51 protein-coding genes and 1 pseudogene are annotated in these 56384 nt (G+C 74.1%); 25 read left to right on the forward strand and 27 right to left on the reverse strand.

Features of this window, described 5'->3' with window-relative positions; all coding sequences use genetic code 11:
- The 3 genes from ABT160_RS27420 to ABT160_RS27430 all read right to left on the reverse strand — a co-directional run.
- Window positions 1–1038: glycosyltransferase family 2 protein (locus ABT160_RS27420; RefSeq protein WP_351650492.1), on the reverse strand; the 1038-nt coding region annotated here is incomplete at its 3' end.
- Window positions 1035–1859, reverse strand: a complete 825-nt coding sequence (locus tag ABT160_RS27425; protein ID WP_351650493.1) for a glycosyltransferase family 2 protein — start codon at window positions 1857–1859, stop codon at window positions 1035–1037. The genes ABT160_RS27425 and ABT160_RS27420, both read right to left, overlap by 4 nt.
- A 589-nt stretch (window positions 1860–2448) precedes the next feature.
- Window positions 2449–2886: a hypothetical protein gene (locus ABT160_RS27430; RefSeq protein ID WP_351650494.1), complete on the reverse strand. Its 438-nt coding sequence runs from the start codon at window positions 2884–2886 to the stop codon at window positions 2449–2451.
- A gap of 139 nt (window positions 2887–3025) precedes the next feature.
- Here ABT160_RS27430 and ABT160_RS27435 point away from each other — a divergent pair, with 139 nt between their 5' ends.
- On the forward strand, window positions 3026–3823 hold the full coding sequence (locus ABT160_RS27435) for an SGNH/GDSL hydrolase family protein (RefSeq protein WP_351650495.1): 798 nt from the start codon (window positions 3026–3028) through the stop codon (window positions 3821–3823).
- On the opposite strand, the gene ABT160_RS27440 is transcribed toward ABT160_RS27435, so the two are convergent.
- The gene (locus ABT160_RS27440) at window positions 3807–5387 is read right to left on the reverse strand and encodes a serine/threonine-protein kinase (RefSeq protein WP_502984310.1); all 1581 of its coding nucleotides are present in this window, start codon (window positions 5385–5387) and stop codon (window positions 3807–3809) included. The genes ABT160_RS27435 and ABT160_RS27440 overlap by 17 nt on opposite strands.
- 406 nt (window positions 5388–5793) lie before the next feature.
- Here ABT160_RS27440 and ABT160_RS27445 point away from each other — a divergent pair, with 406 nt between their 5' ends.
- A complete protein-coding gene (locus tag ABT160_RS27445; protein WP_351650497.1) occupies window positions 5794–6060 on the forward strand; it encodes a hypothetical protein in 267 nt (88 codons plus the stop codon).
- 108 nt (window positions 6061–6168) lie between these two features.
- Here ABT160_RS27445 and ABT160_RS27450 read toward each other — a convergent pair whose 3' ends face one another.
- From ABT160_RS27450 to hmgA, 4 genes are all read right to left on the reverse strand, one after another.
- Window positions 6169–7365, reverse strand: a complete 1197-nt coding sequence (locus tag ABT160_RS27450; RefSeq protein WP_351650498.1) for a CaiB/BaiF CoA transferase family protein — start codon at window positions 7363–7365, stop codon at window positions 6169–6171.
- A 62-nt stretch (window positions 7366–7427) separates the two neighbouring features.
- Window positions 7428–8564: a type ISP restriction/modification enzyme gene (locus ABT160_RS27455; RefSeq protein ID WP_351650499.1), complete on the reverse strand. Its 1137-nt coding sequence runs from the start codon at window positions 8562–8564 to the stop codon at window positions 7428–7430.
- Between the two features lie 44 nt (window positions 8565–8608).
- Window positions 8609–9373, reverse strand: coding sequence for a GntR family transcriptional regulator (locus tag ABT160_RS27460; protein ID WP_502984311.1), 765 nt, complete (start codon window positions 9371–9373; stop codon window positions 8609–8611).
- 11 nt (window positions 9374–9384) lie between these two features.
- Window positions 9385–10695: a homogentisate 1,2-dioxygenase gene (gene hmgA, locus ABT160_RS27465; RefSeq protein ID WP_502984312.1), complete on the reverse strand. Its 1311-nt coding sequence runs from the start codon at window positions 10693–10695 to the stop codon at window positions 9385–9387.
- A 105-nt stretch (window positions 10696–10800) separates the two neighbouring features.
- Here hmgA and ABT160_RS27470 point away from each other — a divergent pair, with 105 nt between their 5' ends.
- The 6 genes from ABT160_RS27470 (at window position 10801) to ABT160_RS27495 (ending at window position 19293) form a co-directional block, all read left to right on the forward strand.
- Window positions 10801–11406, forward strand: a complete 606-nt coding sequence (locus ABT160_RS27470) for a TetR/AcrR family transcriptional regulator (RefSeq protein WP_351650546.1) — start codon at window positions 10801–10803, stop codon at window positions 11404–11406.
- A gap of 258 nt (window positions 11407–11664) precedes the next feature.
- Window positions 11665–13869: a molybdopterin oxidoreductase family protein gene (locus ABT160_RS27475; protein ID WP_351650501.1), complete on the forward strand. Its 2205-nt coding sequence runs from the start codon at window positions 11665–11667 to the stop codon at window positions 13867–13869.
- A gap of 120 nt (window positions 13870–13989) precedes the next feature.
- Entirely contained in the window at window positions 13990–15423 is a 1434-nt protein-coding gene (locus ABT160_RS27480; RefSeq protein WP_351650502.1) for a CitMHS family transporter, read from the forward strand.
- 1 nt (window position 15424) lies between these two features.
- The gene (locus tag ABT160_RS27485; RefSeq protein ID WP_351650503.1) at window positions 15425–16657 is read left to right on the forward strand and encodes an MFS transporter; all 1233 of its coding nucleotides are present in this window, start codon (window positions 15425–15427) and stop codon (window positions 16655–16657) included.
- Between the two features lie 100 nt (window positions 16658–16757).
- Complete coding sequence (locus tag ABT160_RS27490) at window positions 16758–18152, forward strand: aldehyde dehydrogenase family protein (RefSeq protein WP_351650504.1); 1395 nt, start codon at window positions 16758–16760, stop codon at window positions 18150–18152.
- A 61-nt stretch (window positions 18153–18213) separates the two neighbouring features.
- The gene (locus ABT160_RS27495) at window positions 18214–19293 is read left to right on the forward strand and encodes a Zn-dependent alcohol dehydrogenase (RefSeq protein ID WP_351650505.1); all 1080 of its coding nucleotides are present in this window, start codon (window positions 18214–18216) and stop codon (window positions 19291–19293) included.
- A gap of 66 nt (window positions 19294–19359) precedes the next feature.
- Here the strand turns inward: ABT160_RS27495 and ABT160_RS27500 are convergent, their stop codons facing one another.
- Window positions 19360–20019, reverse strand: a complete 660-nt coding sequence (locus ABT160_RS27500) for a TetR/AcrR family transcriptional regulator (protein WP_351650506.1) — start codon at window positions 20017–20019, stop codon at window positions 19360–19362.
- A 95-nt stretch (window positions 20020–20114) separates the two neighbouring features.
- Here ABT160_RS27500 and ABT160_RS27505 point away from each other — a divergent pair.
- The 3 genes and pseudogenes from ABT160_RS27505 (at window position 20115) to ABT160_RS27515 (ending at window position 22617) form a co-directional block, all read left to right on the forward strand.
- Window positions 20115–21266: pseudogene (locus ABT160_RS27505) on the forward strand (acyl-CoA dehydrogenase family protein).
- 130 nt (window positions 21267–21396) lie between these two features.
- On the forward strand, window positions 21397–21684 hold the full coding sequence (locus tag ABT160_RS27510; protein ID WP_351650507.1) for a YiaA/YiaB family inner membrane protein: 288 nt from the start codon (window positions 21397–21399) through the stop codon (window positions 21682–21684).
- A 279-nt stretch (window positions 21685–21963) separates the two neighbouring features.
- Entirely contained in the window at window positions 21964–22617 is a 654-nt protein-coding gene (locus ABT160_RS27515; protein ID WP_351650508.1) for a TetR/AcrR family transcriptional regulator, read from the forward strand.
- Between the two features lie 11 nt (window positions 22618–22628).
- Here ABT160_RS27515 and ABT160_RS27520 read toward each other — a convergent pair whose 3' ends face one another.
- A complete protein-coding gene (locus ABT160_RS27520; protein WP_351650509.1) occupies window positions 22629–23090 on the reverse strand; it encodes a MaoC family dehydratase in 462 nt (153 codons plus the stop codon).
- A 128-nt stretch (window positions 23091–23218) separates the two neighbouring features.
- Between ABT160_RS27520 and soxR the strand changes: the two genes are divergently transcribed.
- Window positions 23219–23695, forward strand: coding sequence for a redox-sensitive transcriptional activator SoxR (gene soxR, locus ABT160_RS27525; RefSeq protein WP_351650510.1), 477 nt, complete (start codon window positions 23219–23221; stop codon window positions 23693–23695).
- A 17-nt stretch (window positions 23696–23712) separates the two neighbouring features.
- Here the strand turns inward: soxR and ABT160_RS27530 are convergent, their stop codons facing one another.
- Entirely contained in the window at window positions 23713–24465 is a 753-nt protein-coding gene (locus ABT160_RS27530) for a 3-keto-5-aminohexanoate cleavage protein (RefSeq protein ID WP_351650511.1), read from the reverse strand.
- 155 nt (window positions 24466–24620) lie between these two features.
- Window positions 24621–25235, reverse strand: a complete 615-nt coding sequence (locus ABT160_RS27535) for a hypothetical protein (RefSeq protein ID WP_351650512.1) — start codon at window positions 25233–25235, stop codon at window positions 24621–24623.
- Between the two features lie 307 nt (window positions 25236–25542).
- Here ABT160_RS27535 and ABT160_RS27540 point away from each other — a divergent pair, with 307 nt between their 5' ends.
- Window positions 25543–28398, forward strand: coding sequence for a penicillin acylase family protein (locus tag ABT160_RS27540; protein ID WP_351650513.1), 2856 nt, complete (start codon window positions 25543–25545; stop codon window positions 28396–28398).
- A 75-nt stretch (window positions 28399–28473) separates the two neighbouring features.
- On the opposite strand, the gene ABT160_RS27545 is transcribed toward ABT160_RS27540, so the two are convergent.
- Both ABT160_RS27545 and ABT160_RS27550 read right to left on the reverse strand, forming a co-directional pair.
- Window positions 28474–29790 (reverse strand): alpha/beta hydrolase family protein, encoded by a 1317-nt coding sequence (locus ABT160_RS27545; protein WP_351650514.1) that lies wholly within the window; start codon window positions 29788–29790, stop codon window positions 28474–28476.
- Between the two features lie 130 nt (window positions 29791–29920).
- Window positions 29921–31174, reverse strand: a complete 1254-nt coding sequence (locus ABT160_RS27550; RefSeq protein ID WP_351650515.1) for an exo-beta-N-acetylmuramidase NamZ family protein — start codon at window positions 31172–31174, stop codon at window positions 29921–29923.
- Window positions 31175–31370: 196 nt separating this feature from the next.
- Here ABT160_RS27550 and ABT160_RS27555 point away from each other — a divergent pair, with 196 nt between their 5' ends.
- The 3 genes from ABT160_RS27555 to ABT160_RS27565 are packed head-to-tail and all read left to right on the forward strand — an operon-like array spanning window position 31371 to window position 34419.
- Complete coding sequence (locus ABT160_RS27555) at window positions 31371–32135, forward strand: SDR family oxidoreductase (protein WP_351650516.1); 765 nt, start codon at window positions 31371–31373, stop codon at window positions 32133–32135.
- Entirely contained in the window at window positions 32132–33790 is a 1659-nt protein-coding gene (locus ABT160_RS27560) for a class I adenylate-forming enzyme family protein (protein WP_351650517.1), read from the forward strand. Before ABT160_RS27555 ends, ABT160_RS27560 begins: the two co-directional genes overlap by 4 nt.
- A 32-nt stretch (window positions 33791–33822) precedes the next feature.
- Window positions 33823–34419, forward strand: a complete 597-nt coding sequence (locus ABT160_RS27565) for a TetR/AcrR family transcriptional regulator (protein ID WP_351650518.1) — start codon at window positions 33823–33825, stop codon at window positions 34417–34419.
- A gap of 27 nt (window positions 34420–34446) precedes the next feature.
- Here ABT160_RS27565 and ABT160_RS27570 read toward each other — a convergent pair whose 3' ends face one another.
- The 3 genes from ABT160_RS27570 to ABT160_RS27580 all read right to left on the reverse strand — a co-directional run bounded on the left by ABT160_RS27570 (window position 34447) and on the right by ABT160_RS27580 (window position 37327).
- Entirely contained in the window at window positions 34447–34821 is a 375-nt protein-coding gene (locus tag ABT160_RS27570) for a peptidase inhibitor family I36 protein (protein ID WP_351650519.1), read from the reverse strand.
- A 265-nt stretch (window positions 34822–35086) separates the two neighbouring features.
- Entirely contained in the window at window positions 35087–36301 is a 1215-nt protein-coding gene (locus ABT160_RS27575; RefSeq protein WP_351650520.1) for an acyl-CoA dehydrogenase family protein, read from the reverse strand.
- A gap of 3 nt (window positions 36302–36304) precedes the next feature.
- Window positions 36305–37327, reverse strand: a complete 1023-nt coding sequence (locus ABT160_RS27580) for a phosphotransferase family protein (RefSeq protein ID WP_351650521.1) — start codon at window positions 37325–37327, stop codon at window positions 36305–36307.
- Between the two features lie 162 nt (window positions 37328–37489).
- On the opposite strand from ABT160_RS27580, the gene ABT160_RS27585 reads away from it, so the two are divergent.
- On the forward strand, window positions 37490–38800 hold the full coding sequence (locus ABT160_RS27585) for an enolase C-terminal domain-like protein (RefSeq protein ID WP_351650522.1): 1311 nt from the start codon (window positions 37490–37492) through the stop codon (window positions 38798–38800).
- Window positions 38801–38846: 46 nt separating this feature from the next.
- Here the strand turns inward: ABT160_RS27585 and ABT160_RS27590 are convergent, their stop codons facing one another.
- The 6 genes from ABT160_RS27590 to ABT160_RS27615 form a co-directional block, all read right to left on the reverse strand.
- A complete protein-coding gene (locus ABT160_RS27590; protein ID WP_351650523.1) occupies window positions 38847–39758 on the reverse strand; it encodes an MBL fold metallo-hydrolase in 912 nt (303 codons plus the stop codon).
- Window positions 39759–39890: 132 nt separating this feature from the next.
- Window positions 39891–40208 (reverse strand): DUF202 domain-containing protein, encoded by a 318-nt coding sequence (locus ABT160_RS27595; protein WP_351650547.1) that lies wholly within the window; start codon window positions 40206–40208, stop codon window positions 39891–39893.
- Window positions 40205–40597 (reverse strand): YidH family protein, encoded by a 393-nt coding sequence (locus ABT160_RS27600; RefSeq protein WP_351650524.1) that lies wholly within the window; start codon window positions 40595–40597, stop codon window positions 40205–40207. The genes ABT160_RS27595 and ABT160_RS27600 overlap by 4 nt, the downstream gene beginning before the upstream one ends.
- A 35-nt stretch (window positions 40598–40632) precedes the next feature.
- Complete coding sequence (locus ABT160_RS27605; protein ID WP_351650525.1) at window positions 40633–41103, reverse strand: GNAT family N-acetyltransferase; 471 nt, start codon at window positions 41101–41103, stop codon at window positions 40633–40635.
- 74 nt (window positions 41104–41177) lie between these two features.
- A complete protein-coding gene (locus ABT160_RS27610) occupies window positions 41178–41705 on the reverse strand; it encodes an NUDIX domain-containing protein (RefSeq protein WP_351650526.1) in 528 nt (175 codons plus the stop codon).
- A 58-nt stretch (window positions 41706–41763) separates the two neighbouring features.
- The gene (locus ABT160_RS27615) at window positions 41764–42663 is read right to left on the reverse strand and encodes a DMT family transporter (RefSeq protein WP_351650527.1); all 900 of its coding nucleotides are present in this window, start codon (window positions 42661–42663) and stop codon (window positions 41764–41766) included.
- Window positions 42664–42924: 261 nt separating this feature from the next.
- Between ABT160_RS27615 and ABT160_RS27620 the strand changes: the two genes are divergently transcribed.
- From ABT160_RS27620 to ABT160_RS27635, 4 genes are all read left to right on the forward strand, one after another.
- Complete coding sequence (locus tag ABT160_RS27620) at window positions 42925–44577, forward strand: FAD-binding dehydrogenase (protein ID WP_351650528.1); 1653 nt, start codon at window positions 42925–42927, stop codon at window positions 44575–44577.
- 153 nt (window positions 44578–44730) lie between these two features.
- Window positions 44731–45615: a TIGR03619 family F420-dependent LLM class oxidoreductase gene (locus ABT160_RS27625; protein ID WP_351650530.1), complete on the forward strand. Its 885-nt coding sequence runs from the start codon at window positions 44731–44733 to the stop codon at window positions 45613–45615.
- A 246-nt stretch (window positions 45616–45861) separates the two neighbouring features.
- Window positions 45862–46527 carry a molybdopterin-dependent oxidoreductase gene (locus ABT160_RS27630; protein WP_502984313.1) on the forward strand — a complete coding sequence of 222 codons (666 nt, stop codon included), beginning with the start codon at window positions 45862–45864 and terminating at the stop codon, window positions 46525–46527.
- Window positions 46469–47083: a cytochrome b/b6 domain-containing protein gene (locus ABT160_RS27635; RefSeq protein ID WP_351650532.1), complete on the forward strand. Its 615-nt coding sequence runs from the start codon at window positions 46469–46471 to the stop codon at window positions 47081–47083. Before ABT160_RS27630 ends, ABT160_RS27635 begins: the two co-directional genes overlap by 59 nt.
- Window positions 47084–47088: 5 nt before the next feature.
- Here ABT160_RS27635 and ABT160_RS27640 read toward each other — a convergent pair whose 3' ends face one another.
- Window positions 47089–48486, reverse strand: coding sequence for a GntP family permease (locus ABT160_RS27640; protein ID WP_351650534.1), 1398 nt, complete (start codon window positions 48484–48486; stop codon window positions 47089–47091).
- 58 nt (window positions 48487–48544) lie between these two features.
- Complete coding sequence (locus ABT160_RS27645) at window positions 48545–49081, reverse strand: gluconokinase (RefSeq protein ID WP_351650535.1); 537 nt, start codon at window positions 49079–49081, stop codon at window positions 48545–48547.
- A gap of 138 nt (window positions 49082–49219) precedes the next feature.
- Here ABT160_RS27645 and ABT160_RS27650 point away from each other — a divergent pair, with 138 nt between their 5' ends.
- Together ABT160_RS27650 and ABT160_RS27655 are read left to right on the forward strand one after the other, a co-directional pair.
- A complete protein-coding gene (locus tag ABT160_RS27650; protein ID WP_351650536.1) occupies window positions 49220–49921 on the forward strand; it encodes a FadR/GntR family transcriptional regulator in 702 nt (233 codons plus the stop codon).
- Window positions 49922–50205: 284 nt separating this feature from the next.
- Window positions 50206–51666, forward strand: a complete 1461-nt coding sequence (locus ABT160_RS27655; RefSeq protein ID WP_351650537.1) for an amino acid permease — start codon at window positions 50206–50208, stop codon at window positions 51664–51666.
- 66 nt (window positions 51667–51732) lie between these two features.
- Here ABT160_RS27655 and phsA read toward each other — a convergent pair whose 3' ends face one another.
- Window positions 51733–53589 (reverse strand): O-aminophenol oxidase PhsA, encoded by a 1857-nt coding sequence (gene phsA, locus ABT160_RS27660; RefSeq protein WP_502984309.1) that lies wholly within the window; start codon window positions 53587–53589, stop codon window positions 51733–51735.
- Window positions 53590–53756: 167 nt separating this feature from the next.
- Here phsA and ABT160_RS27665 point away from each other — a divergent pair, with 167 nt between their 5' ends.
- Window positions 53757–54842 (forward strand): S-(hydroxymethyl)mycothiol dehydrogenase, encoded by a 1086-nt coding sequence (locus tag ABT160_RS27665; RefSeq protein ID WP_351650538.1) that lies wholly within the window; start codon window positions 53757–53759, stop codon window positions 54840–54842.
- A complete protein-coding gene (locus ABT160_RS27670; protein WP_351650539.1) occupies window positions 54842–55471 on the forward strand; it encodes an MBL fold metallo-hydrolase in 630 nt (209 codons plus the stop codon). Before ABT160_RS27665 ends, ABT160_RS27670 begins: the two co-directional genes overlap by 1 nt.
- Here the strand turns inward: ABT160_RS27670 and ABT160_RS27675 are convergent.
- A complete protein-coding gene (locus ABT160_RS27675; protein ID WP_351650540.1) occupies window positions 55455–56372 on the reverse strand; it encodes an RluA family pseudouridine synthase in 918 nt (305 codons plus the stop codon). The two genes, ABT160_RS27670 and ABT160_RS27675, sit on opposite strands and share 17 nt — an antisense overlap.
- Between the last annotated feature and the right edge of the window lie 12 nt (window positions 56373–56384).

Genomic DNA, 56384 nt, shown 5'->3' on the forward strand with positions numbered 1-56384 from the left:
CCCCGGCCCCGGGCGCGAACCGCCCCCCCCCCCCCCCCGCCGGCCCGCCCCCCCCCGGGGGCCCGCCCGGACCCTCACCGGCGGGGCCCCCCCCCGGGCCCGCAGGGCGCCCCGGGCGTAGCCCCCGGCCGCCGCCGCGACCCCGGTCACGATGGCGCAGGCCCGGCCCGCGCCGCCCGGCCGGGCCAGCACGAAGTCGCGCAGGCCCCGGGCCACCCCGGCGGGCAGCACCCGGGTGGTGTAGCGCCGCTCGGTCTCCAGGCCCCGGCCCGCGCCGACGCTGCGGGCGACCAGCGCCTTGGACAGGCCCTCGGCGTAGGCGCGGGTGCGGAAGTAGGCGAACCGCTCGCGCCCGGGCGGGACCTTGTGGTGGATGACGGCCCGGTCGTCGACCAGCAGCACCGCACCGGGCACCGCCCGCGCCAGCCGGATGCACAGCTCGGTCTCCTCGCCGCCCAGCGGCCGCCGGCCGCCGTCGCGCCCGATGCCGGTGGCGAAACCGCCCGCGGCGTCGAACGCGGACCGCCGGAAGGAGGCGTTGCCGCCGAGCACGTTGCGCACCCGGACCCGGCCGGCGGGCAGCCCCCGGTAGGTGCAGCCGACCACCCAGTCGAACTCCTCGGGGAACCAGGCCGGGCGGCGCCCCGACGCCCAGGCGGGCAGGGTGCGCCCGCCGACGGCCTGCACCGCCGGGTCGTCGTACCCCTGGGCGAGGAAGCGCAGCCAGTCCGGCTCGGCGACCGCGTCGTCGTCGAGGAAGGCCACGAACTCGCCCCGGGCGGCGGCGATCCCGGTGTTGCGCCCGGCGGACAGGCCGCGGGGGCCCGCGTTGGCGAGCACCCGCACCCGCGCGCCGGGCGCCCCGTCCCCGTACTCCTCTTCGAGGCGCCGCCCCAGCGCCGCGTTGTGGTCGACCACGAGCAGCGTCTCCAGGGCGGGCAGCGTCTGGCGCCGCACCGAGGCGACGGCCGCGAGGATGTCGTCCCAGCGGTCCGCGGTGTAGGCGCAGACCACCACGGAGAACCGGCGCTCGCTCAAGGCGCGTCCCCCCGGGGGACGTCGACGGAGAAGGCGGCGCTGCCGCGGCGCGCGGCGCGGCGCACCCGCTCCTCCCGCAGGATCACCTTGAGCACCCGGACGCCGTCCCGTACGGCGTTGAGGTTGCTCACGCCGTGGATGCGCAGGTACTCGTGGCTGGGCACCTCCTGGACCCGCAGCCCGGCCTTGACGACCCGGATGTTGATCAGGGTCTCGATCTCGAAGCCGGTGCAGTCCAGCGTGATCTTGTCCAGGCAGTGCCGCCAGAACGCGTTGTAGCCGTAGCACAGGTCGGTGTAGCGGGCGCCGAACTTGGCGTTGACGATGGCGCACAGGGCCCGGTTGCCGAGCCGGCGGATCAGGGTCATGTCATCGGTACCGCCGCCGTTGGCGAAGCGGGAGCCCTTGGCGAAGTCGGCGCCGCCGACCAGCGCGGAGACGTAGCTGACGATCTCCTGGCCGTCGGCCGAGCCGTCCGCGTCGACCATCACGATGATGTCGCCGGTGCAGGCGGCGAAGCCGCTGATGAGGGCGTCCCCCTTGCCCTTGCCGACCTGTTTGACGACCTTGACGTCGGGCCGGAGCTCCCGGGCGACGCGCACGGTGCTGTCGGTCGAGTTGCCGTCGACGAGCACCACTTCGTGGATCCAGCCGGGCAGGCTGCGGAAGACGTACGGGAGGTTCTCCGCCTCGTTCATGGCGGGGATGACCACGCTCACCGGTGGCGCGATCGCGAGGTGCGAGGTGATGGCCCGGTACTGCGCCGCCAAACGGCCGTCCTCGGAATCCGAAGGGGCGACCGGCGGCAGGAAGGAGCTCATGAGTCTGTTTCCCTCTCGTCCGGTGGACCGCCCGCCCCCGGGCGGTCCGGATGAGTGTCCGGTTCGAAAGGGGGGTTCTCACCCCGGGCCATGACGGAATGGATCTCCGTGCCATGGACTCCGTGCCGTGAAAATGCAAAGGGTGAGCTGGTATTGCCGACTGCGCGGCCCGTGACCGGCAAAGCGCACGCCGAGCACGGCACCCCCCTACCGCGCCCCGCCACGGCCGTCACTGCGACGCTTGAGCCCTCCCCAGAGCCGCTGTGCGCGATCGTCCGTTGCGGGTGGATGTAAGACGGTATTGACGATGGGGACCGTATGGCAAGGCCTGTAACGGGCCTCACGTCCTTTCCTCATGGGTCGTTCTTCCACGGTCGGATACGGAGACGGTCCGCGAGGGCGGCGGAGTTCCGGCCGCTGTGTCACAGAAGGGTTTAGCTCGGTAACCCGGATATGACGACACCCCAGCAGCCTCATTCACACCAAGGAGTGAGAGCGCTTGTCATGGCTCGCCGAATTCCCGATCTTGCGGTAAAGCGCGGTAAAAGGACGTGAATTGACGATCAAGCCGCGGGAACGCGCCGGACGGTCACTTCCGGACGCCCCGCGTCCGTCTGGAGGCCGCCGCGACGAGCGGCGCCAGCAGGGAGAGGGCGGCCACCGCCGCCACCGCGCCGCGCACCGACCAGCCGTCGAAGGCGAGCAGCGCGCGGGCCACCGCCGTGTCGAGGAGCACGGCCCCGCCCGCCGCGACGGCCGCACGGGCCCCCGGGGCGAGCCGGGGCAGCGCGGCGGCGATGCCCGCGGCCGGGGCGGCCAGCAGGAAGAACACGGCGCACGGCGCCCGCAGTGGTGAGTCGAGGCCGGCCAGCGGGAGCGCCGCTCCGGCCGCCGCGACGGCGACCGCGACGCCCGCGAGCAGCGCGAGGGCGTCCGACCGGGTCGGGACGGGCGACTTGTTCGGCATGGTCTGCATGGCGGTGTTCGCCCCCTGGGGCGCCGGATGCCGGATTCCGAGGCTGTTCATCCTGAGCCTGGCTCGACTGACCGTCAAGAACGCCTGGGGTCACCGGTTCCTCGCCAAATCTTCTTGGCATGGACACTTCCAGCATCGCCTACTCCCCGGTACAAAAAGTCCGGCAGAGATCCTGCTAAGAGGAGGTTCCATGAAACTGTCCCGCGTCGCGGCTCTCTCGTCCTCGCTCCTGCTCGGTGCCGTGCTCGCCCTCACCGGGGCGGGGCAGGCGCAGGCCGCCGCAGTCGACTACGTGGCCCTGGGTGACTCGTACTCCTCGGGCGTCGGCTCCGGTTCGTACGACGGCTCCAGCGGCGACTGCAAGCGCACGCCGAAGGCGTACCCGGCCCTGTGGGCCGCCGCCAACTCACCCTCCTCGTTCGCGTTCACGGCGTGCTCGGGCGCTCGTACGGGTGATGTGACGTCCGGTCAGCTCGGCCCGCTGAACGCCTCCACCGACCTCGTCTCGATCACCATCGGCGGCAACGACGCCGGCTTCGCGGACGTCATGACCACCTGCGTCCTGCAGTCCGAGTCCACCTGCGTCAACCGGGTCAACCAGGCCAGGGCGTACGTCGACTCGACCCTGCCGGGCAAGCTCGACGCCGTGTACTCGGCGATCAGAGCCAAGGCCCCCGGCGCCCGGGTCGTCGTGCTCGGCTACCCCCGCTTCTACAAGCTCTCCGGCAGCTGCGTGACCGGTCTGAGCGAGGCCGAGCGCACCGCGATCAACAGCGCGTCGGACTACCTCAACGCCGCCACCGCCAAGCGGGCCGGCGCCCACGGGTTCACCTTCGCCTCGGTCGTCCCGCAGTTCACCGGCCACGAGATCTGCTCGGGCTCGGCCTGGCTGCACAGCGTGAACTGGCTCAACATCGGCGAGTCCTACCACCCCACCGCCGCCGGCCAGTCCGGTGGCTACCTGCCCGCGTTCAGGGCTGTGGCGTAGCGGAGTACCCGGGGGAGGACGCGTCGCCCGACGGGCTCGCGTCCTCCTCGCACGTGACCGAGAAGGACACCCAGTTCGAGTTCACCGGCACCGGCGAGCGGACCTCGATCCGCACCCGGTCGCGGCGCGTCCCGCCCTGCGGGTACGCGGTCACCGTGTGGTTCACCTCGCGTGCCGCCTCGCCGCCCGCCGGGAAGCGCAGCGTCTTCCAGTCGCCCGAGCCCTCGCCGCTCTCGGTGGCCCAGCGGTACTCGACCGTCGCGGGCACGCGCCCCACCGTGACGGCCCCGCTGAACGCGGGAGCCTGCCGGTCCGGCGGCGGGCACGTCCCGCTGTAACTCCCGCGCACCTCCTGCGCGTACACCTGGACGGTCTGCCGGGGCGGCGCCGAGGACGACGGCTCCTTCGACGGCTCGTCGGAGGAGGCCGAGGGCGAAGGGTCCTCGGACGACGGGCTCTTCCCGCCGGTCGTGGCGCCACCGCCGGGGACCGTGGCGCTGCTCGACGAACCCGCCGAAGCACCGCCCCCGGCCTGCCCGTCACCGCCGGCCCTGCCGTTGAGCAGGACGTACGCCAGCGCCGCCAGCGCCAGCAGGAGCAGCGCGATCCCCGCCGCCAGCGCCGCCCCCGCCTTCCGGTCCCGCCGGGGCTCCGGCGCGCCGGCCGAGGTGTCGGAGGCGGGCCCGTACCCGGCGGCCGTGGTCGCCGCCCCCGCGGAGGGCACCGGCACCGGCATCGGCAGCGGGGGAGTGGGCGCGGTCATCGTCGGGGCGTAGGGCCCGGCCGCCGCCGCGCCCGGGTCGCGCGGGGTGCCGCCCGCGCCCACGATCCGCAGCTGGTGCTCGGCCTCGGCGGCCGTCATCCGCTCCTGCGGCTCCTTGCGCAGCAGGCCCTCGATCACCGGGGCCAGCGCGCCCGCCCGGCGCGGCGGCGGCAGCTCCTCGTCCACGACGGCCCGCAGCGTGTTCAAGGGCGTGTCCAGGCGGAACGGGGAGTTGCCCTCGACGGCCGCGTACAGCAGTACGCCCAGCGACCACAGGTCCGACTCCGGTCCGGCCGGACGCCCCAACGCCCGTTCGGGAGCCAGGAATTCGGGCGAGCCGATCAGCTCCCCGGTCATGGTGAGGTTGGAGGTGCCCTCCACCACGGCGATGCCGAAGTCGGTCAGCACCACCCGGCCGTCGTTGGACAGCAGCACGTTGCCCGGCTTCACGTCCCGGTGCAGCACGCCCGCCTCGTGCGCGGCGCGCAGCGCGGCCAGCACCTCCGCGCCGATGTGCGCGGCCCGGCGCGGGGACATCGGGCCCTCCGCGTCCAGCTCCTCGGAGAGGGTGAGGCCGCGCACCAGCTCCATCACGATCCACGGGCGGCCCTGGTCGTTCTGCACGTCGTACACGGTGACGACGTTGCGGTGGGTGATCCGGGCCGCCGCCCAGGCCTCCCGCTCCAGGCGCGCGTACAGCCGGCGCACCTCGGCGTCCGGCAGTCCGGAGGGGGCCCGCACCTCCTTGACCGCCACCTCGCGGCCGAGCACCTCGTCACGGGCCCGCCAGACCACCCCCATGCCGCCCTCGCCCAGCGGGCCGAGCAGCCGGTAACGCCCCGCGATCAGCTGATTCTCCGGCACGCGAGCCCCCTCCGCAGTGGCGCGGCATCTCGGTGGAAACCTCTCAAAGTTAGCTCAACTCCAGGTCCCCGGCGCCCCTTCGGCCGCAGATCCGCGCGGGCGGCCCCGGCGGATCCGCAGGCGTGGACGGCGGCCCGGGCGGGTAGCCGGAGGGGGACAGCAGAGGCACACCGGACCGGATGTCCAACTCGCCCTGGAATCAGATGTATTCGGAGAGTAACCGAAAGGCCGTCAACCCTCGTACCGGAGTGGTGAATCCTGCGACCGGGATACACGGGTGTCATCGCGGGGGGATAGGGTTAACCTGCCCGGGCCGGGTGCCCTCGTACGGGTGGGGAGTGACATGGAACAGATAACAGTGCGCAGCAGGCCGCGCGTGCCTGCCATCACGTGCGGGAGCAGCGCGACCAGTTCGCGGCTCGACCGCCATCTCTCGGTGCTCGGCGGACCCGCCGTGCCCCAGCGCGAGGCGGCCGAGGCCACCTCCCTCATGCGCGAACTGACCTCACGCGACCGTGAGGTTTCGCACACCCGCCGCAAGAGCGCGCGCGTGTCGCTGTTCGCCCCGCTGCGCCGCCTGCGGCGCACCCTCTTCGGCAACGGAGGCTGACGGCATTCCACCGGCGGCACGGCCGCCCCGCAACACCCGCACACGCGCAGCCCGTTGCGGCCCCGCCCACCCCGGGGCCGTACCGGTCCGCGCACCGCACCAGACGCCTCAGCGGACCACCCCCGCCGCGCGCAGCGCGTCCAGCTCCTCGGCACCGAGCCCCAGCTCACCCAGGACCGCGTCCGTGTGCTCCCCCAGCGCGGGAACGGGCCCCATCCCGGCCTCCGGCCCGCCGGGGAACGTGATCGGCGGCAGCATCGCCCGCAGCGGCCCCACCGGCGTGTCCACCTCCCGCCAGCGGTCCCGCGCGGCGAGCTGCGGATGGGCGGCCACGTCCGCCACCGTGTTCAGCCGGGCGCAGGCGATCCCCGCCTCCTCCAGGCGCGCCACCGCCTCCGCCGCCGGCAGCGCGCCCAGCGCCTCCGCCACCGCCGCGTCCGTCTTCGCCCGGCGTTCCACCCGGGCCGTGTTCGTCGCGAACGCCGGGTCGCGCGCCAGCTCCGGGCGGCCGAGCACCCGCTCGCACAGCCGCACCCACTCCCGGTCGTTCTGCACCGAGAGCAGCACCCGGCCGCCGTCCGCCGTCGGGTACGCGTCGTAGGGGGCGATCACGGCGTGCGCCAGGCCCGTGCGCGCCGGGGCCGTGCCCCCGTGCATCCCGTGGTGCAGCGGGTGGCCCATCCACTCCGCGAGCGACTCCAGCATCGAGATCTCCACCGGGCCGCCCCGCCCGGTCGTGCCGCGCCGCAGCAGCGCGGCCAGCACCCCGGAGAAGGCGTACATGGCCGCCGCGACGTCCGCCGCCGGGATCCCCGCCTTCACCGGCTCCCCGGGCGTGCCGGTCACCGACACCAGGCCCGCCTCGCACTGCACGAGCATGTCGTAGGCCCGCTTGTGCGCGTACGGGCCGCCCGCGCCGTACCCCGAGACGTCCACCGCGACCAGCCGCGGGTGCGCCGCGCACAGAGTCGCCGCGTCCAGGCCGAGCCGGGCCGCCGCGCCCTGCGCCAGGTTCTGCACGAACACGTCCGCGTCCGCCACCAGACGGCGCACCAGGGCCAGGCCGCGCGGGTCCTTCAGGTCCACGGCCAGCGACTCCTTGCCCCGGTTGCACCACACGAAGTGCGAGGCGAGGCCCGCGGCGGCGGTGTCGTACGCGCGGGCGAAGTCCCCGCCGTCGGGCCGCTCCACCTTGATCACCCGGGCGCCGAGGTCGGCGAGCTGGCGGGTGGCGAAGGGCGCGGAGACGGCCTGTTCGACGGAGACGACGGTGATCCCGTCCAGGGGCAGCGGCTGAGTGGTCATGGCAGCCGTACCTATCGCGTACCGGCCGCGCCTGTCACCCCCGCCACCGGTCCGACGGGGCGTCAGAGCAGCGCGAACTGCCCGCCCGGGCCCTCCTCCAGGTGGTCCAGGACCGACGCGGGGCGGCGCGCCGACGGCGGTACGGAGGGCAGCGGGCCCAGGTCGTCCGCCGCCTCCACCGGCTCCTCGGCGGCGACCAGCGCCAGGACCGTGATCAGCTCCAGGAGCTGCGAGGTCCACTCCTGGGTCCACCCGCCGCCGACCGCGTCCAGGGTGCCGGGCTCCGCCGTGCGCACCCGCCGCTCGAACCACAGCTCCAGCACCCGCACGCCCGCCACCCGGAAGTCCCAGGCGGCCCGCGGCACCGGCGCCACCCGGCCCTCGTCCAGGCTGAGCACCTCCTCCGCCGGGTCGTACGCCATGGCGCGCGGCCGGGCCGGGAGCGCCTGGCGCACGTAGGGCCGCCGGCCGCCCGGCAGCCGGGGCCGCCCGCCGCCGCGCGCGCCGCGCAGCTGCGCGGTCAGCAGGCGCTGTCCGCGGGCCACCCCCCGGGCCCAGACGGCCGGGTCGGCGGGCAGCGGGACCTCGGAGCCCCGGGCGCCCGCGCGGGCCGTCGCGGCGACCCAGGCGAGCACGTCCTCGGGCGCCACGTCGAGCCGGTAGCGGGCGGTGAGCAGGTCGAGGAGGCCCGGGGCGAGGTTGGGCTCGGTGCCGCCCGGCCTGCGGTACAGCGGGCGGATCCGGCCCGGGCGCCCGGCGGGGGAGCGGCCGTCGGGCAGCACCGCGGACACCAGCACGGCGGGGCCGCCGCCCCCGGGCACGTACCCCTGCTCCACCGCGAACAGCTGGTGCTCGTCCGCCACCCGCCACAGCTCGGGCCGGGCCGCGTCGATCAGCCGGTGGTCCGGCAGCAGCCACTGCTCGTCGAACGGGCCGTGCGCGATCCGCACCGGCTCCGGGCACGGCCCGGCCTCCCCGGCGAGCTGCCCGGTGCCCGTGGAGTGCCCCGGCAGGGCGGCCACCGAGGTGCGCAGGGTGCGGGCCCTGGACTCCTGGAACAGTGCGGCGCGCTCCTCGCCCCCGGCCCGCAGCAGCGCGTCCCAACGGGAGCGCAGGGTGCGGGAGTCGGGAGCGACGACCCATGAACGCCCGTACCGCAGCGGCGGCGTGGACCACGGCATCAGGTCATCAAGCAGCATGGCCCAAGCCTACGAGCCGGAGGGGGAGGGCACACGCGGGCGCCTCACTCCGCGTCCACCGTCACCGAGAAGGAGAACCGGTCGCCCCGGTAGCGGATGCGGGCCACGTCCACCACCCGGCCGGCCGCGTCGTAGGTGACGCCCGTGTAGTGCAGGATCGGCGAGAGCAGCGGGACCCTGAGCAGCTCGGCCGTCTCCGGGTCCGCGAGCCGGGCCTCCACGGTGTCGGTGATCCGGCTGATCCGGACCCCGACGACGTCCCGCAGCACCTTCGTCATCGGCCAGCGCTCCAGGGCCGCCACGTCCAGCTTCTCGGCGACGTCCGGGCGCACCGCGTTCTCCGCCCAGTTCGTCGGCTCGCCGCTCTCGCCGTCGCGGCGCAGCCTGCGGTACGTGACGACCTCGGCCAGGCCGGGGAAGTGCTCCACCAGGTCCCCGGGCACCGGGCCCGACGCGTACCCGAGGACGGTCGTCGCCTCGCCGGACTGCTGGGCCACGATCGCGTCGATGGAGCCGAGCAGCCGGCGCGGGGCGCCCCGGCGGGCGCCCGGCTCGATGAACGTGCCGCGTCTGCGGTGCCGGCTGATCAGCCCCTCCTCCTCCAGCTCCTTCAGCGCCTGGCGCATGGTGAGCACGCTCACCCCGTAGTGCGCGGCCAGCTGCTCCTCGGTGGGCAGCCGCAGCGGGGCGTCCGGGCCCCGCCCGAGTATCGAGGCGCGCAGCGACTGCGACACCTGGTACCAGAGCGGCAGCTTGCGGTTCAGGACGAGCGAGTCCGGGGCGAAGGAGGACGTCACGGCATCTCCGATCGGATCCGGCCCTACGGCCGGAAGTGGCGCTGAAGACCCTGCCACACGTCGTCGTACCCCCGTTGCAGGTGATCAGCTCCCGCCGCCTGGGCGGTGGCGGTGACCGGCCAGCGGGTCTCGAACATGAACGCGAGTCCGTCGTCGATCCGCTGCGGCGCCAGCTCGGCGGCGCTGGCCTTGTCGAACGTCTCCCGGTCGGGTCCGTGCGCGGACATCATGTTGTGCAGCGAGCCGCCGCCCGGGACGAACCCCTCGGCCTTGGCGTCGTACGCGCCCTCGATCAGGCCCATGTACTCGCTCATCACGTTGCGGTGGAAGTACGGCGGGCGGAAGGTGTCCTCGCCGACCAGCCAGCGCGGCGCGAAGACCACGAAGTCGACGCCCGCCAGGCCCGGGGTGTCGGAGGGGGAGGTGAGGACCGTGAAGATCGACGGGTCCGGGTGGTCGTAGGAGATCGTCCCGATGACGTTGAAGGCGCGCAGGTCGTAGACGTACGGGACGTGGTTGCCGTGCCAGGCGACGACGTCCAGCGGCGAGTGGTCGTAGGTGGCCGACCAGAGGTTGCCGCAGAACTTGTTGACCACCTCGACCGGGCCCTCGACGTCCTCGTACGCGGCGGTCGGCGCCCGGAAGTCCCGGGCGTTGGCCAGGCCGTTGGCGCCGATCGGGCCCAGGTCGGGCAGGGCGAACGGCTGCCCGTAGTTCTCGCACGCGTACCCCCGGGCGCTCCCGTCGAGCAGCTCGACCCGGAAGCGCACCCCGCGCGGGACCAGCGCGACCTCGCCGGGGCGGACCGCGAGCAGGCCCAGCTCGGTGCGGAGCAGCAGGCCGCCGCGCTCGGGGACGATCAGCAGCTCGCCGTCGGCGTCGCTGAAGACCCGGTCCATGGAGGCGTTGGCGTGGTAGAGGTGCACGGCCATGCCGGTGCGCTGGGCGGCGTCGCCGTTGCCGCCGAGCGTCCACAGGCCGGCCAGCCAGTCGGTGCCGGGCGCGGGCTCGGGCAGCGGGTTCCAGCGCAGCCGGTTGGGGTCGGGCACGGTCTCGGTGAACGGCGCCGTGCGCACCGCGCCGTTGTCGACGCGGGCGAACGGCGGGTGCGCGGCCGAGGGGCGGATCCGGTACAGCCACGAGCGCCGGTTGTGGGCGCGCGGCTCGGTGAAGGCGCTGCCGCTGAGCTGCTCCGCGTACAGGCCGAGGGGCGCGCGCTGGGGGGAGTTGCGGCCGTGCGGCAGCGCCCCGGGCACCGCCTCGGAGCTGTGCTCGTTGCCGAAGCCGGAGAGGTACTCCAGCGCCTCGGCGGTCTTGCGCGCCTGGTCGTCCACGGTCATCGCCCGCTCCTGCCCTCGGTCGAACACGGAATCCTATGTATGACCGTAGGATTCCGTGCGGCGTCCGTCAACGGCGCGCCCCCGCGCTTCAGCGGCATGATGGGGGGCGTGCCCCAGTCGAACGCCCTCCGCCGCACCCCGGTCCAGCGGCGCAGCGCCGAGCGCCTCGCCCGGATCCTCGACGCGTGCGCCGAGCTGCTCGACGAGACCGGTTACGAACAGCTGAGCACCCGCGCCGTCGCCGTGCGCGCCGGCGTCCCCATCGGCTCCGTCTACCGCTTCTTCGGCAACAAGCGCGCCCTGGTCGCCGCCCTCGCCCACCGCAACCTCGACCACTACGCCGAGCGCGTGGCGGCCCGCCTCGCGGCCCCGCCCGCCACCGGGGCCGGCGCGGCCATCGACGTCGTCCTCGACGAGTACCTCGCCATGAAGCGCACCGTCCCCGGCTTCGCGCTGGTCGACTTCGGCGTCCCCGCCCCCGACGACGACCCCAACCACCTGGTCGCCGACCGGCTCTGCGAGCTGCTCGCCGCCCACCTCGGCCGGGACGCCGACGAGCGGCTGCGGCGCAAGGTCCTGGTCGGCGTGGAGGCCACCGACGCCCTGCTCCAGCTCGCCTTCCGCACCGACCCGTCCGGCGACGCCGGGCTGATCGCCGAGTGCCGCGAGCTGCTGCACGCCTACCTGGTGCCGTTCCTGGAGTGAGGGCGCCCGGGGGATCTCCTGGGGTACGGAGCTCCTGGTGCGGGCGCCTCCCGGGGGATCCCCAGTGGTACGGAACTCCTGGAGCGCGCGCCTCCGGTCCCGGTGGCGCGCGGCCCGGGCGATTCGGGCGGGACGAGAGCCCCGGCCCCTCCCGGACGTGCCTACCGGTCGGTATGCTCGGCCGCGGCCCCGTCCGCAGCCGTACCGACCCGCCGTCACCCCGGCCGACCGGCCGGGCCGGCCCACCAGGAGTCCACGATGCCGCGCACCGCCCTGCGTATCTGTCCCCTCTGCGAGGCCACCTGCGGGCTCGCCCTCACCGTCGAAGGGACCCGCGTCACCGGGGCGCGCGGCGACCGCGACGACGTGTTCAGCCGGGGGTTCGTCTGCCCCAAGGGCGCCGCCTTCGGCGAACTCGACGCGGACCCCGACCGGCTGCGCACCCCGCTGCTGCGCGACGGCGGCGAGCTGCGCGAGGCCACCTGGCAGGAGGCGTTCGACGCGATCGCCGCCCGCGTCCCCGCGCTCGTCGCCGAACACGGGGCCGACGCCGTCGCCGTGGTCCTCGGCAACCCCAACGTGCACACCATGGCCGGCGCCCTCTACCCGCCGCTGCTGCTCGGCCGGCTGGGCACCCGCAACATCTACACCGCCTCCACCCTCGACCAGATGCCCAAGCACGTCTCCAGCGGGCTGCTCTTCGGCGACGCCTTCGCCGTCCCCGTGCCCGACCTGGACCGCACCGACCACCTGCTCCTCCTCGGCGCCAACCCGCTCGACTCCAACGGCAGCCTGTGCACCGCCCCCGACTTCCCCGGCCGGCTCAAGGCGCTGCGCCGCCGCGGCGGCACCCTCACCGTCGTCGACCCCCGGCGCACCCGCACCGCCCGCCTCGCCGACCGGCACGTCGCCATCCGCCCCGGCGCCGACGCGCTGCTGCTCGCCGCGCTCGCCCAGGTCCTGTTCGCCGAGGGCCTGGCCGACCCGGGCCCCCACCTCGCCCCGCACCTGGAGGGCCTGGCCGAACTGGAGGAGGCGGTACGGGACTTCACGCCCGAGGCGGTCGCCGGTGCCTGCGACGTACCGGCCGGGGAGATCCGTACGATCGCCCGGGAGCTCGCCGCCGCGCCCACCGCCGCCGTCTACGGCCGGGTCGGCAGCTCCACCGTCGAGTTCGGCACCCTCGCCAACTGGCTGGTCGACGTCCTCAACGTGCTCACCGGCAACCTCGACCGGCCCGGCGGCGCCCTCTTCCCGCTCTCCGCCACCGTCCCCGCGCCCCGGCCCCCGGGACCCGGCCGCGGCTTCGCGCTCGGCCGCTGGGCCAGCCGCGTCTCCGGGCACCCCGAGGCCAAGGGCGAACTCCCCGTCGCCGCGCTCGCCGAGGAGATCGAGACCCCCGGCGAGGGCCGGGTGCGCGCCGTGATCGCCATCGCCGCCAACCCGGTGCTCTCCGCCCCCGACGGCGACCGGCTCGACCGGGCGCTGGCCGGGCTGGACTTCATGGTCAGCGTCGACCCGTACCTCAACGAGACCTCGCGCCACGCGGACGTCGTGCTGCCCCCGCCGCCGCCGTCCCGCAGCGCCCACTTCGACTTCGCCTTCAACGGCTTCGCGGTGCGCAACCAGGTCCGCTACACCCCGGCCGCCGTGCCCCTGGAGGACGGGCGGATGGACGAGTGCGAGATCCACGCCCGGCTCGTCCTCGCGGTCGGCGGAGCGCACGGCGCCCCGCCCGCCGCCGTCGACGAACAGGCCATCGCCCGTGCCCTGGCCAAGGCCGTCGCCGAACCCCACTCGCCGCTGTACGGGCAGGACCCCGAGAAGGCCGCCGCCGCGCTGGGCGGCTCCACCGGACCGGAGCGGCGCCTGGACCTGATGCTGCGCGCGGGCCCGTACGACCTCACCCTCGACGCGCTGCTCGCCCACCCGCACGGCATCGACCTCGGCCCGCTGGAGCCCCGGCTGCCCGGCCCGCTCAGGACCCGCAGCGGGCGGATCGAACTGCTGCCCGGCGCCCTGGCCGCCGACCTGCCCCGGCTGCGCGCCGCGCTCGACGGTCCCGCCACCGGCTCGCTCGTCCTGGTCGGCCGCCGCCACCTGCGCTCGAACAACAGCTGGATGCACAACGTGCCCGCCCTGAACGGCGGTTCCAACACCTGCACGCTCCAGATCCACCCCGCCGACGCCACCCGGCTCGGCATCGGCGACGGCGACACCGTGCGGGTGCGCTCCGACGGCGGCGAGGTGCGGGCCCCCGCCGAGGTCACCGACGCGGTGCGCACCGGCGTGGTGAGCCTGCCGCACGGCTGGGGCCACGACCGGCCCGGCACCAGGATGGCGGTCGCCGCCGCCCGCCCCGGCGTCAACGTCAACCAGCTCCTGGACGGCAGCAGGCTCGACCCGCTGTCGGGCACCGCCGTGCTCAACGGCTTCCCGGTGGAGGTGACACCCCTGCGTTGAGCTGGGGTTTTGCTCGTATTGCTCACGCGTCAACACCTTGTTAACGCGATCTCACGCGCCCTACGGTCGTCCGGACCGCCGCCCCGGCGGGAGTTCAAGGGTGAACGTGAGGTGACCTCCATGCTGACCATCCTCGGCTTCGGCATGATCGCGACCTTCCTGGTCCTGATCATGCTGAAGAAGATGTCGCCGATCGCGGCGCTGGTCCTGATCCCCGCGCTGTTCTGCGTCCTGGTCGGCCAGGGGGCACAGCTCGGGGACTACGTCATCGACGGCGTCGGGAAGCTCGCGCCCACCGCGGCCATGCTGATGTTCGCCATCGTCTACTTCGGCGTGATGATCGACGCGGGCCTGTTCGACCCGGTGGTGCGGGGCATCCTGCGCTTCTGCAAGGCCGACCCGATGCGGGTGGTCGTCGGTACGGCGGTGCTCGCCGCGATCGTCTCGCTGGACGGCGACGGCTCCACCACCTTCATGATCACCGTCTCGGCCATGTACCCGCTGTACAAGCGGCTGGGGATGAGCCTGGTCGTGATGACCGGCGTCGCCGCCACCGCCAACGGCGTGATGAACACGCTGCCCTGGGGCGGCCCCACCGCCCGCGCCGCCACCGCCCTGAAGGTGGACGCGGGCGACGTGTTCGTCCCGATGATCCCCGCGCTCGCCGCCGGACTGGTCTTCGTGCTCCTCCTCGCGTACGTCCTCGGCCGCCGCGAGCGCAAGCGCGTCGGCCACCTCTCCCTGGACCGGGTGCTCGTGGCCGAGCCGGAGCCCGAGGCCGTCCTGGCGGGCGCCGGGGCCGGTCCGGCGGGCGAGGGCCCGAAGCGGACGGCGGGCGGCGGCGCGGGCACCTCCGACGCGCCGGGCGCGGCCGGCACGGCCGACGGCGGGGACGACGCCGACGACGAGGGCCTGCGCGGGCTCGACCCGCACCGCGCGACCCTGCGCCCCCGGCTGTACTGGTTCAACGCGGCCCTCACCGTGGCGCTGCTCGCCTCCATGATCATGGAGGTGCTGCCGATCCCGGTGCTCTTCCTGCTCGGCGCCGCCCTCGCGCTCACCGTCAACTACCCGCGCATCCCCGACCAGAAGGCCCGCATCGCCGCCCACGCGGACAACGTCCTCAACGTCTCCGGCATGGTCTTCGCCGCCGCCGTCTTCACCGGCGTCCTCACCGGCACCGGCATGGTCAAGCACATGGCCGACTGGCTCGTCGGCGCCATCCCGGACGGGATGGGCCCGCACATGGCCCTGGTCACCGGCCTGCTCAGCCTGCCGCTCACGTACTTCATGTCCAACGACGGCTTCTACTTCGGCGTGCTGCCCGTCCTCGCCGAGGCCGGTGCCGCGCACGGCGTCTCGCCGCTGGAGATCGCCCGCGCCTCGCTCGTCGGCCAGGCCCTGCACATGTCCAGCCCGCTGGTCCCCGCCGTGTACGTCCTGGTGGGCATGGCCAAGGTCGAGTTCGGCGACCACACCCGCTTCACGGTCAAGTGGGCCGCGCTCACCTCACTGGTGGTCCTCGCCGCCGGGATCCTCTTCGGGATCATCTGAGGTGACGTCCACCGCCGACCGGGTGCCCGGGAACCCCCGGGGCTGGCTGCTGCGCCTCGTCATCGCCTTCTGCTTCGCGCAGGGGGCGGTGTCGATGGCGCGCCCGGCCGTCTCCTACCGGGCCCTCTCGCTGGGCGCCGACGAACGGGCCGTCGGCGTGATCGCCGGGGCGTACGCGCTGCTGCCGCTGTTCGCCGCCGTCCCGCTGGGACGCCGCACCGACCAGGGGCGCTGCGCCCCGCTGTTGCCGCTGGGCGTCGCGCTGATCGCGGTCGGCTGCGCGGCCGGCGGGCTCGCGGACGACCTGGTGGCGATGGCCGCGTGGAGCGGGGTGACCGGCCTGGGGCACCTGTGCTTCGTGATCGGCGCGCAGTCGATCGTGGCCCGCCAGTCCGCCCCGGCCGAACAGGACCGCAACTTCGGCCACTTCACCATCGGCGCCTCGCTCGGCCAGCTCATCGGCCCGATGGCCGCCGGGTGGCTCATCACCGGTGACATGGCACGCACCACCTCGCTCGCCCTGGTGGTCTCGGCGGGCGTCGCCGTGGTCTCCACCGCCTCGCTGTGGCGGATCGAGCGGCGCGCCGGACGGGCCGCCGGGCGCGCCGCCGCGCCCGCGAAGGTGCCCGTCCACCGGATCCTGCGCACCCGGGGCGTCCCGGCCGGGATCTGCGTCAGCCTCGCCGTGCTCTCCGCCACCGACGTCCTCACCGCCTACCTGCCCGTGGTCGGCGAGCACCGCGGCATCGCGCCCGCGACCGTCGGACTGCTGCTCAGCCTGCGGGCCGCGGCCACCATCGCCTGCCGCCTGGTGATGACCCCGATGATCCGGCTGCTCGGCCGCACCGCGCTGCTGGTGGCGACCTGCCTGCTGGGCGGGGCGCTGTGCGCGGCGATCGCGCTGCCCGTGCCGGTGTGGGCGCTGGCCGTGGTGCTCGCGCTGCTCGGGTTCTGCCTGGGGGTGGGGCAGCCGCTGTCGATGACCACGGTGGTGCGGGCGGCCCCGGCCGACGCCCGCTCCACGGCCCTGGCGCTGCGGCTGACCGGCAACCGGCTGGGCCAGGTCGCGACGCCCGCGGCGGCCGGGCTGGTCGCGGGGGTGGCCGGGGTGGCGGCGCCGTTCGTCCTGCTCGGGGTCCTGCTGGTGACGGCGGGGGCGTGGGGCGCGGTCCCGGTGCCGGAGGCCGGCCGGGGCGTACGGGAGGCGGCGGAGGAGACCGCGGCCCGGACCTGACCGCCGGCACCGGGGCGCCGCCTGGCCGGGCATCCCCTGGTGCCGGAAAACTAACGGCGCTAGTTTGGCCTCCACGCCCCAGGTTCCGTGAGGAGAAGCGATGAAGGCCCACGACGGCATGTACATCGACGGCGACTGGCGGCCCGCCGCGGGCACCGGGACGATCGAGGTGGTCAACCCGGCCGACGAGCAGGTCATCGCCCACGTCCCGGCCGGCGGCGCCGAGGACGTCGACGCCGCCGTACGGGCCGCCCGCGCGGCCTTCCCCGGCTGGGCCGCCACCCCGCCCGCCGAGCGCGCCGCCCGGCTGGCCGCGCTGCGCGGCGTGCTCGCCGCCCGCCAGGGCGAGATCGCCGAGACGGTCACCGCCGAACTGGGCGCGCCGCCGCAGCTGGCGCAGGCGGTGCACGCCGGACTGCCGGTCGTGGTCGCCGGTTCGTACGCCGAACTGGCCGCCTCGTACGCCTTCGAGGAGAAGGTCGGCAACTCCACCGTGCTCCACGAGCCGCTCGGCGTCGTCGGCGCCATCACGCCCTGGAACTACCCGCTGCACCAGGTCGTCGCCAAGGTGGCGCCCGCCCTCGCCGCGGGCTGCACGGTCGTCCTCAAGCCCGCCGAGGACACCCCGCTGACCGCCCAGCTGTTCGCCGAGGCCGTCCACGAGGCGGGCCTGCCCGCCGGCGTGTTCAACCTGGTCACCGGGTTCGGCCCGGTCGCCGGCCAGGCCCTCGCCGAGCACGAGGGCGTGGACCTGGTCTCCTTCACCGGCTCCACCGCCGTCGGCCGGAAGATCGGCGCCATCGCGGGCGCGGGCGTCAAGCGGGTCGCCCTGGAACTGGGCGGCAAGTCCGCCAACGTCATCCTGCCCAGCGCGGACCTGGCCAAGGCGGTGGCCGTCGGCGTGGCCAACGTGATGGCCAACTCCGGCCAGACGTGCAGCGCCTGGACCCGGATGCTGGTGCCCGCGGACCGCTACGAGGAGGCGGTGGGGCTGGCCGCGACGGCCGTCGCCAAGTACGTGCCGGGCGAGCGGGTCGGCCCGCTGGTCAACGCCCGCCAGCTGGAGCGGGTGCGCGGCTACATCCGCACCGGCCTCGACGAGGGCGCCCGGCTGGTCGCGGGCGGCCCCGACGCGCCGCTGGAGACCGGCTACTACGTGGCGCCGACCGTCTTCGCGGACGTCACGCCCGGGATGACGATCGCCCAGGAGGAGATCTTCGGCCCGGTCCTCTCGATCCTGAAGTACGAGGACGAGGACGAGGCCCTGCGCATCGCCAACGGCACGGTGTACGGGCTCGCGGGCGCCGTGTGGGCGGGCGACGAGGCCGAGGCCGCCGCCTTCGCGCGCCGCATGGACACCGGCCAGGTCGACATCAACGGCGGGCGCTTCAACCCGCTGGCCCCCTTCGGCGGCTACAAGCAGTCCGGCGTCGGCCGGGAGCTGGGGGCGCACGGCCTCGCCGAGTACCTCCAGACCAAGTCCCTGCAGTTCTGAGCCGGTCGCCCGGCACGTCCCGAACTCCCCCCAGGGAACGCGAGGAAAGAGGAAACCGAACGTGGTCCGCGCCGCAGTCCTGCCCGCCGTCGGCTCCCCGCTGGAGATCACCGACATCGAACTCCCCGAACCCGGACCCGGCCAGGTGCGGGTCCGCCTGGCCGCCGCCGGGGTCTGCCACTCCGACCTGTCCCTGGCCAACGGCACCATGCGGGTGCCCGTCCCCGCCGTGCTCGGCCACGAGGGCGCGGGCACCGTCGTCTCCGTCGGCGAGGGCGTGTCGCACGTCGCGCCCGGTGACGGCGTCGTCCTCAACTGGGCTCCCTCCTGCGGCAGCTGCCACCACTGCGGCCTCGGCGAGGTCTGGCTGTGCGCCGACGCGCTGAGCGGTACGGGCCGGGTGCACGCCACCGCCGCCGACGGCACCGAGCTCCACCCGGGCCTGAACGTCGCCGCGTTCGCCGAGGAGACCGTGGTCGCCGCCGACTGCGTGCTGCCCGCGCCCGAGGGCGTCCCGCTGGACGTGGCGGCGCTGCTCGGCTGCGCGGTGCTGACCGGCTACGGGGCAGTGCACCACAACGCCCGGGTCCGCGCGGGCGAGTCGGTCGTCGTCCACGGCGTCGGCGGCGTCGGCCTCGCCGCGATCCAGTCCGCCCGGATCGCCGGGGCGGGCCGGATCGTGGCGGTCGACGCCTCCCCGCACAAGGAGGAGCTGGCCCGGGCGGCCGGGGCCACCGACTTCGTCCTCGCCTCGGACACCACCGCCAGGGAGGTCAGGAAGCTCACCGGCGGGCACGGCGCGGACGTGGCCCTGGAGTGCGTGGGCCGCGCCGCCACCATCCGCGCCGCCTGGGACTCCACCCGGCGCGGCGGGCGCACCACGGTCGTCGGCGTCGGCGGCAAGGACCAGCAGGTCACCTTCCACGCCCTGGAGCTGTTCCACTTCGCCCGCACCCTGTCGGGCTGCGTGTACGGCGACTGCGACCCGGCGGTGGACCTGCCGGTCCTCGCGGAGCACGTCCGGGCGGGCCGGCTGGACCTGGAGGCGCTGGTCACCGACCGGATCGGCCTGGAGGGCATCCCGGCGGCCTTCGAGAACATGCTCGCGGGCAAGGGCGGCCGGGCGCTGGTGGTGTTCTGAGGCCGGTGGCGTCCCGAGGGGTCCCGTCTCCCGGCCCGTCGGGCGGTACGCGGGCGCGGGGCGGTGTCAGGCGCCGCCCGCCGCCACCGTCCCGTACCGCACCGCGAGCCCGTCGAGCAGGGCCCGCAGACCCGTCTCGAACGCGCCCTCGTCGACCTTCTCCTGGTGGTCGGCGAGCAGGTGCGCCTGGCCCAGGTGCGGGTAGTCCGCCGGGTCGTAGGCCGTCTCGTCGTCCACGAAGCCGCGCGCGAACGAGCCGAGCGCCGAGCCGGTGATGAAGTACCGCATCAGCGCGCCGATGTGGGTGGCCTGCGCGGGCGGCCAGCCCGCGCGCACCATCGCGCCGAACACCGCGTCGGCGACCCGCAGCCCGGCCGGGCGGCGGCCGGGGCCCCGGGCGAGCACCGGGACGATGTGCGGGTGGGCGGTGAGGGCGGCCCGGTAGGAGAGCGCCCAGTCGTGCAGGGCCTCCCGCCAGTCCCGCCCGTCGTCCTCGTCGAACATCGACAGGTCGACCCGGGCGCTCACCGCGTCGGCGACGGCCTCCAGGATCTCGTCCTTGCCCCGGAAGTGGTTGTAGAGGGACGGGCCGCTGACGCCGAGCTCCGCCGCGAGCCGCCGGGTCGAGACGGCGTCGAGGCCCTCGGCGTCCACGAGCGCGCTCGCCGTCTCGACGATCCGGTCTCGGCTGAGGAGGGGCTTGCGCGGTCGGGCCATGCGGCACATAGTAGGGCCTGCCCCGAGGAAACTAGCAGTGGTAGTTAAATGCTGCCGGCGCCCTCCGACCCGTACCCCCGACGCCCCGAGCGAGGTGCCCGCGCATGAACCTGGAGCTGAGCGAGGAGCAGGCGGACGCGAGGCGTCTCGCCAGGGACTTCGTCGCCCGCGAGATCACCCCGCACGTGATCGGCTGGGACCGCGCGGAGAGCGTCGACCGGGGCGTCGTGAAGAAGCTCGGCGAGATCGGCTTCCTGGGGCTCACCGTCCCCGAGGAGTACGGCGGTTCGGGCGGCGACCACCTCACGTACTGCCTCGTCACCGAGGAGCTGGGGCGCGGCGACTCCTCGGTCCGCGGGATCGTCTCGGTCTCGCTCGGCCTGGTCGCCAAGACCATCGCCTCCTGGGGCGACGAGGAGCAGAAGCGCCACTGGCTGCCCCGGCTCACCGCCGGCGACGCGGTCGGCTGCTTCGGCCTCACCGAGCCCGGCACCGGCTCCGACGCGGGCAACCTGGCCACGCGCGCGGAGCGGGACGGCGACGCGTACGTCCTCGACGGGTCCAAGACCTTCATCACCAACGGCACCTGGGCCGACGTCGTGCTGCTCTTCGCCCGCACCGGCGGTGCGCCCGGCCACCAGGGGATATCCGCCTTCCTGGTGCCCGCCGACAGCCCCGGCCTGACCCGGCGCGCCATCCACGGCAAGCTCGGGCTGCGCGGCCAGGCCACCGCCGAACTGGTCCTGCGCGACGTGCGGGTGCCCGCCTCCGCGATGCTCGGCCCGGAGGGCAAGGGCTTCTCGGTCGCCATGTCGGCGCTGGCCAAGGGCCGGATGTCGGTGGCGGCGGGCTGCGTCGGCATCGCCCAGGCGGCCCTGGACGCGGCGGTGGCGTACGCGGGGGAGCGCGAGCAGTTCGGCAAGCCCATCGCCTCCTACCAGCTGGTGCAGTAGCTGATCAGCGACATCGCGGTGGACGTCGACGCGGCCCGGCTGCTGACCTGGCGGGTGGCCGACCTGGTGGACCGGGGCGAGGAGTTCGCCACGGCCGCCTCCAAGGCCAAGCTCTTCGCCTCCGAGGCCGCGGTGCGCGCCGCCAACAACGCCCTGCAGGTCTTCGGCGGCTACGGGTACATCGACGAGTACCCGGCCGGGAAGCTGCTGCGCGACGCCCGCGTGATGACGCTGTACGAGGGCACCAGCCAGATCCAGAAGCTGATCATCGGCCGCGCGCTGACGGGCGTCTCGGCGTTCTGAGCGGGTCCCGGGTGCGGGTCTCGGTGCTCCGAGTGGCCCCCGGGTGCGGGACCCCGGCCCGGGGGCCTGAGTACGGGGATGAGTATCCGCGCGGATGTGGCCCCCGTCACGCCCGCCGGATGCTGGCCCCATGAGTGACACACCGGTCAAGCAGCAGAACACCGCCGCCTACTCGCTCCAGGCGACCCTGTCCTTCGCCTTCGCGCTCGCCGCCGTCGCCATCGGCGTCTACCAGCTGGACGTGGACGGCTGGGTGCGCGCGTTCCTCGCCATCGCCGTCCTCTACCTCACCACCTCCGCCTTCACCCTCGCCAAGGTCGTGCGCGACCGGCAGGAGGCCGGGCAGATCACCAGCCGGGTCGACCAGGCGCGCCTGGAGAAGCTGCTCGCCGAGCACGACCCCTTCCAGAAGCTCTGACCTCAAGGAACTTCCCCGCCGCAGGCCCTAAGGACCTGTCCGGTCGATCATGCCGACACGGGGTGCCGGGTGCCTTCTGGTCCTGGTGAGCGGTGGCTGGTGCGTGCGATCGCAAGGCGGAGGAGGGAGGCAACGCGGAGCGTTGTTGACCGCTCGACAACGCCGCGAGCGTGCGTGCCAGGCGCCGCGGCCCAGGCGTGATCGACCGGACAGGTCCTAAGCGCTTGCTCAGCTTCGTTGTATGGTGTTCGTCCTGCCGAACGGACGAAGGGGCGAACGATGAGCGCGGCTGAGGAGACGGCCGGGGCCGAGGAGCGGCCCTGGGCCGAGGTCACGCCCGAGGCCGCCAGGCGGCTGCTCGTCGCCGCCGTGGAGGCGTTCGCCGAGCGCGGCTACCACGCCACCACCACGCGGGACATCGCCGGGCGCGCCGGGATGAGCCCGGCCGCCCTCTACATCCACTACAAGACGAAGGAAGAGCTGCTCCACCGGATCAGCCGGATCGGCCACGACAAGGCCCTGGAGATCCTGGAGACGGCCGCCGGGGCCGGCGGCACGGCCTCGGAGCGGCTCACCGCCGCCGTGCGCTCCTTCGTCCGCTGGCACGCCGGGCACCACACGACCGCGCGGGTGGTGCAGTACGAACTGGACGCGCTCGGCGACGGGCACCGCGCCGAGATCGTGGAACTGCGCAGGCGCAGCGACGCGGCGGTCCGCCGGATCCTCAACGAGGGCGTGGCGGCGGGGGAGTTCGACGTGCCGGACGTGCCGGGCACCACCCTGGCCGTGCTCTCGCTCTGCATCGACGTGGCGCGCTGGTTCAACACCGCCGGGCGCCGCACGCCGGACGAGGTCGGCGCGCTCTACGCCGACCTCGTGCTGCGCATGGTGGGTGCCGGGGACGTGCGGACGGCCCCGGGATCCGGCCGCTAGGACCTGTCCGGTCAGAAGAAGTAGCGGGACACCGACTCGGCGACGCACACCGGCTTCTCGGAGCCCTCGCGCTCCACGGTCACCAGCGCGGTGACCTGGACGCCGCCGCCCGCGTCGGTGACCTCCTGGAGCACGGCGGTGGCGCGCAGCCGCGAGCCGACCGGCACCGGGGCGGGGAAGCGGACCTTGTTCGTACCGTAGTTGAGGCCCATCTTCATGCCCTCGACCCGCAGCACCTGCGGCACCAGGAGCGGCAGCAGCGACAGCGTCAGGTAGCCGTGCGCGATGGTCGTGCCGAACGGGCCCGACTTGGCGCGCTCCGGGTCCACGTGGATCCACTGGTGGTCACCGGTGGCGTCGGCGAACAGGTCGACGCGCTTCTGGTCCACCTCCAGCCAGTCGCTGTGCCCCAGCTGCTCGCCGACCCCGGCGCGCAGCTCGTCGGCGGACGTGAAGACCCTGGGCTCTGCCATGCCGCAACTCCCTGACTGTGACTGACCGTGATGGTCCGTGACTTCGGAGACTTCCGCTGTCTAAGCGCTTGCTCAGCATGGTCGGGCGGGCGCGGTCCTGTCAACGGAGGCCCAGTAGGGTTCGGCGGGTGCCCCAGATCCCAGAGAAGGTCCACGAGCTCACCGTCGGCCAGCTGTCCGCGCGCAGCGGCGCGGCGGTGTCGGCGCTGCACTTCTACGAGTCCAAGGGCCTGATCAGCAGCCGCCGCACCAGCGGCAACCAGCGCCGCTACACGCGCGACGCGCTGCGCCGGGTCGCCTTCGTGCGCGCCGCCCAGCGGGTCGGCATCCCGCTCGCCACCATCCGCGACGCGCTCGCCGAACTCCCGGAGGAGCGCACCCCCACCCGCGAGGACTGGGCACGCCTCTCGGAGGCCTGGCGCTCGGAACTGGACGAGCGCATCACTCAGCTGGGCCGTCTGCGCGACCACCTGACGGACTGCATCGGCTGCGGGTGCCTGTCGCTGTCGACGTGCGTGCTGTCCAACCCGGACGACGCCTTCGGCGAGCGCATGACCGGCTCCCGCCTGATGGCCGAACGCCGCACGAAGACCGACCAGGACTGAGCCGCACCCGCCGGTGCCTAGCCCGGATCGGCACCACCCCCGCCCCGCCGGCGCCCGGCCGCCTCCACCAGCCGGGCCGCCGCCTCCACCAGCTCGGCGTTGGACCCGGCGGGCCGCCCGTCCGGCAGCAGCAGCACGTCCTCGAGGCCCACGCGCGTGTCGAGCCCGAGCCGTGCCGCGAGCCGCAGCACCGGCCAGGCGCCGCCCTCCTCGCCGTGCAGCAGCACCGGTACGCCGCCGAGGTCGCCCAGCTCCCCGAGCAGCGCCCGCGCGGTCGCCGGGGCCGACTCCGGGTCCCGGTCGGTGACTTCGGCGTGCACCCGCAGCACGCGCGGGCGCAGCGGGGAGCGCGCGAACAGCCGGGCCCCGTCGGTCCCCGACCAGATCCCCGCCTCCACGCCCACGCCCCGCGCGAGCAGCGCCGCGGCCAGCTCCTCGGCGCCCTCCTCGTGCCAGTTGACCGAGGCGTGGTCGGGCAGCACGGACCAGGAGCGCACCCGCTCCACGCGCCGCAGCGGGTCGGGCTCGGCCCACGCGCCCGTGGTCACCCCGACGGGCACGTCCACGGCGCCCCGCAGCCCGCCGAGCAGCGGGTCGAGGACGCGCGGCGACATCGAGTCCGAGCCGCACGGGGTCTTGGGGTGCACGTGCACGTCGGCGGCGCCGGCGGCCACGGCTTCCGCCGCGGCGGCGGCCAGCGCCCGCGGTGAGAGCGGGAGCGCCCCGGACTCGGCCGGGTCGCGCGTCCCGTTGAGACAGACCTGGATCATCCTCCGATGGTCCCACCGCCCACTGACAGCCCCGTCGGATTCCGGACCCCGTCGGACTTCCGGACCCCGCCGCCCCCGGGGCCCACGACTCCTGGGCCCCGCTGCCCCCGGACCCCGCCGCTCCCGGGGCCCGGACGGGACGTGCGCGCCAGGCCCTACGCCACGTGCGCCAGCTCGCTGCCCCGGGAGGTGCGCTTGGCCTCGTTCAGCGCCCGGGACGTCAGCAGCGACTGCGGCACCACCACGCCGCAGTGCGTGCACACCGGCCCGAACCACGGCTCGTGGCGGAGCTCGGGCTGCCACACGATCGAGGGGTCGGCGCACACCGGGCAGCTCTCCCCGGGGTCCGTCTCCAGTGCCGATATCAGCCGCCGCAGCACCTCGCCCAGCGGCTCCGAGGGGTGCACGGCCGGGTCGTCGCAGCGGGCCACCCCGTTGCCTCCCCAGGTGCGCCGGTGCCAGTCGTCGACGGACCCGGGCCGCCTCAGCCCGTCGTGCTTCTCACGCTTGCGGCGTTCCGCGAACTGCTCCTCGTAGGCGAGCCACACCGCCCGCGCGTCCTCCAGCTCGTCGAGCGCGGCCACCAGCCGCGCCGGATCGGGGTCCCGGTCCTCCGGCCCGAAGCGGTGCCTCGTGCACAGGTGGTCCCAGGTCGCCCGGTGTCCGTAGGGGGCGAACCGCTCCAGGCACTTGCGCAGCGAATACCTCCGCAGCGCCAGGTCGCACCTCGGATCGCGGACCTGTCTCGCAAGACTCCGGAATCCGGCCATCGCACTGCCACCTCCGTCGCTCGTTCTGCGGCGTCACGTAATGGACGTACGAGTGCCCGATCCGGCTCCATCCAAAAACGAGAGGGGCTCCTCCGCGCCACGCGCGCCCCTCGGGGCGCTCCCCGTACCGTGCCCGCCCGCACGGGTGACCACCCCTGTACGGGCCTCGGACGGGCGGGCGACTTGTGACGATTCGGAAAAGGTGACGCATGTTCAGCTTACCGACGGGTCCTACCGTCAGTAACCTCCCGCGCACCGGCCCCTCCCAGGACCGCACCGGCCCCATCGAGGACGTCCAGGAGCCCCCATGCGCCCACGCACCGGAAGACCCGCCAGTCCCCGCCCGACCCGCCCGCGACCCGCCCGCGGGCGCCCGGTCGCCGCCGCCCGGCTCGCGGTCGCCGCCGCGCTCGCCCTGGGGGCCGGACTGCTCGCCCCCGCCCACCAGGCCGCCGCCGCCGACCCGCCCGCCGATCTGTGCGGCAGGAGCTGCGCCGACATCCTGCCGCCCGGCGAGAACGGCAACGCCACCCTCGCCGAGATCCTCGCCCACCGCGTCCTGGGCACCCGCCCCGCCCACGCCGCCGACCAGCTCGGCCGCTACGACTCCCTGCCCGGCGGCTACGGCGGCCTCACCGACGCCAAGCTCACCGACTTCTTCAACGACGCGTCCTTCGGGGTGCCCGCCGACCAGGTCGAGTCGGTCACCCGGCCGCGCGACGACGTCACGATCACCCGCGACAAGAAGACCGGCGTGCCGCACGTCGCGGGCACCACCCGCTACGGCACCGAGTTCGGCGCCGGGTTCGCCGCCGCCCAGGACCGGCTGTGGATGATGGACCTGTTCCGCCACATCGGCCGCGGCGAACTGACCGGCTTCGCGGGCGGCGCGCTCGCCAACCAGGGCCTGGAGCAGCAGTTCTGGCCGCAGGCGCCGTACACCGAGGCCGACTACGAGGCACAGGTCACGTACATCAGGACCCGCGAGGGCGCCCGCGGCGAACAGGCCATGGCCGACGCCCAGGCGTACGTCGACGGCATCAACGCCTACCGCCAGAAGTCCAAGGACGGGCGGTACTTCCCCGGCGAGTACGTGCTCACCGGCAAGGTCGACGCGATCACCAACGCCGGCGAGATCCAGCCGTTCAAGCTCACCGACCTGATCTCCATCGCGTCCGTCGTCGGCGGCCAGTTCGGCGGCGGGGGCGGCGGCGAGGTGCAGGCCGCGCTGTCGCTGCTCGCCGCCCAGCAGAAGTACGGCGTGGCCGAGGGCACCGCCGTGTGGGAGTCCTTCCGCCAGCGCAACGACCCGGAGGCCGTCCTCACCGTCCACGACGGCACCTCCTTCCCGTACGCAGCCAAGCCCGCGAACCCGCGCGGCACCGCCCTGCCCGACCCGGGCTCCGTCACCGCCGAGCCCCTGGTCTTCGACCGCACCGGCTCCGCGCTCACCGGCGCCAAGGCGCCCGTGAAGGCCCCGGCGGCGCTCCGGCCCGCGCAGGGCATGTACGACGACGGGGTGCTGCCCAAGGGCGTCCTGGACCCGAAGAAGGGCATGTCCAACGCCCTGCTGGTGTCCGGCGCGCACACCGCGAGCGGCCACCCGGTCGCCGTGTTCGGCCCCCAGACCGGCTACTTCGCGCCGCAGCTGCTGATGCTCCAGGAGCTCCAGGGCCCGGGCATCTCCGCGCGCGGCGTCTCCTTCGCCGGGGTCGGCATGTACGTGCAGATGGGCCGCGGCCAGGACTACGCCTGGTCGGCCACCTCCGCCGCCCAGGACATCACCGACACGTACGCCGTCGAGCTGTGCGAGCCCGGCGGCTCGACGCCCACCACCGCCTCCACCGGCTACCTCTACCGGGGCACCTGCACCCCGATGGAGAAGCTGGAGAAGCGCAACGCCTGGAAGCCCACCGTCGCCGACTCCACGGCCGCCGGCTCCTACCGGCTCCAGGTGTGGCGCACCAAGTACGGCATGGTCACGCACCGCGCCACCATCGGCGGCAAGCCCGTCGCGTACACCACGCTGCGCAGCACCTACCGCCACGAGGCCGACTCCATCATCGGCTTCCAGCTCCTGAACGACCCCGGCCAGGTCAAGGACGCCGCCACCTTCCAGCAGGCCGCGTCGAACATCGACTACGCCTTCAACTGGTTCTACGCCGACTCCCGCGAGGCCGCCTACTTCAACAGCGGCATGAACCCGCAGCGCGCCGACGGCGTCGACCCGGCCCTCCCGGTCCGCGCCGAACAGGCCTACGAGTGGCGGGACTTCGACCCCTCGGTCAACGACGCCGCGTACACGCCCCCCGCCCAGCACCCGCAGTCGCGCGGCCAGGACTACTACGTGTCCTGGAACAACCGCCAGGCCAAGGACTACAACACGGCCGCCTTCGGCTTCGGCTCCGTGCACCGCGCCGACCTGCTCGACCAGCGGGTGCGGAAGCTGACCCGGGCCGGGGGAGTGACCCGCTCCTCGCTGACCCGGGCCATGGCCGAGGCCGCCGTCACCGACCTGCGCGGCGAACAGGTGCTGCCGGAACTCCTGGCCGTGCTGCGCTCCCGGCCGGTCACCGACCCGCAACTGGACGCCGCCGTCCAGCAGCTGGACGCCTGGCGGGCCGCCGGATCGCAGCGCAAGGAGACCGCCCCGGGCTCCAAGGCGTACGGCCACGCCGACGCGATCCGGGTGATGGACGCCTGGTGGCCGCTGCTCGTCGAGACCGAGTTCAGGCCCGGCCTCGGTGACGGGCTCTACGCGGCGCTCACCGCGAGCCTGCCCACCGACGAGTCGCCCGCGGCCAGCCACGGCCCGACCGGCGGGCACAGCGGCTCGGCCTTCCAGTACGGCTGGTGGGGCTTCGCCGACAAGGACCTGCGCCAGGTGCTCGGGCGCCCGGTCCAGGGCCCGCTGGCCAAGGCGTACTGCGGCGGCGGCGACCTGTCCGCCTGCCGCGACGCGCTCCTGGCCGCGCTGAAGACGGCCGTCGCCGAGCCCGCGGCCGAGGTCTACCCGGCCGACGGCAGCTGCGCGGCCGGCGACCAGTGGTGCTCGGGCTCGATCCAGCACCGCGCGCTCGGCGGCATCACCCAGCAGGCGGTCAACTGGCAGAACCGGCCGACCTACCAGCAGGTCGTCGAGTTCCCGGCGCACCGGCCGTAGGCGGTACGCAGACCGTGCGGGCCCGCGCCGGAATCGCTCCGGGGCGGGCCCGCCCGCTGTCCGGGGGCGGCGGGGTCAGCGCGCGCCGATGCGTCCCGCCGCGACCACCACCCGCGCCAGCTCCGGGTGGCAGATGTCGCTGTGCGCGCCGGACGGCGGGCCGCCGTCGCGCACCACGGCCTGCGCGTCCACGTTCACGCACCCTGACGCGGGCAGCCCCTCGCGCAGCGCCCGCTCCAGGGTGAGCTGGGCGGTGCCGGCGCAGGCCTGGACGCCGTCGTGGCCCACCGCCCCCCAGCGCCGTTCGAGTTCGGCCGCGAGCCCGGTGGAGTCGTCCGCCAGCGCGGAGGCCAGCGGGTAGATCACGCCCAGCGCGCTGTCGAACCGCGAGTAGCAGGCCACCACCGGGCCGTCCACCCGCTTCTGCAGGTCCCGCAGCGCCCCCGAGGTGCGCGCCGCGTGCGGCAGCGAGGGGGCGAACGCGTAGTGCGAGAAGGCGCCCTGGAGGAGCGTCACCGACTTGAGGTTGCGCACGCCCGCGGGCAGCCCCGGCAGCGCGAAGGCGACCAGGCGGGCGCCCTGGCTGTGCCCGACCAGATGGATCCGGGTGTCCGGACGGGACCGGGCCAGGGTGCCGATCAGCGGGCCCAGCCCGCGCTGCCCGACCGTCCCCGCCCGGCGCTTCATCTCGTAGTACGTCGCCTGGCGCAGCAGCTCCTTGGCGCCGTTCCACAGCTTCTTCAGGCTGATCCCGAACCCCTCGCCCGGCTCCTGCCCGGGCCCGTCCAGGCCCGCCTCGGCCAGCGCGAGCGTGAACCGCTCGCACACCCGCACGGCGTCGTCGTACAGGAACGCCGGGTGCGCCCGGGCCGGTTCGCCGTCCACCAGGTCGGCGGTCCGCCCGTCCGGCGGGCTGTCCGCCGCCACCCCGACCAGCTCGCGCACCGAGGCCGCGAACTCGTCGAACGCGGGCCGCGAGTCCGGCTGGAGTTCGAGCAGCCCGGCCAGCCGGTCGAGCCGCTCCCGCTGTCCGGGGAACGCCTCGTCCAGGGCCCGGCGCGTCTCCGCGTCCAGGGCCGGGCCGGTACGGCCGTCGGCGGGGAGGACCGAGCCGAAGTCCGGGATCGGCTCGTCGGTGAACATCATGGACGGCCAGACGATCCCCGCGTACCCCATCCGCACCCCCGGCGCCCCGCCCACCAGGGCGGGGAACGGCTCGAAGAAGCGCGAGTACAGACGGGTCGCCACGGTCCGCGAGCTGTTCCAGCCGTGCGCGAACATCACCAGGTCCGTGACGTCCAGGCGCGCCAGCCCGTCGCGCTCGGCGGCGTCGACGTCCCCGTCCTTGTCGAAGGTGACCTCCCGGTAGGGCGCCACGCTCATGTCGTTCATGTCCCCCGACCTCCGTTCCGGAGCCGTGCCGCCCGTGACCCGCACGGCACGGCACACCCAGGATCCTGCGGCGCGACGGCGAAGGACAGACCCGTGACGGGGCCCGTGACGGGCCCGGGGGACGAGCGGGTCAGTACGGCAGCAGGTAGCGTCGCCGCACCGTCCGGAAGGCGGCCAGCCCGGCCCCCCAGGCGCCCGCGACCTCGTCCGTGTCCGCCCCCGCGTCGATCATCGTGCGCACCCGGGCCGAGCCGGTGAGCTTGTCGATCCACAGGTCGGGGCGCCAGGCGAAGCCGCTCCACACCCGGCGGGCGGTCACCAGCAGCCCGATGCCGGTGCGCACCGGGTCGAACGCCTCCCGGTCGTGCACGTGCAGCTGCACCCCGCCGACGGTCTTCCCCTGGAACTTGGAGAACGTGGGCGCGAAGTAGGCCTCGCGGAAGTGCACCCCGGGCAGCTCCAGGGCGCCGGCCGCCTCGGCCCACCGGCGGTCCACGCCCTCGGCGCCGAGCAGCTCGAACGGCCGCGTGGTGCCGCGCCCCTCGGAGAGGTTGGTGCCCTCGAACAGACAGGTCCCCGCGTACACCAGGGCCGTGTCCGGGGTCGGCATGTTGGGGCTGGGGGGCACCCAGGGCAGCCCGGTCGCGTCGAAGAAGTCGCCCCGGCGCCACCCGGACATCCGTACCGTCTCCAGCTCCACCCGGCCGCCCAGGAACTCCCCGTCGAACAGCCGCGCCAGCTCCGCGACCGTCATCCCGTGCGCCTGCGCGATCGGCTCGCGGCCCACGAACGTCGCGAACGCCTTGTCCAGGACCGGGCCGAGCGCGGCGCGCCCGGTCACCGGGTTCGGCCGGTCGAGCACCACGAACCGCTTGCCCGCCAGGACGGCCGCGGCCATGCAGTCGTACAGCGTCCAGATGTACGTGTAGAAGCGCGCGCCCGCGTCCTGGACGTCGAAGACCACCGTGTCCACGCCCGACGCGGTGAACACGTCCGCCAGCGCCCGCCCGCTCTTGAGGTACGTGTCGTAGACCGGGAGCCCGGTCGCCGGGTCGTCGTACCGCCCCTCGGAGCCGCCCGCCTGCGCGGTGCCGCGGAAGCCGTGCTCGGGGCCGAACACCGCGACCAGGTCCACCCGTTCGTCGCCGTGCATCACGTCCACCACGTGCCGCAGGTCCGCGGTCACCCCGGTCGGGTTGGTGACCACGCCCACCCGCTGCCCGGCCAGCGACCGGTAGCCGGAGGCGGCCAGCACGTCGAAGCCGGTGCGCACCCTCCGCCCGCGCCCGCCGCCGGGGGAGGCGGCCGCCGCGGCCCCGCCCGTCGCCGCCATCGTGCCCACCGCACCGCCCGCGGCCAGCAGGCCCCTCCGGGACAGACTCATGCGCGCGCCTCCTCCTGGACCACCCGTGGTGTCCGACATGCCCACGCACGCTAGTGGCCGCGGGCCCGCCGGGGAACGCACCACACGCGGCGCCCCGCCGGGAAGACCGCCCGGAACACCGCGTCCGCGCTCTTCCGCGTTCACATACCGACTGGTTAGTCTGCCGACGACAGCCACGACGGAGAGGCAGGTCCCGATGGGCACGGTGCAAGGCGCGGCGGTGGTCGTCACGGGGGCGGGCGGAGGCATCGGCGCCGCCCTCGCCCGCAGGTTCGCGGCGGAGGGCGCGCGCGTCGTCGTCAACGACATCGACCCGGGGCGGGCCAAGGCCGTCGCCGAGGAGATCGGCGGCACCGCCGTGGCGGGGGACGCCTCGGCCGTCGTCGAGGAGGCCCGCGACGCGCTCGGCGGCACCGTCGACGTCTACTGCGCCAACGCCGGGCTCGGCTCCGGCGGCGACGCCTTCGCCGACGAGGACGTGTGGGCCGCCGCCTGGGACGTCAACGTGATGGCCCACGTGCGCGCGGTGCGCACCCTGCTGCCCGGCTGGCTGGAGCGCGGCGAGGGCCGCTTCGTCTCCACCGTCTCGGCGGCCGGGCTGCTCACCATGATCGGCGCCGCGCCCTACAGCGTCACCAAGCACGGCGCGTACGCCTTCGCCGAGTGGCTCTCGCTGACCTACCGCCACCGCGGGGTCAAGGTCCACGCCATCTGCCCGCAGGGCGTGCGCACGGACATGCTCACCGCGGCCGGGTCCGCCGGCGACCTCGTGCTCGCCCCCACCGCCATCGAACCCGAGGACGTCGCCGACGCGCTGCTCGCCGGGATCGCGGAGGAGCGCTTCCTGGTGCTGCCGCACCCCGAGGTCGCCGAGTACTACCGGGCCCGCGCCGCCGACCCCGAGCGGTGGCTCGGCAACATGAACCACATCCAGCGCAAGTGGGAGGAGAACGGCCGGTGAGCACCCCCTCGATCTACGCCGCCAAGCCCTGGCTCGCGCAGCTCAACGACGTCCAGCGGGGTCCGGTCGACCCGCCGCCGACCCTGGTGCACGCCTTCCGGGCGTCCGCCGCCGCGGCCCCCGACCGCCCGGCCCTGGCCTACTTCGACGGGCGGCTGAGCTACGCCGAGACGGACGCCCTGTCCGACTCCGTGGCCGGCCACCTCGCGGCCCGCGGGATCGGGCGCGGCGACCGGGTCGCGGTCATGCTCCAGAACTCCCCGCACTACGTCCTCGCGGTGCTCGGCGCCTGGAAGGCGGGCGCGGTCGTCGTCCCGCTCAACCCCATGTACAAGTCGGGCGAGGTCGGCCACGTGCTGGCCGACGCCGAGGTGAGCGCGCTGGTCTGCTCCGACCGCGCCTGGGAGGCCTACCTGCGCGACACCGCCGCCGGCTCCCCGGTGCGCGTCGCGCTGACCGCCTGCGAGCGGGACTTCCAGACCCGCGACGACCCCCGGGTGCTCTCCTTCGAGCGGCTGCCGGTGCCCGCCGACGCCGAGGACCTCACCGCCGTGGCCCGGGCCGGGCACCCGGCGCCCGGCGACCGCGGGACGGGCCCCGAGGACGTCGCCCTGATCAGCTACACCTCCGGCACCAGCGGCCGCCCCAAGGGCGCGATGAACCTGCACGGCAACCTCACGTACAACGCCGAGCGGCAGCGCACCGGCCTGGCCCTCGGCCCCGGCGCGGTGTACTTCGGGATGGCCCCGCTCTTCCACATCACCGGCATGGTCGCCCAGCTCGCCGCCTGCCTGAACAGCGCGGGCACCCTCGCCCTGGCCTACCGCTTCGAGGCGGGCGTCGTCCTGGACGCCTTCCTGGAGCACCGCCCCGCCTTCACCGTCGGGCCCTCCACCGCCTTCATGGCGCTGGCCGCCCACCCGGCCGTCACCCGGGAGCACTTCGACTCCTTCCACACCATCTCCTCCGGCGGCGCCCCGGTGCCCCCGGCCCTGGTCGAGAAGTTCCGCGCGGCCTTCGGGCCCTACCTGCACAACGGCTACGGCCTCACCGAGTGCAGCGCGCCCTGCTCCTCCGTGCCGCCCGGCAGGGAGGCCCCCGTGGACCCGGTGTCGGGGACGCTGTCGGTGGGGGTGCCCGGGCCGGACTCGGTCGTCCGGATCATCGACGACAAGGGCCGGGACCTGCCCTTCGGCGAGCACGGCGAGATCGCGGTGCGCGGCCCCCAGGTGGTGCCGGGCTACTGGAACATGCCCGAGGCCACCGCCGAGGCCTTCCCCGACGGCGAGCTGCGCACCGGCGACATCGGCTTCATGGACCCGGACGGCTGGCTCTACGTCGTCGACCGCAAGAAGGACATGATCAACGCCTCCGGCTTCAAGGTCTGGCCGCGCGAGGTCGAGGACGTGCTCTACACCCACCCCGCGGTGCGCGAGGCCGCCGTCGTGGGCGTCCCCGACGGCTATCGGGGCGAGACCGTCAAGGCGTACGTCAGCCTGCGCCCGGACGCCGCCGCGGAGGTCGCGGAGCTCTCCGCGTACTGCGCGGAGCGGCTCGCCGCCTACAAGTACCCCCGTCAGGTGGAGATCCTGCCCGAACTGCCCAAGACGGCGAGTGGGAAGATCCTCAGGCGGGAACTGCGTTCCCGGGGATAGCACGCGCACGAACCACGGGAAGGCGGCGGCACATGGCCGGCAGGACGACGGACGGGAACGAGATGCCCGTCCCGCAGAGGCTGCTGGCCGCCGCCACCCGGCTGTTCGCCGAGCGCGGCTACGACCGCACCTCCGTCCAGGAGATCGTCGAGGCCTCCGGGGTCACCAAGGGCGCGCTCTACCACTACTTCGGCTCCAAGGAGGACCTGCTCCAGGAGGTGTACGCCCGGGTGCTGCGCCTCCAGCAGGAACGCCTCGACGCCTACGCGGACGCCGACGCGCCCGTCGAGCTGCGGCTGCGCGACGCCGCGGCCGACGTGGTGGTCACCACGATCGACAACCTCGACGACGCCGCCATCTTCTTCCGGTCCATGCACCACCTCAGTCCGGAGAAGAACAAGCAGGTGCGCGCCGAGCGCCGCCGCTACCACGAGCGCTTCCGGGCGCTGGTCGAGGAGGGCCAGCGCTCCGGGGTGTTCTCCCCGGCGACCCCGGCCGACCTGGTGGTGGACTACCACTTCGGCTCGGTCCACCACCTGTCGACCTGGTACCGCCCCGACGGGCCGCTGGACAAGCAGCAGGTCGCCGACCACCTCGCGGACCTGCTGCTGCGCGCCCTGCGCCCGTAGCGCCGACCCCCTAGGACACGGCGCCGGTCAGCACTCGCCGCGCCAGGTGGCGCCCGTGAGCGTCACCCCGACGAAGTCGATCTTGTACTCGCCGGGGCCCGGGTTGTAGTGGACGCAGCGCTCCCAGTTGGAGCCGTTGTACTGCCACCTGGCCTGGACGTGGTCGGCGCCCGGGTAGCGCACGCCGTTGTTGAAGACGGACCGCACCTCGTCGATCCGGCCCGACCAGTTGCCCGCGGTCTTCAGCAGCAGCGCCCCCGACTGGCCGCCTCCCGAGTAGGCGCAGAAGTTGCCCCGCGGACAGCCCGGCGGACTGGGCTCCGCGGACGCGGTCGGAGCGGTGGCGAACACGGCGGCGAAGGCGGCGGTCACGGCCGCGGTGGCGATCGTACGGACACGCATGTGGTTTCCCCCTCGGTTGGAGCGGACCGGGCGCGAGCCCGGGCCGGACGCGGGCCGACAGGCGCGTCGGCTCCCTGCACCCATGACCGTAACGACGGGGAAGGGGCTGTCCGCCCATGAGCGGACAGCCCCTACCGGAAAGCGTGAACCCGGTGGCGGGCCCTGGTCAGAAACCTTGAACAAGCCCCGGAACAGCGGTATTTACCGATCGATTGCCTTGTGTGCGGTCGCCCCCGCCACGCGCGCGGGGGCGGCGTCCGCGGGCTCAGAGGTACTTCTTCAGCTCCCGTCGCGCCAGCGACCGCTGGTGCACCTCGTCCGGGCCGTCCGCGAGCCGCAGCGTGCGCGCCCCCGCCCACAGCTCGGCCAGCGGGAAGTCCTGGCTCACCCCGCCCGCGCCGTGCACCTGCACCGCCTTGTCGAGGATGTCCACCACCGCGCGCGGGGTGGCGATCTTGATGGCCTGGATCTCGGTGTGCGCCCCGCGGTTGCCCACCGTGTCCATCAGCCACGCGGTCTTCAGCACCAGCAGCCGCAGCTGCTCCACCGTCACGCGCGCGTCCGCGATCCACTCCTGGACCACGCCCTGCTGCGCGATCGGCTTGCCGAACGCCGTGCGCGACACCGCGCGCCGGCACATCAGCTCGATCGCCCGCTCCGCCATGCCGATCAGCCGCATGCAGTGGTGGATCCGGCCGGGGCCCAGCCGCGCCTGGGCGATCGCGAAACCGCCGCCCTCCTCGCCGATCAGGTTCGACACCGGCACGCGCGCGTCGTCGAACACCACCTCGGCGTGGCCGCCGTGCCAGTGGTCCTCGTAGCCGTACACCTGCATCGCCCGGCGCACCTCGACGCCCGGGGTGTCCCTGGGCACCAGCACCATCGACTGCTGGCGGCGCACGTCCGCGCCGTCCGGGTCGGTCTTGCCCATCACGATGAAGACCTTGCAGTCCGGGTTCATCGCCCCGGAGATGTACCACTTGCGCCCGTTGACCACGTACTCGTCGCCCTCGCGCGCGATGTGCGTGCGCACGTTGGTCGCGTCCGAGGACGCCACCTCCGGCTCGGTCATCGCGAACGCCGAGCGGATCTCGCCCGCGAGCAGCGGCCGCAGCCACCGCTCCCGCTGCTCGGCCGAGCCGAACTGGGCCAGCACCTCCATGTTCCCGGTGTCGGGCGCCGCGCAGTTCAGCGCGGTCGGCGCCAGCTGGGGCGAGCGGCCGGTGATCTCGGCCAGCGGCGCGTACTGGAGGTTCGTCAGCCCCGCGCCGTGCTCCTCGTCCGGCAGGAACAGGTTCCACAGCCCCCGGCGCCGCGCCTCCGCCTTCAGCTCCTCCACCACCGGCGGGACCTCCCACGGCGAGGCGAGCTTCTCGCGCTGCTCGTGCGCGACCGCCTCCGCGGGGTGCACGTGCTCGTCCATGAAGGCGAGCAGGGCGCCGCGCAGCTCCTCGGTGCGGGCGTCGAATCCGAAGTCCATGGGTCAGCCTTCCTGCAGGGTGGTGAGGCCGTGCTCGATGAAGACGGGGACCAGCTCGCCGATGCGGTCGAAGCCGGCACCGACGGTCTGGCCGAGGGTGTAGCGGTAGTGGATGCCCTCCAGGATCACGGCGAGCTTGAACCAGGCGAACGCCGTGTACCAGCCGACGCCCGACACGTCACGGCCCGAGCGCTCCGCGTAGCGCTGGACCAGTTCGGCGGGGGAGGGGTGGCCCGCCGCGGCGGCCGTGGTGCTGATCGGCGAGTGCGGCAGCTCCAGGCGCGCGCTGTACATCACCAGCAGGCCGAGGTCGGTCAGCGGGTCGCCGAGCGTGGACATCTCCCAGTCCAGGACGGCGCGCACCCGCTCGTCCGGCCCGAGCAGCACGTTGTCGAGGCGGTAGTCGCCGTGCACCACGGTCGGCGCCGGGGAGGACGGCAGGGCGCGCCCCAGGGCCGCGTGCAGCTCGTCGACGCCGGCCAGCTCGCGGCCCCGCGAGGCGTCCAGCTGCTTGCCCCAGCGGCGCAGCTGGCGGTCGAGGAACCCCTCGGGCCGCCCGAAGTCGCCCAGGCCCACCGACTCCGGCTCCACGGCGTGCAGGTCGACCAGGGTGTCCACCAGGTTCAGGACCGCGGCGCGGGTGCGCCCCTCGCCCAGCGGGGCGAGTTCCTCGGCGGTGCGGTACGGGACGCCCTCGACGAAGTCCATGACGTAGAAGGGCGCTCCGAGCACCGACTCGTCCTCGCACAGCAGCACCGTGCCGGGCACCGGCACGGCGGTGTCGCGCAGCGCGCTGATCACCCGGTGCTCGCGCTTCATGTCGTGCGCGGTGGCGAGGACGTGCCCCAGCGGCGGCCTGCGGACCACCCAGCGGGTGGTGCCGTCGGTCACCGCGTACGTCAGGTTGGACCGGCCGCCCTCGATGAGCCGGGCGGTGAGCGGCCCGCGGACGAGCCCCGGCCGCTCGCGGTCGAGGTGGACCCGCAGCGCGGCGGGGTCGAGACCGGGGGGCGGGGCTGAGCTCATGCGGGGCACCTCCGTGGGGGGCGGTCGGCCACGCGCCGTTCACGTGGACGGCGTTCATGATGACCGACCAGTCGGTATGTCGTCCAGTGCGAGGGCTCCCGGCTCGTCGCCGACCTGCGCGGACCCCTGGTGCTGGATCACACTCGTGAATAGGGTTCACGTATGGATAGCGCGCTGCTGATCGACGAAGTCCGGCTCACCCCGATCCTCATCTCCGACCCGCCGCTGCTCAACACCCAGGGCGTCCACCAGCCGTACACCCCGCGGCTCATCGTGGAGGTCGTCACCCGGGGTGGCGTCACCGGCGTCGGGGAGACGTACGGGGACAGTGCCTACCTGGCGCTCGCCCGTCCGCTCGCCGACGCCCTGCCCGGCCGGGCGGTCACGGACCTGAACGGCCTCTTCGCCCTGGCCGACCGGGTGCGCGCGGCCGACGGAGGCGGTACGGGCGCAGCGGACGACACGGCGGTGGAGGCGGCCGGCCTGCGCGGTGTCCGTACGGCCGACAAGCTGCGGCTCTCCGTCGTCTCCGGCTTCGAGGTCGCCTGCCTGGACGCCCTCGGCAAGGCCCTCGGCCTGCCCGTGCACGCGCTGCTCGGCGGCAAGGTCCGCGACAGCGTCGAGTACAGCGCCTACCTCTTCTACCGCTGGGCCGGGCACCCCGAGGGCGTCCCCGCCGAGCGCGACGACTGGGGCGCGGCCCTGGACCCGGCGGGCGTCGTCGCCCAGGCCCGCCGCTTCCACCGGCTCCACGGCTTCTCCTCGTTCAAGCTCAAGGGCGGTGTCTTCCCGCCGGACGAGGAGATCGCGGCGATCCGCGCCCTGGCCGCCGCCTTCCCCGGCATGCCGCTGCGGCTCGACCCCAACGGGGCCTGGTCCGTGGAGACGTCCCTGTACGTCGCCGACCAGCTCAAGGGCGTCCTGGAGTACCTGGAGGACCCGGCGAGCGGCACCGGGCGGATGGCCGAGGTCGCCGCCCGCACCGACGTGCCGCTGGCGACCAACATGTGCGTGACCACGCTCGCGGAGGTGCCCGAGGCCTTCGCGCGCGGTGCGGTGCGGATCGTGCTCAGCGACCACCACTACTGGGGCGGGTTGCACCGCACCCGCGAACTGGCTGCGCTCTGCCGGACGTTCGGGGTGGGCCTGTCCATGCACTCCAACACCCACCTGGGCATCAGCCTGGCCGCGATGACCCACGTGGCGGCCACCGTCCCCGACCTGCGCCACGCCTGCGACAGCCACTACCCCTGGCAGGCCGAGGACGTCATCACCCGCCGCCACGTCTTCCGCGACGGCAGGCTCGCGGTGTCCGACGCGCCCGGCCTGGGCGTCGAACTCGACCGCGCCGCCCTGGCCGCGCTGCACCGCAGGTGGCTCGACGACGACGGCGGCATGCGCGACCGGGACGACGCGGCGGCGATGCGCGCGGCGGACCCGGGGTGGGTGACGCCCCGGGTGCCGCGCTGGTGAGGCGTGCGCCGTGACACGTCACGCGTGACGCGTCACGTACGACACCTCACGCGTGACAGGCCACCGGCACCCCGCCGTTCATCGCCGCCATGTCGCCGAACACCGCCACCAGGTCCAGCGGCGACCCCTCGGGCAGCCCCTCCAGCTCCGCGTACGCGCGGTGCAGGTTGGCCACCAGGCGCTCGCTCTCCCGCAGTCCCGCGAACTCGCCCAGGTCCGCCCCGCGCGCCGTCTCCAGCGGGCTCAGGCCCCGGGCCCGGCCGTCGGCGGCGACCTCGGCGACGTACCGCAGGTACCGCTCGGTGGCGTCGTACGCGGACGGGTCGGTGATCGGCCCGTGCCCCGGCACCACCGTCTCCGCGTCCAGCGCCCGCAGCAGGTCGAGCGCCCGCAGCGACCCGGCCAGCGAGCCCATCGGCACGAACGGCGTACCGCCCTGGAAGACCAGGTCGCCGGTGAACACCACGCCCCGCTCCGGCAGGTGCACCACCGTGTCGCCCACCGTGTGCGCGACCCCCGGGTGGACCAGCCGCACCTCGGTGCCGCCCACGTGCAGCGTGAGGCGGTCCGGGTAGGTGAGCGTGGGCGGGGTGATCTCGATGGCGCCGAAGTCGTTCCGCGGCCACACCAGGTGCAGCTGGTGCCCGGCGTTCAGCACCTCCGTCCGGCACGCGTCGTGGCCGACCACGACCGCCTCGGGGGTGAACACGCCGTTGCCGTAGGTGTGGTCGCCGTGGTGGTGGGTGTTCACGACCGTGCGCGGCGGCGCGGCCCCGGTGGCGAGCAGCGCCTCGCGCAGGGCGTGGGCGCGCCGCTCGGTGGCCGTCGTGTCGACGAGCAGCGTGGCGCCGCCGTCGCTGATCCACCCGGCGTTGTTCAGGCACCAGCCGCCGTCGGGCTGTATGTACGCGTGCACGTCGGGCGCGAGTCGGACGGTGTACGGGTCCTCTGCGGGCACCGTTTTCCCCCTGGGGTCGATGTGAACCGGCGCCCCCGAGACTGCCATTCGCGCCGCGGGACCCCGAGTGCGGGGTGGGGGAGGGGCGTTCACGCGTGCGGCCCCGCGGCGCCCGTCAGAAGGCGGCGCCCATCAGAACAGGACCGCCACCCCGAACGCCGCCAGCGCCACCGTGCACCCCGCCGCCACCAGCGCGGCCCGTCGCGTCAGCGCGGGAGGGCGCGGCGAGTCCAGGAGCCGGATGCGGCGGTGCGCGACCGCCAGGAACCCCAGCCACGCCAGCGCGCCCAGCGCCGTGCCGAGCAGCCCGAGGGGGCTCGGCCCGTCGTGCAGGGCCAGCCGTCCGGCCAGCACGGCGGCCACCGTGCACGCCAGGGTGGTGCGCCGCCAGGCGAGCCGGGTCCGCTCCGGCTGGAGCCCCGGGTCGCGCGCCGGCCCCGGCACGGTCAGCCCGCCCAGCCGGCGACCACGACCACCACCATCGCCACGGCGACCACCGCGACCGCGAGGCCGAGGAGCGCGGGGAAGCGCGACACCGGCAGGTCCTCGCCGCGCCGCATGGCCCGCTCGCAGCGCACCCAGTGGTTCACCGCCCGCAGCGCGCAGAGCGCCCCCGCGCCGAGCAGCGCCAGGGCCATGCCGACCCGGACGCCCCAGCGCAGGTCGGGGAGGAACTGGTCGACCGCGAAACCGCCCCCGATCAGGGCCAGCGCGGTGCGGACCCACGCCAGGAAGGTCCGCTCGTTGGCGAGCGAGAAGCGGTAGTCGGGGGTGTCGCCCTCCTCCTGGACGCGCCGGGGCGCCATCCACAGCCGAAGGCTCCGTACGAACTCGCTCACGCGGCGCACCCTACCCGCCGCCTGCGGCGTCCGCCTCAGACGAGGTCCAGCTCGGCCACGTGCTCGTGCTCGCCCGCGGGCTCGCCGGTGGGCCGGAAGCCCAGGCCCCGGTAGAAGTTCTCGGGACCGCCGTTCTCGGCCGGGTGGTACGTGACGGTCACCCGGGTCTTCCCGCGCCGCCGCAGCTCGTCGCAGACGGCCTGGACGGCGAATCGGCCGTAGCCCTTGCCCTGCTCGCCCTCGGCGATGTTCAGCCGCCACAGGCCGTCGCGCACGTCGCCCTCGCCGCGCAGCTTGAAGTCGACGTCGAAGAAGGCCATCAGGAAGCCCACCAGGCGGTCGCCGTCGTAGACCAGGCGCGGCCAGGCGTTGTCGGGCTGGACGTACGCCTCCGCGAGCGACTGGGCGACCGGGGCGACGAAGGTCCGCTGGTGCGGCGCGACCGACAGCCCGCAGGCGTCGAGCACGTTGTCGGGGGTGACGGGTTCAAGGCGCGGGGAACTCATGCGGCGGATCCTACGGTCCGGTGGCCGCGCCCCTCACCTGGGTTTTTCCGGCGATCGGCACATCGAGCGGTACGTCAGGGCCGGTCCGGGCGCTCCCGGTGCCGCAGCAGCTCCTCGTACGCCGCCCTGCCGTCCGGCACCCACTCCCAGGTGTCCAGCAGGGCCCGCACCTCCTCCTCCGGCAGGAAGGCGTGCCAGGCGACCTCCTCCGCCTGCGGGTCCACCTCGGCGTCCACCCGCACCTCGTACACCGCGGACCACCACTGCTGGGCGCCGTCGGCGGAGGCGTACAGGAACCTGAACAGCGGTGTGGGGCGCGGCAGCGAGGCGACGCCCAGCTCCTCGCACGCCTCGCGCAGCGCCGCGTCGTCGTAGCCCTCGCCGGCGCCGACGACCCCGCCGACGAACATGTCGTACAGCGAGGGGAAGACCAGCTTGGTGGCGGTGCGGCGGTGCACGAAGAGCGCGCCGTCCGGGTTGCGGGCGAGCACGAAGACGCAGCGGTGGAGCAGGCCGCGCGCGTACACCTCGCCGCGCGGGAGCTGTCCGACCACGCGGTCGTCGGCGTCGACGACGTCCAGGATCTCGTCAGCGGCACTCATGCCCCCATGAAACCAGGCCCCGGACGGCCACCCCACCCGCCCCCGCGTCCCACCGTCCCTACCGGCCCGAGGGCACCACCGGCTCCCGCCGCACCCGCGCCGCCGGCCCCGTGGGCATCGCCGGGTGCCGGCCCAGCAGGGCGATCCCCGCCACCACCGCCGCGAGCCCGGCCGCCTCCCAGGCCAGCGCCCCGGTGTCGGCGCGCAGCCGGTCGCCGAGGAAGCCCACCCCGCAGGCGATCCCGGCCAGCGGCTGGGCGGCGGTGAGGGCGGGCAGCGACATCCGCAGCGGCGCCGTCTCGAACGCGCTCTGCACGAGCACCAGGCCCACCACGCCGAGGGCCACCACCGCGTACGGCTGCCAGCCGGTCAGCAGCGCCGACCAGCCGCCCGCCGAGAAGCGCTGCCCGCTAACCCGGGTCAGCGCGTCCTGGACGCCGTACAGCAGCCCGGCCGCCAGTGCGAGCAGCGCGGGCCCGGTGCTCAGCCGGGACCGCTTGGCGACCACGACGAGCAGCGCGGCCGCCCCCAGCACCGTGCCCAGCAGCAGCCAGTGCCGCAGCGGCCCGGCGAGCTGCCCGCCGCCGCGCGGCTGCCCGGCCACGATGAACGCCGTCACACCGCCCGCGAGCAGCCACAGCCCGGCCCAGCCCCGGCGGCCCAGGCGCTGCCCGGTGAGGCGGCGCGAGAGGGCCATCGCGAACAGCAGGTTCGTGGCGAGCAGCGGCTCCACCAGGGACACCTGCCCGCGGGCCAGCGCCAGTGCGCCGAGCACCATGCCGCAGACCATCGAGACGATGCCGGCCCGCCAGCGGGGGACCCGGGCGAGGTCGCGCAGCAGCCGCAGCGACAGGTAGTCGCCGAGCGGGGCGGTCCGGGCCGCGTCCTGCTGGAGGACGAAGCCGAAGCCGAGGCAGCAGGCGGCGCCCACGGCGAGGAGGACGACGGAAAGGGGCACGGTGTACACCTCAAGTCCGGCCAGGGCAGGGGGACTTGCCCGACGATACTGCTTCCGTGCCGGGTACCTCCCCTTCTCGCGCCCACGCGTGACGTGTCGCCGTGACGGTTGACGTGTTACCGCCGCGTACGGAAGATCGGACCACTCTCCGCCCGACCACCACCCACCCCGACCGGCCTCCTCCGAGACCCTCCGCTCCCCTCGCTCCCTCCGGCACCCCCGGGTGCCCTCCGACGCATTCCGAACCCAAGGACGGGACCCATGGAGTACGACGCTGATGTCATCGTGATCGGGGCGGGCCTCGCGGGCCTCGTCGCCACCGCCGAGCTCGTCGACGCCGGGCGCACGGTGATCCTCCTCGACCAAGAGCCCGAGCAGTCCCTGGGCGGCCAGGCCCACTGGTCCTTCGGCGGCCTGTTCCTCGTCGACTCGCCCGAGCAGCGCCGCATGCGCATCCGCGACAGCCGCGCCCTGGCCCTCCAGGACTGGTTCGGCACGGCCGGGTTCGACCGCGAGGAGGACCACTGGCCGCGCAAGTGGGCCGAGGCGTACGTGGACTTCGCGTCCGGGGAGAAGCGCGCCTGGCTGCACGCGCGCGGGGTGCGCTTCTTCCCGGTCGTCGGCTGGGCCGAGCGCGGCGGCTACGACGCGCGCGGCCACGGCAACTCCGTGCCCCGCTTCCACATCACCTGGGGCACCGGCCCCGGCCTCGTCGCCCCCTTCGCGCGCAAGGTCCGCGAGGGCGTGGCGCGCGGCCTGGTCCAGCTGCGCTTCCGCCACCGGGTGACCGGCCTGGCCCGTACGGCGGGCGCCCTGGACACGGTCAGCGGCGAGGTACTCGAACCGTCCTCGGTCGAGCGCGGGCAGGCCAGCAGCCGCGAGGTCACCGGCGCCTTCGAGTACCGGGCCCAGGCGGTCATCGTGACCACCGGGGGCATCGGCGGCAACCACGACCTGGTCCGCGCCCAGTGGCCGGAGCGGCTGGGCACCCCGCCCGAGAAGATGCTCTCCGGCGTGCCCGCCCACGTGGACGGCCTGATGCTCGGCATCGCCGAGGCGGCCGGGGCGCACCACATCAACAAGGACCGGATGTGGCACTACACCGAGGGCATCGAGAACTGGAACCCGATCTGGGCCCGCCACGGCATCCGCATCCTGCCGGGACCGTCCTCGCTCTGGCTGGACGCGCGCGGCCGGCGCCTCCCGGTGCCGCTCTTCCCCGGCTTCGACACCCTGGGGACCCTGGAGCACATCATGAGGTCCGGGCACGACCACACCTGGTTCGTGCTCGACCAGAAGATCATCGGCAAGGAGTTCGGCCTGTCCGGCTCCGAGCAGAACCCCGACCTGACGGGCAAGTCGGTGCGCGGGGTGTTCGAGCGGGCGCGGATGGACGTCCCCGGGCCGGTGCGCGCGTTCATGGAGCACGGCGCGGACTTCGTGGTGGAGAAGGACCTGCCCGCCCTGGTGCGCGGCATGAACGCGCTCACCAAGGAGCCGCTGATCGACGAGGCCGAGCTGCGCCGCGAGATCACCGCGCGCGACCGCGAGGTGGCCAACCCGTTCACCAAGGACCTCCAGGTGATGGCGATCCATGGGGCCCGCAAGTACCTCGGCGACCGGCTGATCCGCACGGCGCCGCCGCACCGCATCCTCGACCCCGAGGCCGGACCGCTGATCGCCGTACGGCTGAACATCCTCACCCGCAAGTCGCTGGGCGGGCTCCAGACGGACCTGTCCTCGCGGGTGCTGACCGCCGAGGGGCAGCCGCTGCCCGGGCTCTACGCGGCGGGCGAGGCGGCCGGGTTCGGCGGCGGAGGCGTGCACGGCTACCGCTCGCTCGAAGGCACCTTCCTGGGCGGCTGCGTCTTCTCGGGCCGCGCGGCGGGCCGGGCGGCGGCCAGGGCGGTCTGAGGCGCGGCGGCCAACCGGGCCCGCCGTACGGCGATGTGAGGTTGCGTCACCGACCCGTGAAATCGGGCCAGTTGTGCGACGGGGGCGGCATGTGACGCGTGTCACCGCCTCCGTCGCGCCGCACATCCGCGCCGCCGCGCGCAGGATGGCGGTATGGACATCGGTATCTCACTGCCCCAGTTCGGAGCCCATGCCGCCGCCTCCCTCACGGAGTTCGCGCGCGGCGCCGAAGAGGCCGGGTTCGACTCCTTCTGGGTCGGGGACCGCTCCCTGGCCCCCGTCGCGCCCAGCGACATCTATCCCGGGTACACCGAGGAGAACCCCTACCCGGAGGAGTTCAAGGCCGCCCTCGACCCGCTGACCGCGCTCACCGCCGCGGCCGCCGTCACCCGCCGCCCCCGGCTCGGCATGAGCACCCTCAACGCCCCCTGGTACCCGCCGCTGCTGCTCGCCCGCAGCCTCACCTCGCTCGACCTGGTCAGCGGCGGACGGCTCGACGTGGGCCTCGGCATCGGCTGGATGCGCGACGAGTACAGCGCCGTCAACGTGCCCTTCGAGGAGCGCGGCGCCCGCCTCGACGAGACCCTGGACGTCCTGCGGGGCGTCTGGACCCAGGAGGAGTTCGGGCACCGGGGCCCGCACTGGACCATCCCGCGCGCCCACTTCGGGCTGCGCCCCGTCCAGCAGGACGGCCCCCCGGTCTACCTGGGCGGGTTCAGCGCCGCCGCGATGCGCCGGGTGGGCCGCCGCGCCGCCGGCTGGGTCGGCGTGGTGCTGCCGCCCGAGGCGCTCACGCCCCTGTGGGACACGGCCCGGCGCGCCGCCGAGGAGGCGGGCCGCGACCCGGGCTCGCTGCGGCGCCTGATCCGGTACAACGCGTCGCCGGGCGACACGGCCGAGGAGATCGCCACCGTCCTGCGGGGCGTGCGGGAGACGGGCGCGCAGGGCTGCTTCGTGGACCTCCAGCAGAGCGTGCGCGAGACGGGGGAGACGCTGGAACTGGGCGCCCGCGTACTCGATCTCGTACGCAACAAGTAGCCGTGGTCCGGGCGGCCCGGGCTCGCGAACGCCGGTGGGTGCCCGGGTCCCGGGGCCCGCGAGTGACCGGGGCCCGCGAGTGACCGGGTCCCGCGAGTGACCGGGTCCCGCGGGCGACCCCGGATGTGACGGAAGTCTGACGGACCGCCCGCCGCCCTGGCCTTCGGCGCCGCGCGGTGCTCGAATCGGAGCGTGAGCACCGAGCATCCCGACGGCAGCCCGATCGGCCGCCGCGTCTTCCTGTCGATGCTGGGCCTGGGCGCGGCGGGCGTCGCGGCCGGGCCCTACCTCCAGCGCGGCCTGGAGTCGTTCCTGGCCTCCGCCGCGGACAAGGACCCGACCGGGCTGACCGGGCTGCTGCCCAACGGCGGGGGCTTCCGCTACTACTCGGTGGCCTCCTCCGTGCCGCACCAGGGCGCCGCCGACTACCGGCTGCGGGTGGACGGCCTGGTCACGCGCCCGGCGACGTACACCCTGCGGGACCTGATGGCGCTGCCCCAGACCCGGCTGGTGCGCGACGTGCAGTGCGTCACCGGGTGGCGGGTGCCGGACACCGCCTTCGAGGGCGTCACGCTCGCCCGGCTCCTGGACGCCGCAGGGGTGCGCCCGGAAGCCGGCGCGGTCCGCTTCAGCTGCTTCGACGGCACCTACTCGGAGAGCCTCACCCTGGAGCAGGCCCGCCGCCCCGACGTGCTGGTCGCCCTGAAGATGAAGGACGCGCCGGTCACCCACGCGCACGGCGGCCCGGTGCGGCTGTACGTGGCGCCGATGTACTTCTACAAGTCCGCCAAGTGGTTGTCCGGCATCACGGTCACCCGCGACGTGCGGCCCGGCTACTGGGAGGAGAGGGGCTATGACGTCGACGCCTGGGTCGGCCGGTCCAACGGCCGCGCCGACGTCCCCACGGCCTGAACACGGGCCGCTGGTCAGGAGGTTCGGCCCGGTCCAGCGCTGGGCGCACCGCACCACGGCCCTGCTGATGCTGGTCTGCGTGGCGACGGCCGCCTGCCTGTACGTGCCCCAGCTCGCCGAACTCGTCGGCCGCCGCTACCTGGTGGTGACCGTCCACCAGTGGGCCGGCCTGCTGCTGCCCGTACCGGTCCTCGTCGCCCTGCTCTCCCGGGACTTCCGGGCCGACCTGCGGCGGCTGAACCGCCTGGGCTCCGCCAAGTTCCACCGCGGCCAGAAGCTGTACGCGGCGTGGATCGCGGGCGCGGTCGTGGTGATGCTGGGCACGGGTCTGCTGATGTGGTTCACGGACCTGGCCGGGCTGATGTGGCGTACCAGCGCCACCTTCGTCCACGACTGGCTGGCACTCGCCATCGGGATCGTCCTGGCGGGCCACATCGGAAAGGCGCTCAACAACCCGGGCGCACGCAGGGGCATGCGGACCGGACACGTCGAGCGCCACTGGGCCGAGCGGGAGCACCCGCGCTGGCTGGACGAGGAGGAGCGGCGGAACCAGTAGGCCCGCTACACCACCAGCGACAGCAGCAGCACGAACCCGATCCCGACCACCGAGATGATCGTCTCCATCAGCGACCAGGTCTTCAGGGTCTGCCCGACGTCCATCCCGAAGTACTCCTTCACCAGCCAGAACCCGGCGTCGTTGACGTGGCTGAGGAAGAGCGAGCCCGCGCCGACCGCCAGCACGAGCAGCGCCGTCTGGCCGGTCGACATGCCCTCGGCCAGCGGGGCGACCAGACCGGCCGCCGAGATGGTGGCGACGGTCGCGGAGCCGGTCGCCAGCCGGATCGCCACCGCGATCAGCCAGGCGAGCAGCAGCGCCGGGACCGACCAGTCCCGCGAGAGGTCCAGGATCATCTGGCCGACGCCCACGTCGATCAGGGTCTGCTTGAAGCCGCCGCCCGCGCCCACGATCATCAGTACGCCCGCGATCGGGGCGAGCGACTTCTCCACGGTGGAGGCGAGCCGGTCCTTGCCGAACCCGGCCGCGCGCCCCAGTGTGAACAGGCCCACCAGCACGGCCGCGAGCAGCGCGATCAGCGGCGAGCCGACCACGTCGGTGACCTTCTGCACCCCGTTGTCCGGGTCGTCGACCACGATGTCGACCAGCGCCTTGGCGAGCATCAGCACCACGGGCAGCAGCACGGTCGCCACGGTGGCCCCGAAGCCGGGGCGCCGCTCCACGTCCTCGGAGGGCCGCGCCGGGATCATCTTCTCGGGCGCCGGGATGTCCACCCAGCGGGCCGCGTAGCGGGCGAACAGCGGACCGGCGATCACGACCGTCGGGACCGCCACCAGCACGCCGAGCGCCAGCGTCACCCCGAGGTTCGCGCCGAGCGCGTCGATGGCGACCAGCGGCCCGGGGTGCGGCGGGATCAGCCCGTGCATCACGGAGAGCCCGGCCAGGGCGGGGATGCCGATCCGCATCAGCGAGTAGTTGCCGCGCTTGGCGACCAGCAGCACCACCGGGATCAGCAGCACGATGCCGACCTCGAAGAAGAGCGGCAGGCCGATCACCGAGGCGATCAGCACCATCGCCCACGGCATGGCCCGGCCGCCCGCCCGGGCCAGGATCGTGTCGACGATCTGGTCCGCCCCGCCGGAGTCGGCGAGCAGCCGCCCGAGTATCGCGCCCAGCGCGATCAGCACGCCGACGCTGGCCACGGTCTTGCCGAGCCCTCCGGTGAAGGAGTCCACGGTCGCGCCGAGCGGTGCCCCGGCGAAGGCGCCGAGCGCCAGCGAGCCGATGGTCAGCGCCAGGAAGGCGTGCAGCTTGAAGCGGGTGATGAGCAGGACGATGACGGCGATGCCGGCGAGCACGGCGATGCCCAGCTGGGCGTTGCCCGCGGAGGTGATGGGAGCGGTGGCGTCCGCCGCAAGGGTCTCGACGCTGAGACGGGTCACGGTGATTCCTCGGTCGGTGGGGGTGCGGTGCCGGTGGTGCGGGGGTGGGGGCGCGGGGTCAGCCGGCGGCGGGACGCGTCCCGTCCGCGGCGAGCGCGCGCAGCGCGGCGGCGGCCCGGTCGGCGATCTCCTCGGGCGTGCCGGACACGTCGACGTCGACCCCGGCCTCGTCGTGGGCCAGCGGCTGGAGCGCGGCGTACTGGGAGTCGAGCAGCGCAGCGGGCATGAAGTGGCCGGTGCGCGCGCCGAGGCGCTCCTCGATCAGCGCCCGGTCCCCGGTCAGGTGCAGGAACACGGCGCCGGGGGCGGCGGCCCGCAGCCGGTCGCGGTAGGCGCGCTTGAGGGCGGAGCTGCTGACCACGCCGCCGAGTCCGGCGCGGGTGTGCGCCCAGCGGCCGATCGCGTCGAGCCAGGGGGCCCGGTCGGCGTCGTCCAGGGGGACGCCCGCCGACATCTTGGCGATGTTGGCCGGCGGGTGGAAGTCGTCGCCCTCGGCGTACGGCACGCCGAGCCGGTCCGCGACCAGCGGCCCGATGGTGGTCTTCCCGGTCCCCGCTACGCCCATCACGACGACGACCTGGGGGGTGCTGCTCATGGGTGTGTTGCCTCGCTGTCCTCGTCGACATCGATTCCGTCGGCACACTGAAACCCATTGAGTACGACGTATTCAAGCCCCTGTGATCTAAAAGTCATACGTTTTTGCGGTCGGCGTCCGGCCGCATACGCTGAGCCCATGACGACACGGGCCACGGGACTCCACACGCGTGTGCTGGATTCCCTGGGCCTGGCGATCACCGCGGGCGAGTACCCGCCGGGGAGCGTGCTGCGCAGCGACGAGCTGGTGCGGCGCTTCGAGGTGTCGCGCACGGTGGTGCGCGAGGTGGTGCGCGTCCTGGAGTCGATGCACCTGGTCGAGTCCAGACGGAGGGTCGGCGTCACCGTACGGCCCGCGGAGCAGTGGAACGTCTACGACCCCCAGGTCATCCGCTGGCGCCTGGCGGGCGCCGACCGCCCCCGGCAGCTGCGGTCGCTGACCGTGCTGCGCTCGGCCGTCGAACCGGTCGCGGCCGGCCTGGCCGCCGTCCACGCCACTCCGGAGCAGTGCCGTCAGCTGACCGAGCACGCGCTGGGCATGGTGGCCACCTCGCGGGGCCGCCAGCTGGAGGCGTACCTGGTGCACGACGTGGCCTTCCACCGCGTGGTCCTGAACGCCTCGGGCAACGAGATGTTCGCGCGCCTCGGTGACGTGGTCGCGGAGGTGCTGGCCGGACGGACCCACCACCAGGTGATGTTCGAGGACCCGGACCCGGCCGCCGTGACGCTGCACGTGCGGGTCGCGGAGGCGGTGCGCGAGCGGGACGCCGCGGAGGCCGAGCGGCTCACCCGCGAGATCGCCACGGGCGCGCTGCGCGAACTGGACGTCCTGGCGCCGTAGTCGCCGGGGCCGCGGCCCGAGTGCCGTAACCCTCCTCACGGTTTCACCGTCGACCGGGCGGTTCGCGCTGGGCGAAGGCGCCCGAAAGCGGACGAATGAACACCCGCAAAACCAACGGAAGCTCAGAAAAGGCTCAGAGATGGATCAAACGTAGCCGTACGTGACATTGGCCACGGACAAAAGTCCTGTCGAGCCGGGACGATGTCCCGTCGGCCCCCACCGACTCCTCCACCGGCTACCCGCCGGTGCCGCACCAACACCCCCTCACGAAGGCGAACAACTCCATGAGTGACCGCACGATGACTGCGGCCGATCAGCTCGCCGGGGCACCGGCGAAGGGCACCCCCCACGTGGACGCCGGCGACGCCGGGTACCGCAAGGACCTCAAGTCCCGCCACATCAACATGATCGCCATCGGTGGCGCGATAGGCACCGGCCTGTTCCTGGGCGCCGGCGGCCGGCTGCACGACGCGGGGCCCTCGCTCTTCATCGCGTACGCCGTCTGCGGCGTCTTCGCCTTCTTCGTGGTGCGCGCGCTGGGCGAGCTGGTCCTGTACCGGCCGTCCTCCGGCGCCTTCGTCTCGTACGCGCGCGAGTTCATGGGGGAGAAGGGCGCCTACACCGCGGGCTGGCTCTACTTCCTCAACTGGTCGACCACCACGGTCGCCGACATCACCGCCGCCGCGACCTACGCCCACTTCTGGTCGATGTTCACCGACGTCCCGCAGTGGGTCCTCGCGCTCGTCGCCCTCGCCGTCGTGCTGACCGCCAACCTCATCTCCGTGAAGTACTTCGGCGAGATGGAGTTCTGGTTCTCCCTGGTCAAGGTCGCGGCCCTGGTCGCCTTCATGCTCGTCGGCATCTACCTGATCGTCACCCAGCACGAGGTCGGCGGCACCACCCCGGGCCTGGCCAACATCAGCGAGCACGGCGGCGTCTTCCCCAGCGGCGTGATGCCGATGCTGCTGCTCGTCCAGGGCGTCGTCTTCGCGTACGCCTCCGTGGAGCTGTGCGGCGTCGCCGCGGGCGAGACCGAGAACCCGCACAAGGTGCTGCCCCGCGCGATCAACTCCATCATGTGGCGCGTCGGCGTCTTCTACGTCGGCTCGGTCGTGCTGCTCGCGCTGATCCTGCCGTACACCTCGTACTCGGCCGGCCAGTCGCCGTTCGTGACCGTCTTCGACAAGCTCGGCATCCCCGGCGCCGCGGGCATCATGAACCTGGTGGTCCTCACCGCCGCGCTGTCCTCGCTCAACTCCGGCCTGTACTCCACCGGCCGCATCCTGCGCTCCATGTCGATGTCCGGCTCCGCGCCGAAGTTCACCGGCGTGATGAACAAGGGCGGCGTGCCCTACGGCGGCGTGCTCTTCACCGCCGCGTTCGGCATCCTGGGCGTCGGCCTCAACTACCTGATGCCGAAGGACGCCTTCGAGCTGGTCATCAACTTCGCCTCCGTCGGCATCCTCGGCACCTGGGCGATGATCATGATCGTCTCGCTGCTGTTCTGGCGCAGCGCCCGCCGGGGCGAGGTCGAGCGCCCCGGCTACCACCTGCCCTGGGCCCCCTACACGCAGATCGTCACCCTCTGCTTCCTGGCCACCGTCGTGGTCCTGATGTGGCTGGACGGCGGCATCGGCCGCACCACCGTCGCCTGTCTGCCGCTGATCGCGGCCGCCCTGGTCGGCGGCTGGTTCCTGGTCCGCCGCCGCGTCCGCGCCACCGCCCGGGCCGCCGGCCAGGAGTGACGTACGGACACGTGCGTACGAGGACGGAGGGCCCCGCGGGACGACCCGCGGGGCCCTCCGCGTCCCTCAGTGGTGCCCGCCGTGCCCCGCGCCGTGGTCGAACTTCAGCGCCTGCGGCGGCATCACCACGAACGGCCGCATCATCCCCATGTCCTCGTGCTCCAGCAGGTGGCAGTGGTACATGAAGCGCCCGTACGCCCCGTCGAACCGGCCGATCACCCGCACCTGCTGCCCCCGCGGCACCCGGAACACGTCCTTCCAGCCCTGCTCGTTGGCCGGGACCGGCAGGTCGCCGAGGAAGCGCGCCGGCGAGCGCGTCCCGCCCAGCGCGAGGTCGAACTCCTCGAACGAGAACGCGTCGCGCCCCGCCACCTGGAAGTCCGCCAGGTGGATGTGCATCGGGTGCAGCGGCACCCCCAGGTTGAGGAACGACCACTGCTCGTAGCTGCCCTCGCCGATCGTGAAGCCCAGGCCGTCGTTGAACGTCCGCGCGGTGCGCCGGTACGTCTTCACCTTGCCGTCCCTGCCCCGCACCTGGACCACGCCCTCGGTCGGCACCTGCACGTCGGCGCCCTCGACCTCGGTCATCTCCCAGATCTCCGGGTGACCCCCGCCGCCCTTGGTACCGGGCGGCGTCAGCACGACCAGGCGGTGGCCGTGCCCCGTGGTGTCGTGGTCGATCCGGCGGAACGACCCGGAGAGCACCGGCGGCAGCGTGAACGGGTCCGCCACCGCGGCCTCGGCCACCCGGAACTCCATCACCTGCGGGAACGGCACGTTCACCGTCGCGTCCGGCACCCCCGGCGCCCGCCCCGGCGCCTTGTTCAGCAGCCGCAGCGTCCGCCCGGCCAGGCCCCGGAAGTCCACCAGCAGGTCGAACCGCTCGGCCGGCGCGATCGTCAGCGGCTCCCCGCCCGCGAAGTCCACGCCCACCGGCCGCGGCAGCAGGCCCCCGTCGCTGCCGATCTGGTGCACCACGCCCGGCACCGGGACGTCGTCCTCGTCCACCAGGACCAGGTCGTACACGCGCGCGTTGGACGCGTTCACCAGCCGGAACCGGTACCAGCCGTCCGCCACCTCCAGGTGCGGCCAGATCGTGCCGTTCACGGTCGAGTACGGGCCCAGGAACGGCAGCGTCACCGGCTTGCCGGTCTCCGGGTCCTTCTCCACCACGATCGTCGTCTTGTGCAGCAGACGGCCGTTCAGCCGCCCGTCCGGGTCCACGTCCAGGTTCCTGTCCGCCAGGACCAGCGGCAGCTCCCGCGCCCCGCACGGCAGCCCCAGCGCGTCCTCCTCGTCGTCACGCACCAGGTACGTGCCCACCAGGCCCGCGTACACGTTCCAGCGGGTGATGTTCATGGCGTGGTCGTGGTACCACCACTGCACCGCCTGGTGGTCGTTGGGGTACTCGGACAGCTGGGCGTCCCCGTACCCCACCGCGTTGTCCGCCCAGCCGTCGTTGCCGCCCCCGGTCTGCGCCCCGTGCAGGTGCGTCACCGACCACGCGGGCAGCGCCGCCACGTCGGCGCTGGCGGGCACCCCCTCGCGCCCCGGCCGGTTGTGCGGCGCGGGCTCGCCCGGCTTCGGCAGCACCTCCACGGCCGTCACCGGGTACTCGCTGCCCGGCGGGATCCGGTTGGTCCAGGCGATCCGCACCCGCTGCCCCCGCCGCACCTCCACGGTCGGCCCCGGCACGATCCCGTCGTACCCCCACATCAGGGTCGGCGGCAGCTGCGAGTGCAGCCGGTGCCAGGTCGGCTTCAGCGCGATCTCGACCTCCCGCCGCACGTCCGGCTCGTCCGGCCGCAGCACCGGCGGGACGGTCAACGCGTCGACGTACGGCGTCAGTCGGGCCCCGTCCGGCACCCCGTCCCGCGTGCCGTCCCCGGTCGTGCCGCCTAACGTCTCGATGATCTCGGTCAAGGTGTTTCCCCCGTGTCGTCCGGTCGGGCCCCGGAAGGGCCCTCGATGGGGAAGACTCCTCGCCACGGGACGGAGTTGCCGCTTCCGCACCATCTGCCCGAAACCGCCACAACGGGTACGGGGGATAGTGGTACCGAACACTGGCACCGAGGAAGGAACGAACCGCGATGGCGCAGCAGGTCCTGGGGGTCGTCGCCCCCGGCAGGAACGAGGCCGTCAGGGTGGAGACGATCACCGTGCCCGACCCGGGTCCGGGTGAGGCCGTGGTGAAGATCCAGGCGTGCGGCGTCTGCCACACCGACCTCCACTACAAGCAGGGCGGCATCAACGACGACTTCCCCTTCCTCCTCGGCCACGAGGCGGCGGGCGTCGTCGAGGCCGTCGGCGAGGGCGTGGCCGACGTGGCGCCCGGGGACTTCGTGGTCCTCAACTGGCGCGCCGTCTGCGGACGCTGTCGCGCCTGTCTGCGCGGCCGCCCGTGGTACTGCTTCGACACCCACAACGCCGCCCGGAAGATGACGCTGGCGGACGGCACCGAGCTCTCCCCGGCCCTGGGCATCGGCGCGTTCGCCGAGAAGACCCTGGTCCACGCCGGACAGTGCACCAAGGTCGACCCGGCCGTCGCCCCGTCCGTGGCCGGGCTGCTCGGCTGCGGCGTGATGGCGGGCATCGGCGCCGCCATCAACACCGGAAACGTCGGCCGCGGCGACACGGTCGCCGTGATCGGCTGCGGCGGCGTCGGCGACGCCGCGATCGTGGGCTCCCGGCTCGCCGGAGCGGCGACGATCATCGCGGTCGACATCGACGACCGCAAGCTGGAGACCGCCCGGAAGATGGGCGCCACCCACACCGTCAACTCCGGCTCCACCGACCCCGTCGAGGCGATCCGCGAGCTCACCGGCGGGCACGGCGCCGACGTCGTCATCGAGGCCGTCGGCCGCCCGGAGACGTACCGGCAGGCCTTCTACGCCCGCGACCTGGCGGGCACCGTCGTCCTGGTCGGCGTCCCCACCCCGGAGATGAAGCTCGAACTGCCGCTGCTCGACGTCTTCGGACGCGGCGGCGCGCTGAAGTCCTCCTGGTACGGCGACTGCCTGCCCTCGCGCGACTTCCCGATGCTCATCGACCTGCACCAGCAGGGCCGCATCGACCTCGGCGCGTTCGTCACCGAGACCATCGGCCTGGGTGACGTGGAGAAGGCCTTCGCCCGCATGCACGAGGGCGACGTGCTGCGCTCGGTGGTGGTCCTCTGATGGCCGCGCGCATCGACCACCTGGTGACCTCCGGCACCTTCTCCCTGGACGGCGGCACCTGGGACGTCGACAACAACGTGTGGATCGTCGGCGACGACACCGAGGCCGTCGTCATCGACGCCGCCCACGACGCCGACGCCATCCTCGCCGCGCTCGACGGGCGCGCCCTGCGGGCCGTGATCTGCACCCACGCGCACAACGACCACGTCGACGCGGCCCCGGCCCTGGCCGCCGCCACCGGCGCCCGGGTCCTGCTGCACCCGGCCGACCAGCCGCTGTGGAAGCAGACCCACCCCGACCACTCCCCGGACGGCGACCTCGCCGACGGCCAGGTGCTCACCATCGCGGGCGTGGACCTGCACGTCCTGCACACCCCCGGCCACGCACCGGGAGCGGTCTGCCTCTACGCCCCCGACCTGGGCACCGTCTTCACCGGCGACACCCTCTTCCAGGGCGGCCCGGGCGCCACCGGCCGGTCCTTCTCGGACTTCCCGACCATCGTCGACTCCATCCGCGAACGGCTGCTCGGCCTGCCGCCGGAGACGGTGGTGCGCACCGGCCACGGCGACAGCACCACCATCGGCGCGGAGGCCCCGCACCTGCAGGAGTGGATCAGCCGAGGCCACTGAGCCGCAGCCGGCTCTCGAAGCGCAGCGGACGGCCGGTCACCGGATCGGTGAACTCCAGCGCCCGCGCCAGCAGTTGGAGCGGGCGCTGGAAGTCCTCCGGGCCGTCGTCGAGCACCACGGGGAAGAGCGGGTCGTACAGGATCGGCACCCCGAGCCGGTTCATGTGCACCCGCAGCTGATGGGTCCGCCCGGTGGCGGGCCGCAGCCGGTAGCGGCCGAGCCCGCCCCGGTGCTCCAGGAGCTCGATCCGGCTCTCGCTGTTGGGCTCGCCCTCCTCCTCGTACGCGGCGAGCACCCCGCGCTCCTTCACGATCCGGCTGCGCACGGTCACCGGCAGCGCCAGCGAGGGGTCGTACGGCGCCACCGCCTCGTACTCCTTGCCCACCAGCCGGTCCCGGAACAGCCCCTGGTAGGCCCCCCGGTACCGCGGCTCCACCACGAACATCACCAGCCCCGCCGTCAGCCGGTCCAGCCGGTGCGCGGGCTGCAGGGCGGGCAGGTCGAGCTCGCGCCGCAGCCGGGCCAGCGCGGTCTCGGTCACGTGCCGCCCGCGCGGCATCGTCGCCAGGAAGTGCGGCTTGTCCACGACCAGGATCCGCTCGTCGCGGTGGACCACCCCGATCCCGAAGGGCACCGGCTGCTCGGCGGGGAAGTCCCGGTGGTACCAGAGCGCGCGCCCCGCGGCGTACGCCTCGTCCCCGCGCACGGCCGCCCCGTCGTCCCCGACGAACCGCCCGTCCCGCAGCATCGCCTCCACGACCGCGACCCCCAGCGCCCCGCCGAACCGCTCCACGAGGTGCTCCCGCACGCTGCGCCAGTCCCCCTCGGGCAGCCGCAGGCGCACGGGGTCGATGCCGTCCCGCTGGGGGAGCGGCGACGGCGGCTTGGGTCTGCGTCTCACCGGCCCACGGTA

It is taken from the genome of Streptomyces sp. NPDC001941 (genome assembly GCF_040296945.1).
In the GTDB taxonomy this organism is placed as follows: Bacteria; Actinomycetota; Actinomycetes; order Streptomycetales; family Streptomycetaceae; genus Streptomyces.

Coding starts and splice junctions, on each gene's coding strand:
- ABT160_RS27575 (WP_351650520.1), bottom strand. CDS start 36,301: ATGGACTTCGGATTCGACGCCCGCACCGAGGAGCTGCGCGGCGCCCTG.
- ABT160_RS27545 (WP_351650514.1), bottom strand. CDS start 29,790: ATGAACGACATGAGCGTGGCGCCCTACCGGGAGGTCACCTTCGACAAG.
- ABT160_RS27665 (WP_351650538.1), top strand. CDS start 53,757: ATGGCGCAGCAGGTCCTGGGGGTCGTCGCCCCCGGCAGGAACGAGGCC.
- ABT160_RS27610 (WP_351650526.1), bottom strand. CDS start 41,705: ATGAGTGCCGCTGACGAGATCCTGGACGTCGTCGACGCCGACGACCGC.
- ABT160_RS27515 (WP_351650508.1), top strand. CDS start 21,964: ATGAGCGCGGCTGAGGAGACGGCCGGGGCCGAGGAGCGGCCCTGGGCC.
- ABT160_RS27650 (WP_351650536.1), top strand. CDS start 49,220: ATGACGACACGGGCCACGGGACTCCACACGCGTGTGCTGGATTCCCTG.
- ABT160_RS27555 (WP_351650516.1), top strand. CDS start 31,371: ATGGGCACGGTGCAAGGCGCGGCGGTGGTCGTCACGGGGGCGGGCGGA.
- ABT160_RS27645 (WP_351650535.1), bottom strand. CDS start 49,081: ATGAGCAGCACCCCCCAGGTCGTCGTCGTGATGGGCGTAGCGGGGACC.
- ABT160_RS27500 (WP_351650506.1), bottom strand. CDS start 20,019: ATGTGCCGCATGGCCCGACCGCGCAAGCCCCTCCTCAGCCGAGACCGG.
- ABT160_RS27425 (WP_351650493.1), bottom strand. CDS start 1,859: ATGAGCTCCTTCCTGCCGCCGGTCGCCCCTTCGGATTCCGAGGACGGC.
- ABT160_RS27480 (WP_351650502.1), top strand. CDS start 13,990: ATGCTGACCATCCTCGGCTTCGGCATGATCGCGACCTTCCTGGTCCTG.
- ABT160_RS27670 (WP_351650539.1), top strand. CDS start 54,842: ATGGCCGCGCGCATCGACCACCTGGTGACCTCCGGCACCTTCTCCCTG.
- ABT160_RS27605 (WP_351650525.1), bottom strand. CDS start 41,103: ATGAGTTCCCCGCGCCTTGAACCCGTCACCCCCGACAACGTGCTCGAC.
- ABT160_RS27585 (WP_351650522.1), top strand. CDS start 37,490: ATGGATAGCGCGCTGCTGATCGACGAAGTCCGGCTCACCCCGATCCTC.
- ABT160_RS27540 (WP_351650513.1), top strand. CDS start 25,543: ATGCGCCCACGCACCGGAAGACCCGCCAGTCCCCGCCCGACCCGCCCG.
- ABT160_RS27450 (WP_351650498.1), bottom strand. CDS start 7,365: ATGACCACTCAGCCGCTGCCCCTGGACGGGATCACCGTCGTCTCCGTC.
- ABT160_RS27445 (WP_351650497.1), top strand. CDS start 5,794: ATGGAACAGATAACAGTGCGCAGCAGGCCGCGCGTGCCTGCCATCACG.
- ABT160_RS27440 (WP_502984310.1), bottom strand. CDS start 5,387: ATGGGGGTGGTCTGGCGGGCCCGTGACGAGGTGCTCGGCCGCGAGGTG.
- ABT160_RS27580 (WP_351650521.1), bottom strand. CDS start 37,327: ATGAGCTCAGCCCCGCCCCCCGGTCTCGACCCCGCCGCGCTGCGGGTC.
- ABT160_RS27430 (WP_351650494.1), bottom strand. CDS start 2,886: ATGAACAGCCTCGGAATCCGGCATCCGGCGCCCCAGGGGGCGAACACC.
- ABT160_RS27490 (WP_351650504.1), top strand. CDS start 16,758: ATGAAGGCCCACGACGGCATGTACATCGACGGCGACTGGCGGCCCGCC.
- ABT160_RS27655 (WP_351650537.1), top strand. CDS start 50,206: ATGAGTGACCGCACGATGACTGCGGCCGATCAGCTCGCCGGGGCACCG.
- ABT160_RS27435 (WP_351650495.1), top strand. CDS start 3,026: ATGAAACTGTCCCGCGTCGCGGCTCTCTCGTCCTCGCTCCTGCTCGGT.
- ABT160_RS27470 (WP_351650546.1), top strand. CDS start 10,801: ATGGGGGGCGTGCCCCAGTCGAACGCCCTCCGCCGCACCCCGGTCCAG.
- ABT160_RS27550 (WP_351650515.1), bottom strand. CDS start 31,174: ATGAGTCTGTCCCGGAGGGGCCTGCTGGCCGCGGGCGGTGCGGTGGGC.
- ABT160_RS27635 (WP_351650532.1), top strand. CDS start 46,469: ATGACGTCGACGCCTGGGTCGGCCGGTCCAACGGCCGCGCCGACGTCC.
- ABT160_RS27630 (WP_502984313.1), top strand. CDS start 45,862: ATGCTGGGCCTGGGCGCGGCGGGCGTCGCGGCCGGGCCCTACCTCCAG.
- ABT160_RS27510 (WP_351650507.1), top strand. CDS start 21,397: ATGAGTGACACACCGGTCAAGCAGCAGAACACCGCCGCCTACTCGCTC.
- ABT160_RS27520 (WP_351650509.1), bottom strand. CDS start 23,090: ATGGCAGAGCCCAGGGTCTTCACGTCCGCCGACGAGCTGCGCGCCGGG.
- ABT160_RS27530 (WP_351650511.1), bottom strand. CDS start 24,465: ATGATCCAGGTCTGTCTCAACGGGACGCGCGACCCGGCCGAGTCCGGG.
- ABT160_RS27570 (WP_351650519.1), bottom strand. CDS start 34,821: ATGCGTGTCCGTACGATCGCCACCGCGGCCGTGACCGCCGCCTTCGCC.
- ABT160_RS27620 (WP_351650528.1), top strand. CDS start 42,925: ATGGAGTACGACGCTGATGTCATCGTGATCGGGGCGGGCCTCGCGGGC.
- ABT160_RS27625 (WP_351650530.1), top strand. CDS start 44,731: ATGGACATCGGTATCTCACTGCCCCAGTTCGGAGCCCATGCCGCCGCC.
- ABT160_RS27475 (WP_351650501.1), top strand. CDS start 11,665: ATGCCGCGCACCGCCCTGCGTATCTGTCCCCTCTGCGAGGCCACCTGC.
- ABT160_RS27535 (WP_351650512.1), bottom strand. CDS start 25,235: ATGGCCGGATTCCGGAGTCTTGCGAGACAGGTCCGCGATCCGAGGTGC.
- ABT160_RS27455 (WP_351650499.1), bottom strand. CDS start 8,564: ATGCTGCTTGATGACCTGATGCCGTGGTCCACGCCGCCGCTGCGGTAC.
- ABT160_RS27565 (WP_351650518.1), top strand. CDS start 33,823: ATGGCCGGCAGGACGACGGACGGGAACGAGATGCCCGTCCCGCAGAGG.